49 protein-coding genes and 1 pseudogene (2 of these 50 cut by a window edge) are annotated in these 57671 nt (G+C 29.7%); 10 read left to right on the top strand and 40 right to left on the bottom strand.

Annotation, left to right across the window (positions count from 1 at the left end; genetic code table 11):
• A protein-coding gene (gene nagA / locus CCE28_RS11630; RefSeq protein ID WP_095133891.1) for an N-acetylglucosamine-6-phosphate deacetylase crosses the window boundary here: on the bottom strand, nucleotides 1–775 show its 5' portion. It extends 362 nt beyond the left edge of the window; only the first 775 of its 1137 coding nucleotides appear in the window; the start codon lies at nucleotides 773–775; its stop codon lies beyond the left edge, outside the window.
• Between the two features lie 18 nt (nucleotides 776–793).
• Entirely contained in the window at nucleotides 794–1651 is an 858-nt protein-coding gene (locus tag CCE28_RS11625) for a PRD domain-containing protein (RefSeq protein ID WP_176461788.1), read from the bottom strand.
• Nucleotides 1652–2146: 495 nt separating this feature from the next.
• Here CCE28_RS11625 and CCE28_RS11620 point away from each other — a divergent pair, with 495 nt between their 5' ends.
• Nucleotides 2147–2980 (top strand): peptidoglycan-binding domain-containing protein, encoded by an 834-nt coding sequence (locus tag CCE28_RS11620; RefSeq protein ID WP_207652892.1) that lies wholly within the window; start codon nucleotides 2147–2149, stop codon nucleotides 2978–2980.
• Between the two features lie 33 nt (nucleotides 2981–3013).
• On the opposite strand, the gene CCE28_RS11615 is transcribed toward CCE28_RS11620, so the two are convergent.
• The 4 genes from CCE28_RS11615 to CCE28_RS11600 all read right to left on the bottom strand — a co-directional run bounded on the left by CCE28_RS11615 (nucleotide 3014) and on the right by CCE28_RS11600 (nucleotide 8335).
• A complete protein-coding gene (locus CCE28_RS11615; protein WP_095133888.1) occupies nucleotides 3014–3823 on the bottom strand; it encodes a Cof-type HAD-IIB family hydrolase in 810 nt (269 codons plus the stop codon).
• 213 nt (nucleotides 3824–4036) lie between these two features.
• The gene (locus CCE28_RS11610; protein ID WP_095133887.1) at nucleotides 4037–4957 is read right to left on the bottom strand and encodes a CgeB family protein; all 921 of its coding nucleotides are present in this window, start codon (nucleotides 4955–4957) and stop codon (nucleotides 4037–4039) included.
• A 78-nt stretch (nucleotides 4958–5035) separates the two neighbouring features.
• Nucleotides 5036–6406, bottom strand: a complete 1371-nt coding sequence (locus CCE28_RS11605; RefSeq protein ID WP_095133886.1) for a mannose-1-phosphate guanylyltransferase/mannose-6-phosphate isomerase — start codon at nucleotides 6404–6406, stop codon at nucleotides 5036–5038.
• Between the two features lie 381 nt (nucleotides 6407–6787).
• A complete protein-coding gene (locus CCE28_RS11600; RefSeq protein ID WP_095133885.1) occupies nucleotides 6788–8335 on the bottom strand; it encodes a class I SAM-dependent methyltransferase in 1548 nt (515 codons plus the stop codon).
• Between the two features lie 552 nt (nucleotides 8336–8887).
• Here CCE28_RS11600 and CCE28_RS11595 point away from each other — a divergent pair.
• Genes CCE28_RS11595 through CCE28_RS11575 form a run of 5 tightly spaced genes read left to right on the top strand, consistent with a single transcriptional unit; the run spans nucleotide 8888 to nucleotide 13121 of the window.
• Nucleotides 8888–9454, top strand: a complete 567-nt coding sequence (locus CCE28_RS11595) for an SIS domain-containing protein (RefSeq protein ID WP_095133884.1) — start codon at nucleotides 8888–8890, stop codon at nucleotides 9452–9454.
• Between the two features lie 14 nt (nucleotides 9455–9468).
• Nucleotides 9469–10383: an NAD(P)-dependent oxidoreductase gene (locus CCE28_RS11590; RefSeq protein ID WP_095133883.1), complete on the top strand. Its 915-nt coding sequence runs from the start codon at nucleotides 9469–9471 to the stop codon at nucleotides 10381–10383.
• Between the two features lie 2 nt (nucleotides 10384–10385).
• A complete protein-coding gene (locus CCE28_RS11585; RefSeq protein ID WP_095133882.1) occupies nucleotides 10386–11156 on the top strand; it encodes an inositol monophosphatase family protein in 771 nt (256 codons plus the stop codon).
• Nucleotides 11086–12120, top strand: a complete 1035-nt coding sequence (locus tag CCE28_RS11580) for a methyltransferase domain-containing protein (RefSeq protein ID WP_141228353.1) — start codon at nucleotides 11086–11088, stop codon at nucleotides 12118–12120. Before CCE28_RS11585 ends, CCE28_RS11580 begins: the two co-directional genes overlap by 71 nt.
• Entirely contained in the window at nucleotides 12117–13121 is a 1005-nt protein-coding gene (locus tag CCE28_RS11575) for a Gfo/Idh/MocA family protein (RefSeq protein WP_095133880.1), read from the top strand. The genes CCE28_RS11580 and CCE28_RS11575 overlap by 4 nt, the downstream gene beginning before the upstream one ends.
• An 88-nt stretch (nucleotides 13122–13209) precedes the next feature.
• Here the strand turns inward: CCE28_RS11575 and CCE28_RS11570 are convergent, their stop codons facing one another.
• The 10 genes from CCE28_RS11570 to rfbD all read right to left on the bottom strand — a co-directional run bounded on the left by CCE28_RS11570 (nucleotide 13210) and on the right by rfbD (nucleotide 26568).
• A complete protein-coding gene (locus CCE28_RS11570) occupies nucleotides 13210–13899 on the bottom strand; it encodes a class I SAM-dependent methyltransferase (protein ID WP_176461787.1) in 690 nt (229 codons plus the stop codon).
• Between the two features lie 186 nt (nucleotides 13900–14085).
• Nucleotides 14086–14784, bottom strand: a complete 699-nt coding sequence (locus CCE28_RS11565) for an acylneuraminate cytidylyltransferase family protein (RefSeq protein WP_095133878.1) — start codon at nucleotides 14782–14784, stop codon at nucleotides 14086–14088.
• Between the two features lie 44 nt (nucleotides 14785–14828).
• The gene (locus CCE28_RS11560) at nucleotides 14829–16145 is read right to left on the bottom strand and encodes a glycosyltransferase (RefSeq protein ID WP_095133877.1); all 1317 of its coding nucleotides are present in this window, start codon (nucleotides 16143–16145) and stop codon (nucleotides 14829–14831) included.
• Between the two features lie 219 nt (nucleotides 16146–16364).
• A complete protein-coding gene (locus tag CCE28_RS11555) occupies nucleotides 16365–18578 on the bottom strand; it encodes a hypothetical protein (protein WP_095133876.1) in 2214 nt (737 codons plus the stop codon).
• Between the two features lie 52 nt (nucleotides 18579–18630).
• The gene (locus CCE28_RS11550; protein ID WP_095133875.1) at nucleotides 18631–21144 is read right to left on the bottom strand and encodes a glycosyltransferase; all 2514 of its coding nucleotides are present in this window, start codon (nucleotides 21142–21144) and stop codon (nucleotides 18631–18633) included.
• 48 nt (nucleotides 21145–21192) lie between these two features.
• Nucleotides 21193–23130, bottom strand: a complete 1938-nt coding sequence (locus CCE28_RS11545; RefSeq protein ID WP_095133874.1) for a glycosyltransferase — start codon at nucleotides 23128–23130, stop codon at nucleotides 21193–21195.
• Between the two features lie 151 nt (nucleotides 23131–23281).
• Entirely contained in the window at nucleotides 23282–24259 is a 978-nt protein-coding gene (gene rfbB, locus CCE28_RS11540) for a dTDP-glucose 4,6-dehydratase (RefSeq protein ID WP_095133873.1), read from the bottom strand.
• Nucleotides 24260–24283: 24 nt separating this feature from the next.
• A complete protein-coding gene (gene rfbC / locus CCE28_RS11535) occupies nucleotides 24284–24841 on the bottom strand; it encodes a dTDP-4-dehydrorhamnose 3,5-epimerase (RefSeq protein WP_095133872.1) in 558 nt (185 codons plus the stop codon).
• A gap of 14 nt (nucleotides 24842–24855) precedes the next feature.
• A complete protein-coding gene (gene rfbA, locus CCE28_RS11530; RefSeq protein ID WP_095133871.1) occupies nucleotides 24856–25725 on the bottom strand; it encodes a glucose-1-phosphate thymidylyltransferase RfbA in 870 nt (289 codons plus the stop codon).
• Between the two features lie 3 nt (nucleotides 25726–25728).
• Nucleotides 25729–26568, bottom strand: coding sequence for a dTDP-4-dehydrorhamnose reductase (rfbD, locus tag CCE28_RS11525; RefSeq protein WP_095133870.1), 840 nt, complete (start codon nucleotides 26566–26568; stop codon nucleotides 25729–25731).
• A 222-nt stretch (nucleotides 26569–26790) separates the two neighbouring features.
• On the opposite strand from rfbD, the gene CCE28_RS22260 reads away from it, so the two are divergent.
• Nucleotides 26791–26937, top strand: coding sequence for a hypothetical protein (locus CCE28_RS22260; protein ID WP_176461786.1), 147 nt, complete (start codon nucleotides 26791–26793; stop codon nucleotides 26935–26937).
• 93 nt (nucleotides 26938–27030) lie between these two features.
• Here the strand turns inward: CCE28_RS22260 and megL are convergent, their stop codons facing one another.
• The 8 genes from megL to CCE28_RS11485 form a co-directional block, all read right to left on the bottom strand.
• The gene (gene megL, locus CCE28_RS11520) at nucleotides 27031–28233 is read right to left on the bottom strand and encodes a methionine gamma-lyase (RefSeq protein ID WP_095133869.1); all 1203 of its coding nucleotides are present in this window, start codon (nucleotides 28231–28233) and stop codon (nucleotides 27031–27033) included.
• Nucleotides 28234–28420: 187 nt separating this feature from the next.
• Nucleotides 28421–29980, bottom strand: a complete 1560-nt coding sequence (locus CCE28_RS11515) for a sigma 54-interacting transcriptional regulator (RefSeq protein ID WP_095133868.1) — start codon at nucleotides 29978–29980, stop codon at nucleotides 28421–28423.
• A gap of 383 nt (nucleotides 29981–30363) precedes the next feature.
• Entirely contained in the window at nucleotides 30364–31479 is a 1116-nt protein-coding gene (locus tag CCE28_RS11510; RefSeq protein ID WP_095133867.1) for a Ger(x)C family spore germination protein, read from the bottom strand.
• Nucleotides 31451–32548 (bottom strand): GerAB/ArcD/ProY family transporter, encoded by a 1098-nt coding sequence (locus CCE28_RS11505; RefSeq protein WP_095133866.1) that lies wholly within the window; start codon nucleotides 32546–32548, stop codon nucleotides 31451–31453. Before CCE28_RS11505 ends, CCE28_RS11510 begins: the two co-directional genes overlap by 29 nt.
• A 124-nt stretch (nucleotides 32549–32672) precedes the next feature.
• Nucleotides 32673–33746 carry a GerAB/ArcD/ProY family transporter gene (locus tag CCE28_RS11500; protein WP_095133865.1) on the bottom strand — a complete coding sequence of 358 codons (1074 nt, stop codon included), beginning with the start codon at nucleotides 33744–33746 and terminating at the stop codon, nucleotides 32673–32675.
• 5 nt (nucleotides 33747–33751) lie between these two features.
• Nucleotides 33752–35215, bottom strand: a complete 1464-nt coding sequence (locus CCE28_RS11495; RefSeq protein WP_095133864.1) for a spore germination protein — start codon at nucleotides 35213–35215, stop codon at nucleotides 33752–33754.
• A 291-nt stretch (nucleotides 35216–35506) separates the two neighbouring features.
• Complete coding sequence (gene add / locus CCE28_RS11490) at nucleotides 35507–36499, bottom strand: adenosine deaminase (protein ID WP_095133863.1); 993 nt, start codon at nucleotides 36497–36499, stop codon at nucleotides 35507–35509.
• 300 nt (nucleotides 36500–36799) lie between these two features.
• The gene (locus CCE28_RS11485) at nucleotides 36800–37669 is read right to left on the bottom strand and encodes a DegV family protein (RefSeq protein ID WP_095133862.1); all 870 of its coding nucleotides are present in this window, start codon (nucleotides 37667–37669) and stop codon (nucleotides 36800–36802) included.
• Nucleotides 37670–37824: 155 nt separating this feature from the next.
• Here CCE28_RS11485 and CCE28_RS22255 point away from each other — a divergent pair, with 155 nt between their 5' ends.
• Nucleotides 37825–37995, top strand: a complete 171-nt coding sequence (locus CCE28_RS22255) for a hypothetical protein (protein WP_176461785.1) — start codon at nucleotides 37825–37827, stop codon at nucleotides 37993–37995.
• 18 nt (nucleotides 37996–38013) lie between these two features.
• Here the strand turns inward: CCE28_RS22255 and CCE28_RS11480 are convergent, their stop codons facing one another.
• From CCE28_RS11480 to CCE28_RS11425, 12 genes and pseudogenes are all read right to left on the bottom strand, one after another.
• Nucleotides 38014–38460, bottom strand: a complete 447-nt coding sequence (locus tag CCE28_RS11480; protein ID WP_095133861.1) for a YaiI/YqxD family protein — start codon at nucleotides 38458–38460, stop codon at nucleotides 38014–38016.
• Between the two features lie 72 nt (nucleotides 38461–38532).
• Nucleotides 38533–38787 carry a zinc ribbon domain-containing protein gene (locus CCE28_RS11475; protein ID WP_095133860.1) on the bottom strand — a complete coding sequence of 85 codons (255 nt, stop codon included), beginning with the start codon at nucleotides 38785–38787 and terminating at the stop codon, nucleotides 38533–38535.
• 69 nt (nucleotides 38788–38856) lie between these two features.
• Complete coding sequence (locus CCE28_RS11470) at nucleotides 38857–39762, bottom strand: helix-turn-helix transcriptional regulator (RefSeq protein ID WP_095133859.1); 906 nt, start codon at nucleotides 39760–39762, stop codon at nucleotides 38857–38859.
• Nucleotides 39763–39778: 16 nt separating this feature from the next.
• Nucleotides 39779–41533 (bottom strand): annotated as a pseudogene (locus CCE28_RS11460) (choline/carnitine O-acyltransferase).
• A 172-nt stretch (nucleotides 41534–41705) separates the two neighbouring features.
• Nucleotides 41706–42359, bottom strand: a complete 654-nt coding sequence (locus CCE28_RS11455; RefSeq protein WP_095133856.1) for a 3-oxoacid CoA-transferase subunit B — start codon at nucleotides 42357–42359, stop codon at nucleotides 41706–41708.
• Nucleotides 42360–43013 (bottom strand): CoA transferase subunit A, encoded by a 654-nt coding sequence (locus CCE28_RS11450; RefSeq protein WP_095133855.1) that lies wholly within the window; start codon nucleotides 43011–43013, stop codon nucleotides 42360–42362.
• 23 nt (nucleotides 43014–43036) lie between these two features.
• Nucleotides 43037–45094 (bottom strand): acetate--CoA ligase family protein, encoded by a 2058-nt coding sequence (locus CCE28_RS11445; protein ID WP_176461784.1) that lies wholly within the window; start codon nucleotides 45092–45094, stop codon nucleotides 43037–43039.
• 48 nt (nucleotides 45095–45142) lie between these two features.
• The gene (locus CCE28_RS11440; protein WP_095133853.1) at nucleotides 45143–46114 is read right to left on the bottom strand and encodes an alpha/beta hydrolase fold domain-containing protein; all 972 of its coding nucleotides are present in this window, start codon (nucleotides 46112–46114) and stop codon (nucleotides 45143–45145) included.
• Between the two features lie 80 nt (nucleotides 46115–46194).
• Complete coding sequence (locus tag CCE28_RS11435; RefSeq protein ID WP_095133852.1) at nucleotides 46195–47796, bottom strand: sodium:solute symporter family protein; 1602 nt, start codon at nucleotides 47794–47796, stop codon at nucleotides 46195–46197.
• 5 nt (nucleotides 47797–47801) lie between these two features.
• Nucleotides 47802–47930: a hypothetical protein gene (locus tag CCE28_RS22765; protein WP_278277560.1), complete on the bottom strand. Its 129-nt coding sequence runs from the start codon at nucleotides 47928–47930 to the stop codon at nucleotides 47802–47804.
• 102 nt (nucleotides 47931–48032) lie between these two features.
• Nucleotides 48033–49034: an L-carnitine dehydrogenase gene (locus CCE28_RS11430; RefSeq protein ID WP_095133851.1), complete on the bottom strand. Its 1002-nt coding sequence runs from the start codon at nucleotides 49032–49034 to the stop codon at nucleotides 48033–48035.
• Between the two features lie 133 nt (nucleotides 49035–49167).
• A complete protein-coding gene (locus CCE28_RS11425; protein WP_095133850.1) occupies nucleotides 49168–50043 on the bottom strand; it encodes a BKACE family enzyme in 876 nt (291 codons plus the stop codon).
• Between the two features lie 405 nt (nucleotides 50044–50448).
• On the opposite strand from CCE28_RS11425, the gene CCE28_RS11420 reads away from it, so the two are divergent.
• Both CCE28_RS11420 and CCE28_RS11415 read left to right on the top strand, forming a co-directional pair.
• Nucleotides 50449–52689: a GH39 family glycosyl hydrolase gene (locus CCE28_RS11420; protein WP_095133849.1), complete on the top strand. Its 2241-nt coding sequence runs from the start codon at nucleotides 50449–50451 to the stop codon at nucleotides 52687–52689.
• Between the two features lie 145 nt (nucleotides 52690–52834).
• Nucleotides 52835–54178 carry a Na+/H+ antiporter NhaC family protein gene (locus CCE28_RS11415; RefSeq protein ID WP_095133848.1) on the top strand — a complete coding sequence of 448 codons (1344 nt, stop codon included), beginning with the start codon at nucleotides 52835–52837 and terminating at the stop codon, nucleotides 54176–54178.
• Nucleotides 54179–54191: 13 nt separating this feature from the next.
• On the opposite strand, the gene CCE28_RS11410 is transcribed toward CCE28_RS11415, so the two are convergent.
• From CCE28_RS11410 to CCE28_RS11395, 4 genes are all read right to left on the bottom strand, one after another.
• Nucleotides 54192–54956: a GNAT family N-acetyltransferase gene (locus CCE28_RS11410; RefSeq protein ID WP_176461783.1), complete on the bottom strand. Its 765-nt coding sequence runs from the start codon at nucleotides 54954–54956 to the stop codon at nucleotides 54192–54194.
• 258 nt (nucleotides 54957–55214) lie between these two features.
• Complete coding sequence (locus tag CCE28_RS11405; RefSeq protein WP_095133846.1) at nucleotides 55215–56057, bottom strand: DNA-binding domain-containing protein; 843 nt, start codon at nucleotides 56055–56057, stop codon at nucleotides 55215–55217.
• On the bottom strand, nucleotides 56057–57322 hold the full coding sequence (locus tag CCE28_RS11400; RefSeq protein WP_095133845.1) for an ATP-binding protein: 1266 nt from the start codon (nucleotides 57320–57322) through the stop codon (nucleotides 56057–56059). Before CCE28_RS11400 ends, CCE28_RS11405 begins: the two co-directional genes overlap by 1 nt.
• A gap of 83 nt (nucleotides 57323–57405) precedes the next feature.
• Nucleotides 57406–57671, bottom strand: partial view of a PTS sugar transporter subunit IIC gene (locus CCE28_RS11395; RefSeq protein WP_095133844.1) — the end only. 748 nt of this gene lie beyond the right edge of the window; only the last 266 of its 1014 coding nucleotides appear in the window; its start codon lies off the right edge, out of view; its stop codon occupies nucleotides 57406–57408.

Genomic DNA, 57671 nt, shown 5'->3' with positions numbered 1-57671 from the left:
TTAAAATAAGGTTATACAACCCAGGATGGATATGAATATTATCCGCTATTATTTCACAGGTCACATTAGAAGTAAAGGCTGCCCCCACTGCCCCAGGTCTTCTATGGTGAAGGGGAGTCATTCCATTGAAAGTATGAGTAGCATGACTTACTCCCCTCTTTATACTTTCTAAAGCTATTTCAAAATCAGTATTAGTGTGTCCCATGGATATTATAATATTTGTGCTATTCTTTATATTTGAAATGAATTTAAAATCCTTATCTTCCTCTGGTGCCATAGTAATTATTTTAATAATAGGTAAATAAGCCTCTATTAGTTCCAAGCTAGGTTTCATTATGAACTGGTCATTTTGTGCCCCTTTGTATTTAGGGCTTATAAATGGTCCTTCTAAATGACAACCAAGGATCTTAGCTCCTTCTTTAATATTTTTCATGGAATTTTCTATATTATGAAGGGCTCTTATTATGGATTTTCTATCCATAGTCATGGTAGTTGGTAAAAAAGACGTAACTCCAGTTTTTACAATATTTTTACAAATACCTCTCAGTGCCTCCTCAGTGCCATCCATAGTATCATATCCACCAAAACCATGAATGTGAATATCAATAAATCCAGGACCAACAAAGGCTCCATTCACATCAATTATCTCAAAGGCTTCCTTCTTATGAAAATCTTTTTCATCTACTATTTTTTCTATTTTTTCTCCATATATTAAAACAGAGTTTTTTAGTACTTTGTCTTTCAATATTATGTTCCCATTTATTATGGCCTTCATCCACATCATCCCTTGTATTTAAGTTATTTTTGAAACTCGCTTTAACCGTTCTATATGAATAGACAAATATCCAAGTTCTCCTTCTGGTACTTCCATATTTTTATTCTTTTTAATGTGCATTCCTATTTCCTTTGCAATATTAAAGGAACCTTTCATATCTTTTTTTATAGTGTCTATTAAGGGATTTTCTATACACCTATTAGTTTCTAACCTCTTAATAGAAGCCTTAACATGATTTAAAAGTCTATGATAAGCCAATTCATCTGGTTTTAATTCCACATTTAATCTAACTTTTATCTTTTCTATTATTTCACTAATCAACCTTGTATTTTTCACAGTCTCTTTAATATTTTTCTTTTCTCTAGCTGAATGAATGTGTAGTGCTATAAAACCTGCTTCTTCATCAGGTATTTCAATATTCATCCTATCTTTGATTAGTTTTTGTCCAATTTTCCCTATTCTGAACTCTTCATCATATAAGCTTTTTATTTCATATAAAAATGGATTTGTTATTTCTATTCCATTTTTTAACCTTTCAATAGCAAAGCCCACATGATCTGTAAGAACTACATGAACATATTGATCTAAGGCCCCAAGTCTGGATTCTGCAATGGATATTATCTCCTCACATACACCTATTACTTCACCTTCTAATTCTTCTAATAATTGCAAATATTTTTCCTTTGTTTTGGAGTTGAATTTAAAAAATCTTTTTTCCACTTGGTCATCTGATATAGAAACTATTTTACTCTCTTTTTTTCCATATCCAATTCCTTTTCCTATTAATATCATTTCTTTTTTTTCACTTAATTCTTGTGCCAATATTACATTATTATTTAGAGCCTTCATAACCTTATATTTTTTTTCACTCCTCAAAGCTCCTTCTCCTTTCCACTTAATGAAAATATTCATAACCCCATAATATTGAAATAATCCCCATATGTCTTATTAAAATATTTACACCTTTATCATTAGAATATAACCATCTTTCCTTATTTCCCACCTCATATTTGAAGAAAATTTTAATTTAAATACTATTTTCAGACAAAAACAATGCAGGCATGAATCTATATGAGAATACACGTATTCTCATATAGGTTCATGCCTGCATTATCAGTAACACACCCTGCTTATATATTATAGCTTTATAATATCATTCTAAGGAAAACCTTGTCAAGAAGAATTCCTTCTTTTTTCTTTCCCATTTTTCTAACAAATTATTTAAGATTTGTCAACAAATTAGTAACATTTTGTTTACATCCTTTTTATTCATCTTCATGTAATATAAGGGATACCCCTTAAACCCTGTATTTCTTCCCATTTTTATGATATAGTATGTACTAGCATTAGATTAATATGGGAGGAATTATAGTGAAGAAGTTATTACAGACTTTAGTTGTAGGAAGTATTATTTCCAGTATGACTATAACATCCTTTGGAGCTACATATAACTTTTCCAAAAGTGTGTATAAGAAGGGTCAAAGAAGCCAGGAAGTACGAGTATTACAAGAATCTTTAAAAAATGCAGGTGTATTTTCTGCAAATCCTACCGGTTACTACGGTAGCATAACTTATAATTCAGTGAAATCATTTCAACGTAAGCATGGCTTAACGGCTGATGGAATAGTAGGAAAACAAACTATTACTAAATTAAATAGCTTAAGCTTATTTAATAGTAAATCTGCTGAAATTAAAACACCTCAACCTAATATTTCAAGGGGAACATCTTCTAGAAGTTATGGTCAAAAACTTGATTGGTGGACTCAAGTAAAAGGACCTATCTTAAATCCTGGAGACACATTCACAGTAAGAGATCTTTATACGGGTAAAACCTTTAATTTAAAATATACTGTTGGAACTAATCATTCAGATGTGGAGGCTCTAACTGTTGCTGATACTAATACTATCAAATCTATTTGGGGTGGTTTTAGTTGGGCAAGAAGACCAGTTTTAGTATATAAAAATGGTAAGACAATAGCTGCATCTATGAATGCTATGCCTCACGCTGGTAAAGATAATCAACCAGCAGGAAAATTCATTGCCAATAGAAGTGGTGGTTTTGGATATGGTGCTAACTTAGATTATGTTAAAAATAATGGCATGGATGGAGTAATGTGTCTACATTTTTATAATAGTAAGACTCACGGATCTAAGAAGTTAGATTCAAAACATCAGTCTGCTGTTAATAAAGCATCAGGAAGATAATTATCTTTAAGATTAAAAACACTCAATGAATTTTCATTGAGTGTTTTTTAATAGGTTTTCTGCTAAATATACTGCCACTGCATCTTCATTATTTGTACTTATTACTTCATTTTCTGGAAGAGCTTCCTTTAGTTTATCCAGTGCATTTCCCATAACTAATCCTCGTCCAACGGAACTTAACATTTCTAAATCATTTAAACCATCACCAAATGCTATTGTTTCTTCCAGTTTAATAGAATGTTTATCTAATACCTTTTTTATGGCCATACCCTTTGATACTCCACAAGCCATTACTTCTAGGCATGTTAATGTGGAGAAGGTTATATTTAAATTTTCACTAAAGATTTCATCTAGCTCTTCTTTTATTTTTAATAATTTGTTATGATCTTCGCAAGTAAAAAATATTTTAGATGCGGTGTAGTCCTTTAACTCTTTTATGTTAACTACCTCATATTCAAATCCTGATTCTATATGGTATTCTTTTATCCATTCATTTTCCCTTTCAACAAACCAACTATCTCCTTGATATATATTTACGTGTACTTCCTTATCTATTTCTATTTTTAAAATGTCTTTTACTGTATTCTCATCTATGTCATGGGAAAACAACTCTTCTAAGTTAGAATCATGTACCTTTGATCCATTGGAACTAATCAGTATTGTATCCAAATCAAGCTTTCTCCCAATATGCTCCACATCCTTGTGATGCCTTCCTGTAGCAATGAAAAATTTTATGCCCTTATTAGTAACTTCTTTTATTATTTTCTTAGTATATTCAGAGATTGTATGATGACTATTTAATAGTGTTCCATCTAAATCTGAAATAACTGCTTTGTAATTCATATATATTCTCCTCCTATAGTAAATAGTTTTTTGAAAGAACAATCTTTATTCTTTCACCTAACCTATTGATTTATAATACAAAATTTATTGAGATTTGTCCAATTTGAATATATCCTTATGAGATGAGGTCAATAAATTTATCAAACTGTTTTTAATATAATTTTCTACATATTATCTATAACATACTTCCCTTACCTAAGCAAAAATTATTGTTTATATGTTTTTTTCTATTACTTCAATAATTCTCTCTACTCTCTTTTCAAAAGTATGTTTTTTAATTACATTTTCATATCCTTTACGAGCTTTTTCTTTTCTTAAACTCTCATTTTTCAAGTATTTTTCAATTAAATTACCTAGTTCTTCTTTTGTTTCATAAGTCACTAATGCATCTCCAAATACACTTTGACTTCCTCTAACATTATCTGAAATAATAAAAGCCCCAGATGCATATCCGTCAAATAATCTGTTTGATAAAAAACCCTTTTTTTTCATATCTTCCCAGTGATCATTAAATAAAATTTTACATGAAGAATATGCCTTTCTAAGTTCTTTATTTTCAATATATATTCCCTTAAAATATTTCTTATCTATAAAACTATCCCAGCAAGTCCCATATATAGCCAATTTATTATTGGTTGCTAAAACATCCTTTACTATCTTACGAAATACCTTTCTTGAATTTCCTACAAATAATAATTCATGATTATATTTTAAACTTTTTTGGGGATAAAAAAGTTCAGGATCTGTGCATTGAAGCATAGGTTCCACTTTTACATCACAAAGTGAGGATATATAATTTGACCATATGTTGGAAGCTACAAATACATAATCATATTCATTGTATTCTCTAATAGTTATATCATTTGGATGTGATATATTCCACATAATATTAAAGTGCTTTCTATTAGGACTGTATTTACGTATACCTCTTAGCACAATAGCCACATCATAACCATTATCATCCCTTGTATTCCATTCAGGGTAAATCTGAATTAATACTTTCCAGTTTTTTCGTTCAAATTGTTTTTTCATGGCCAAAGCAAAGTGATAATCGCCCCATAGGTGTGCATTGGACCAATTAAATACTGGTATTTTTATAACTATCTTTTTTCTAAGATATTTTTCTTTAACCATATTTTTTATCCCCTATCCCATAATATGTTCATGTTATTTTAATAATACATTCCGCCCCATGCTGATATGACTAAATTTTCAATTTCTTTTATATTCATCTTGAATTCGAACTATATCATCTTCTTCTAAGTAATCTCCAACTTGTATTTCTATAATTTCCAGATTCATTTTCTCAGGATTTTCCAATCTGTGAACTTCTCCCTTTTGTATATAAACATATTCATTATCCCTAACAATAAATTCCTTATCTCCTACAATAACTTTAGCAGTACCATTTACAACAATCCAGTGTTCATTTCTATGATAATGTTTTTGCAGAGACAATTTTGCTCCTGGCTTAACAACAATTTTTTTTATTTTAAATCTATATCCTTCTTCTAATATAGTATATAAACCCCAAGGACGGTGGGTAATTGTATGCATATTAGTAACCTTCACACCTTTTTTTTCTAATTTTTCAATAATTTCTTTTACTTTGTGAGAATTCCCTTTTTTACTAATTAACAAGGCATCAGGTGTATCCACTATTATTAAATCTTCAATATCTATAGTTGAAACAATTCTATCTCTCGATAAAATCAAATTGTTTTTAGAATTCAATGTGATATCCTTTTCTGAGATAACATTTCCATCTTTATCTTTATATAAATTTTCATAAAGTGACTCAAAACTACCTAAATCTGACCATTGAATATCACAAGGTACAACTTTAATTTTATTGCTTTTTTCCATAACCGCATAATCTATACTCTTTGAAGGAATTTCTATCATGTCTTCAAATCTTAATCTAAAAGGATTTTCTTTTATTGCATTAGAATAAGCTTTTTGGGCTGTTTTAAATATAGTAGGAGCATGTGTTTTTAACTCTTCTAAATATACACTTACTTTAAAAACAAACATACCACTATTCCAATAATAATTTCCTTTTTGAAGATATAAGGTAGCAGTTTCAATATCAGGCTTCTCCTTAAATGAAAGCACATCATTTCCATGTGCCTCTATATAGCCAAAACCCGTCTCTGCATAATTAGGTTTTATTCCAAAAGTAACTAACTTGTCCTCCCTAGCTAAGTTTTCAGCTTCTTCTAAAATTCTTCTATATTCTTTTTTATTCTTTATTAAATGATCAGATGGAGTTACCAAAACAATATCATCTTGTTTTAAGGCAAAACATGCCAAAGTAATTGCAGCTGCCGTATTTCTTCCTATGGGCTCCAATAAAAATTGACTATTTTTAATATTCAACTCTTCCAATTGGTCTAGAGCTAAAAAATATTGTTCACTATTTGTAACTACAATATTTCTTTCACAAAGCTCTGCATTTCGCTTTAATGTTTTTTGAAATAATGACTCCTCATCAATGAATTTACAAAATTGTTTTGGATACAATTTTCTAGATATTGGCCACAATCTAGTTCCACTGCCTCCACAAAGAATAATATTTATCATTTTCCCACCTCAATCTCATCTTTCAATTCATTAGTGCACTCTTTAAAAATATATCCTATACTATCTTCTTCATCCCCTATTTCATAATATGTTAAAGCTATTTTTGTGATACTGTAAAAAGTAAAATATCTAATAGGATTAATATTTAGAAAAAAGTACATACCCACGAACAACAAGGCATGATCATAAATTTAAAAATAGAATACTTAAAAAACAGATTCAAACACTAATGTATCTTTAATTAAAATTAAAGTATAAAAATAACACCCTTTTAAGGTGTCTTGTGTTAGTCATTATTTATACCCCAGTTATTTCCAGTTATATAATAATAAATATGTTATAAAGAACTACAATAGAGTAGTTCTTCATATGATAATAATACTATTTTTTCTTCAATATTATATCCCAATTGCGTTTTAAATACATTAACATAGTTTCTCTATTTTTTGTTTCAAGTGCTCTGTCTAACTCATTAAAATAATTATTTATTATATTTTCAACTTCTTTCTTTTCTTTCAAGTCCAAGATAGGATATATTTGCCTGTCTGCTTCTTGCAATATACGTAGCTTATAGGATTTTATCACATTGTTTTCCAAAATAGTTCGCTTTCTTCCTGTATAACTAACACCATCTAATGTGAAACTTGAAGATAAATTATACTTATTAAAAAGTTGATTTAATTCTCTATATTCTGGCCACTTAGTAACCACATACCTATCAGCAGAACTGATTTTACCCAATCTTAACAGTATGTCAATGACAAGTTTTTTAGGTAATATGGTCAATAATGGTAACCTATAATGTGGCTCACTCAATACAAACTCAAGTGATTTATAATTTCCTTGATAAATATAGCATAATCCATTCGTATTAAGAATATTTCGTATTTTACAAATTGTCTTTTCTAAATTTGGAGTATGTTCTAGAACATCTATTGCAGTAATTAAATTATAATGATTATTACTTAAATTCAAGTCTAGAAAATCACATTTATAATACTTAGTAATGTTATTTTTTAAATTACCATTTTGTGTTTTTTTACTAATTTCCATTATCCTATCTGCACGCTGATAAACCAATTCATCCATTTCACATCCATGTGATTCTTTAAATCCTATTGCCTTTGCAGAAATCATTGAAAAACCAAATAGGCAACCTATATCAAAAAAAGCATCTTTTTTAATTTTATTAGCATCACATAAATAATTTATATCATCATGATTCCGCTTAAATACTTTAAGCCTATTTATTATTCTTTCACTTAATTTTTCAAACCTGGGAGCACGATTTTGTAATAAAATATCTTTATATGTTTTTATATCCATGTCAATAATATAGTTTAATAGTTCTTCTTCTATACTATAAGTTTGTGATAGATATATGAGTATATCTGGGTCTTTTAATAATAGAAGAATTATAAAAAGTTCTTCATCTTGTTGAATCTTATTTAAATCTACATCATTTAATGGATTACCTGTTTTAAAAATAGCCCTATAGAATAATTGCTTGGCATACCTCTCATATGAGTCATTATTGTCACGTTCCTTATCTTTTCTTATTTCTTTAGTTATTTCGTTATTATCCTGAGGATTTATTTTTCCAATACTTACTTTCTTTATAATATTTTTTATTTCTTTTGATCGCTTAATTATTTTGATAATTATAGTGCTATCCAATATATCATTTTTTAACTTCTTTTTAAAAATCCATCCACTATTCCTTTCATTATGTTCAGGATATTTTTCAAATACATCTGGACGTGGTTGATTCATTTCTGCATTTCCAAGTTCATTTTCATTATTATCACGACAGATAACTATTTTCTCTATCTGTTCAGTATCCAAAAACCATCCTCTTACTAACAATATGTTGCTATAAGTATCATAAGTACACTCACTGATTCCACCTATCAGATTATTATTATTCAAATATCTCACCCCTTCTTTTTTCTTACATTTCACTCAAATAACAAACCTTATATATATTTTTTTAACCATTACAATACATACTCCCTATTATCAAAGTTACGTTAATGCTCTTTAAATACTTAACTTTAATATTTTCTTTATCTCCTATTTCATAGTATGTTTAAGGTATTTTTGTGATACTGTAAAAAATAAATATCTAATAGGATTGACCCTTAGGTAAAAAGTACAAGCTCACTAACAGCAATGTATGATCATGAATTTAAGATTAGAATGCTTAAAAGCAGATTGAAACACTAAAGTAAGTTACTATATCATCTGACAAAAAAATAATGAAACTTTAAGTAAACTTAAGGATTACAAGTATCAGTTAGAAGAAATGTAATCAGTAATAAAGCGCTTCAATAAATTTTTGTTAATTCTAATGTATAATTCCCTTCATATTATCTCTTATACATATTTATCCAAGTTATCACATAAGTGTTATGACTTGCATAGTATACTACCAAAACAGTATAAATGTTATATTAATGAAAATTATTGGAGTGAACTATAATGTACTATAAAAAATACACGAATCAATTGTATTCTGTTCTAAATAATCTTATTATTACAGATTTACAAGGAAGAAAATTAGATTTAGAAAAAGGTTTTAATCAATGGTGTGAAATTACGAGATTTGTTAGAAAGTTCAATAAAACTTTCTATCTTATTGGTAATGGTGCTAGTGCCATGATGGCAAGTCATATGGCAGCAGATGTAAGTAAAAACGGAAATATTCGCAGCATAGCTTTTAATGATCCAGCAATGTTAACTGCTATTAGTAATGATATTTCATATGAACAATCCTTCGCGTTACCCCTAAAGCGATTTGCCAATTCAGAAGATGTATTAGTAACTATAAGTAGTTCTGGTAATTCTCCAAACATAATTGCTGCAATTAATAAAGCCAGAGAAATTGGACTGAAAGTTATAACTTTATCAGGTATGAAACCTACAAACAATTCAAGAAAATTAGGTGATCTGAATTTTTATATTCCAGCTGAAACATATGGTTTAGTGGAAATAGCTCATCAAATGCTATTACATTGTTGGTTAGATAAGTATATGGAAGAAATGTAGAAAGGAATGATCTTTTGAATACAAGGGTAGCCATAGGCACTTCTAGTTTTTGTACTAAAGACGATACAGCTATGAAAATTCTAGAGAATGCTGGTATTGAAGTTATAACAAACCCCTATGGACGTAGGTTAACAGAAGAAGAAATTATGGTCCATTTACAGGAAGTAGATGGTCTAATAGCTGGTTTAGAACCATTAAGTAAAAAGGTACTTTCATCAGCTTCTAAACTAAAAGCTATAGCTAGAGTTGGAATTGGAATGGATAATGTGGATTTGGAAGCTGCAGGAGGGCTTGGAATTAAAGTTTCAAATACTCCCGATGGACCTACTGAAGCAGTTGCTGAAATGACAATAGCTGCATTACTAGCTTTAAATAGAAAAATAATTACAGCTAATATAGATTTACATTCTGGTAACTGGAAAAAATCTATGGGAATCGGATTAAAAGATCTAAAAGTTCTTATTATCGGATATGGTCGTATTGGTAGTAGAGTATCTTCACTCCTTCGTATTTTAGGTGCACAAGTTATGATTTCAGATCCTTATTTAAATAAAAGCCAACTAACAGATGGTGAAATACTAGTATCATTAGAAGAAGGCTTACAAAAATGTCAAGTTATATCTCTTCATGCAAGTGGTACTGATGTAATATTAGGTTGTGAAGAATTTTCAAAAATTCAAGATGGTATTATACTTCTAAATTCTGCTCGCGGCAATTTAGTTGAAGAACAAGCATTAATTAAAGCATTAGACAATGGAAAAATAAAGGCTGCATGGTTTGATGTGTTTTGGAAAGAGCCTTATAATGGTCCACTTGCTAAATATGAACAAGTATTATTAACTCCCCATATATCAACCTACACTAGACAATGTAGAAAAGCCATGGAAGTTGCAGCAGTAAATAATTTGTTAAGAGATTTGGGGTTATAAATATGAAATTTTATAATGAGTTAAATATTGCTAAAGAAGCTGCCAAACTTGCTGGAGTAAAATTGATTGAATTATCAAAGGAAAGTTGTGATGTAATAAGTTCAGTAGATAAGGATATTAAACTTAAGGCTGACAAGGATTCAGAACAAGTAACCATTGATTATTTGAAAAAACACAGTAATTATTCAATTTTATCTGAAGAAAATGGTCTTTATGGAAATGTTGATAATAATACTCCTTTTTGGATAGTAGACCCCCTTGATGGTACTGCTAATTATAGTAAAAACATTCCCATTTCTTGCGTATCAATAGCTTTATGGGAAAAGAATAATCCAATTCTAGGAGTTGTATATGATTTTAATAGAAATGAATTATTTTATGGAATAGTTGGAAAGGGTGCTTGGTGTAATAAACAAAGTATTTCAGTATCAAAGATTACCAATTCAAAGCATGCTATTTTAGCAACAGGTTTTCCAATTTTTAGAGACTATAGTATAAATTCTTTAAAACCATTCATTGAACAAATTCAAGAATATAAAAAAATTCGGATGTTAGGATCAGCAGCCCTTTCATTAGCCTATGTGGCTTCTGGTCGTATAGATATATATACAGAAGAAGATATAATGCTATGGGATGTAGCTGCTGGTATTGCTTTAGTAAAAGCCGCTGGAGGTTATATATATATGAGAAATTCAAATCGCCATGAGTGGGCTAGAAAGGTGGTTTGTGCTTCAAATAGATATCTATGGAAAGAAGGATATAAAGATGATTAGATATAAATTTTTAGATACCTCGATTCATGAAATGAATATTCATCCTAATTCTATCTTTTCAAAAGAGCGTGAATTAGCACGAATGTTTGTATCTCAGTTAGAGAAAAATAATAGCTTAGTATACTGTCCATTATGCAAATCAGGAAATGCTGAACTATTTTTTGAAAAATGGGGACAAAAATACTACTTATGCGAAACTGACTGGTCTGTAAATTTACTTCCTTTACCAGACCAAAAAATAATGAGGGATTATTTTTTCACGTCTGAACTGGCAAAATTTAGAAGTTCAACAGAGTATCAAGAACTTGCAACTCGATTGCGTCAGGGGTTATGGAGTAATTTGGTTGAATGGATAGAAGGTAGGGTAAGACGTTATGTAGGCATGGATAAATATCATGTTATTGACTGGGGAAGTAAGTTTACAGGATGGATTAACAGGTTAGAGAAAGCCCATTTTATTTCTAATTTAAATATGGAGGAGCCTCTACCACCAGTTAAATCCTACGAATCTACAGTTCAAGCTGATTTAATTTGTTTATTAGATGTTATACAACGTACTACAAACCCTCATGAACTTCTTAAAAAAGTATCTAAAAAGCTTTCATTAAATGGGCTTTTAATCATCACATGTAGATCAGGTTCAGGCTTCGATATCCTTACTTTAAGAGAACATTCAGACAATGTATTTCCTCTAGACCATATTTGTCTTCCCTCACCAAAAGGAATACAAAAACTTTTAGAGGAACATGGTTATAAAGTTCTAGAATTAACTACACCAGGTTTATTAGATGTGGAATTTGTTAAAAACGCAAAAGGAAAAATTCCGTCAGATCAATATTTCCAAAAACATTTGATATCACAGTTTGATGAAGCAACATTAGAACGTATGCAAATATTCCTACAGCAAAACAATTTGAGTTCTCATCTAAGAGTAGTAGCTAGAAGGGTTGAGGATAGAAAATGATATTAAAGACAGCAATAATTGGCATGGGAAAAATGGGAAGAATAAGAAAAAAAGAATTAGACCTTCATCCAGGTTTTGAAGTTGTAGCTATTTGCGATGTTAATGAATCTGTCAGAAAAGATTTTCCTAATATACAATTTCATAAAAATTGGGAAGATGCTCTAAATACCAATTTAGACGTAGTAATAGTATGTACCTTCAATAATATAATTCCTGATATTGTTTGCAGTGCTTTAGAAAAGGGGTTACATGTTTTTAGTGAAAAACCACCAGGAAGATCTATTGATGATGTTAAAAGAATGATCGAAGCTGAAAAGAAAGCAAAAAATCAAATAATTAAATTTGGTTTTAATCATCGTTTTCATTATGCAATTATGGAAACAAAATCCATTATCGACAGTGGGCGTTACGGTAAAATATTATGGGCACGAGGAATATACGGCAAATCAGGTGGAGAAAATTTCGAAAGTTCATGGAGAAGCAATCGCAAGTTGGTTGGGGGTGGAATTTTATTAGATCAAGGTATTCATATGCTAGATTTGCTTCGGTATTTTCTTGGAGACTTTAGTGAAGTCAAAAGCTTTGTTGAAAACTGCTATTGGAAAAACATAGAATTAGAGGATAATGTATTTGCATTATTAAAAACATCTGATAATAAATTTGCCATGCTTCATTCTAGTGCTACCCATTGGAAACATAAATTTAGTTTAGATATATTTTTGGAAAATGGATATATATGTGTCAACGGTATTCTTTCTTCAACTCGAAGCTATGGAGAAGAAAGTATTACTTTTGCAAAAAAGCAATTTGAGTCAGAAGTAAATGCCATTGGCAAACCCCGTGAAGAAACTATTTATTTTGATAAAGATGATTCATGGAGGCTTGAAATTGAAGAATTCTATGACTGTATAATAGGTGAAAAACGCCTTACTTCAGGAACAACTAAAGATGCACTAAAAGCAATGGAGCTAATTGACAAATTATATAAAGTGGAAAAATAACAATTGAAAATTGAATTCATTTATAAGATGAACCCACAATAAAAAAATTGTGGGTTCATCTTTATTCCTTACTTTTATATAAATTTAATTATCTCTTTAAATATCTTTCTAGTTCCTCTTCTCTATATTCAACATATTCATTTTTTACTTTAGGAAGAAAATAAACAAATGTTAAACTTATTGGTATATATTTTCCTTTATTTTGAAACTCCAACCTCTTATACCCTATCTTTTCTATTTTGTGCTCATTTACCTTGATAAAAGTATTAATGGCTCTTGTAACGTCTGGTGTATCTACATTAGCATAGTCATCTGCGATTAACATTCCACCTTTTTTTACTCTTTTAAACCAAAAGTGAAGATCCCAAAGTGCTGAATTAAAGGTATGGTCACCATCTATTATAATTAAGTCATACACATCATTAGGCTTTAAAGATTTATAAAATTCTTGTGAAGTAGTTCTAACAAGGGTATTACCTGAATCAGTAAAAACGTTTAGACTTTCCTCATATATTTTATCCGCATCACTTTTATTTTTCCAATATAAACCTAAATAAGGATCATTTTCTGCACCCAAATATGGGTCTATCCCTGTATATCTGCTGATTTTTAAATCATTTCTTCCAAGAACATCTTTTAAAAATCCAGCTTTATATACGCCAATTTCAAGAACACTAATTTTTTTGTCTTGAAAATTTTGTTTTATAATATCCCAAAAAACTTTTCTACGATTTTCAAATTTCTTTTTAGGCAAATTCCAAATTTCATTATTTATCATAAAATATTCCTCCATATTATAAATTACAACTCCTCTTCTCAGTTCAAATCATGATTCACATACAAATTTTGTGATTACTACGCCTTACAGAAAAAATCATCCTGTTAACTCCTTCTTTGACAACTTTTTAACTTTTAATTAGGAGTCTATAAGATAATTTTATACTTTCTTTTTATTACCACCAATTTATATCATCCAGTATTTTTCTTTTGTATTTTTATTTTTGCGAGCCAATAAATGGGCTTCCGCAATTGCCCAATCCTCAGGAGTGTCCAAATCAACAGCTTCATCCTTTGGAATTGAAAACAAACCCACTTTTCCAAAATAAGTGCCACAAAGATTTTTTGAATCAGCCTCTAGAAAAGGTTCCCTCCTCCAAGCTGTTAAAGCCCAGACAATTTTACGTACAGGTTTTAAATCCTGACTATTAACCTTTCTCTCTAATGAAAAGTTAATGGCTTTATCATCAAAAAAACATTCTGCATATTCGTCAATTACCGAAAAAACCGTATCATAATTATTTTTTCTCACAAAGTCATAGAATTTCTTAATTGTGTCTACTCTTAATAAAGGGGAAGTAGAATTTAACATTATTAAATAATCACATGGATGCTTATATAAAAATTCTGCAGTGAATTGCTGATTGGTAGCAGTATCACTACTTAATTCATCTGGTCTTTTGTGAAACCTAGCTCCACACGAAAGAGCTAAGTTACCAATTATATCACTTTCACTATTCACCCATACTTCATCAAAGCATTTACTCGATAATGCTAAATCAATAGCATATTGCAATAAGGGTTTTTCATATAAGTATCTAATATTTTTTTGGGGAATTCTTTTACTGCCTAATCGTGCTGGAATCATAGCTATTAATTTCTTCATGGCAGTTCACCTCCCTTTGGGTATCATACAACAATAAATTTAGTCTATTCATATATTTTTAGTTTTATATTTTTTACAATGGTGCTTCTATCTTTAAACTTGAAAATTACTTTACAAACCTTTATTTCTTTAGATAAATATAAATTCCAAGCTTCAAATACCCAACCTAAATTTATATCATTAGATAAATTGAACCTTCTATTTACATCATTTCTTGGTACATCTAATCTTGCATTTCCTATAAACTTATAATTAACATATATACTTACTTCCCTTGCCTTCGGATAGCTCCACCCTGCAATAAACAACCTATTATTTAATCTATCTAATTTATGCTCTGAAATCCCTACTTCCTTAGCCTCACTTAGTATATGAGTTGATATTACTATATTTTTCTTGTTAAAATCAAATGAATTACTAGTATATTCATATATTCCTTTAGGTAATACATTTACCGTTGTCTTCTTTAAAGGCTTTTTTTCTAATTTATGCCTTAATAGTACTTCCTCTATCGCCTTTGCTCTTATATGAAAATCCGCTATTTTAATTATTTTTTTCTTTAATTTTTCAGGAGAATAACTTTTATTTAAGTTTTCCTTAACTTTTTTCTTAAGGTCTTTTATATCTCCCCATTTTGCATAAATTAGATTTTCTTTACTTGTTTCTCTAAGCACTGGTAAATCGTATACTATACATTTTGTACCACAATATTGAGCTTCAACAGGTGGATATCCAAAACCCTCAAAATAAGAAGGAAATAACATTAACTCTGCTTTCTTTATTTCATTGAATTTTTCTTCATCTGTTACTTTATATTTTAATTCATAGCTTATATTGTATTTTTTCTTAATTTCTTCTAATTTCTTAATATACTTATATTCAATTTTTCCAAGTCCTATAATGAACACTAACGTATACCCCCAAAAATCTTGATCAAATATTTCTAATATATCATCACTACCTTTGTGTTTATCTGATAGTCGGGTTATTACTACTATTCTCTTTTCTTTTTTAGGGTCTACACTATCTGCTGCTTTACTGTTAATACTTGGATACCAATAATCAAAATATACATGCTCTGCATTTAATGTATAATATTCCTTAGCATATTTTATACTTTCCTTTGCTGAACATAGTATCAGACAACTTTCTTCACAACATTTTAGCCATTGCGTCCATTTATCCTCGGCTCTATATATTGGTGAATATTTATTAAACCAATTGGGTGATTCAAAATTTAAAAGTACTAAATTTGCGTTTGTATCTCTAGCAAACTTTTTAACTATATCGTAGTAAAAGCTATTTTTTTGCTGATTAGGAGTTAGAATTACAAAATCAAAATGCTTTTCATTTAAGTCCATTTTAAAATCACTGGAAACAATAAGATTTAAATCTTTATGACTATCATATCTTTCAAAATCATTATAGAATATTGGTTTATTATTGGTTATATAATAGACATCATGTCTTCTACTTACCAGACATTCTGCTATAACTAAGGAATGGTATCTACCACCAGAATAAGAATCCTTTGAGTTTGTAGCAAAAACTGCTATTTTAATAGTATCACCACCTTATAATTAATAAACTTTTTTCTTTTTCCCACCTATATAAGCATACATATTTATATCTTGTTTTTTTATTTTTCCATTTGTGAATTTTTGCATATAGTAGAATCCTGAATTTTTATTGTTATATTGGGGATATTTTTTGTATATGTCACTTCTTTCTGTTCCCATAACACAACATCCCTTTTTTTGTTCTTTTATAAAAACTTCTATCTTATCGACCTTTCTATTTCCTACAATCCATCCCCTTATATATAAATTATTTTCATCAATTCTCATCTCAGAAATTCCATATTTCAACTCAACATTTCCTTCTTCAATATCTTTATATGTCATTTTATAGTATCTTGTCACAATTTTATTTAAATTTATTATTTTATTACTATAAGGCTTCAAATACTCATTTCTTATACATTTATTCTTCAATGCCTCTATGTTACTTCCTTTTAAAGTTATATATGTTTTTTTGTTTTTCTTTTCACCCTTTTCTATAGATTTTTTTACAGAATCTAAATATCTAGAATACGTCTTCTTTTTTCTATGAATATCAAAAGTTGGGTGGCATAGATGTCCTGTATCTACTAAATCTATATATTGAGCCTCCTTTGCATGGGCCCAAAAATCCTCATTGTCTCTAACTTCACTTTTGCCATCACATCCTAATATGCATACTACATCGCTAAAGGTATTAGCTAAGGGTAGCATGTGGATATTTAATGTACTGTCTAACCGTGGAATTCCAAAGGTTTGCAACAAGTCGTAGACTGGATCATCTGTATTTTGTTCAATTATAATTGTTTTTTCTTTGATTTCAGGATAATTTAACAATAATAAATATCCAAATGGAGCGGTAGTTACAAAGTACATTTCTCTTTCTTTTAAAACCTTTACTAGATCTCTTCTGAAAGTTTCCGCATATTTTGAAACACCAAAATGACTAATCACATCCCCAGCAGTAATGAATTTAGGATTTATATGGTTTAATAGCTTTTCGTTTTGTACTATAGAATTACAAACAATACTTAAACAATCACTAAAATCAAATTTATAGGCCTCTTCTAACGAAGGTCCCGTTCCAAACACACATGAGTAGCTAAAATTTTGTTCTTTAATTTTATTATATATTTTTTTGAATTTATCAAAACTTTCTTTTATAATACTTTGTCTTTCCTTTGGTTCTAAAATATGCCTCCAATATAATCCACAATAGGTTCCATATTCTATGGAAGTTAAGTCATTCGTTTCTACATTTAGAATCTTCACTCCTAAATTTTTAAGTAAATTTAGTATAGGTGATTCTTCATTTTTCCAAACAAGTATAATACGTGAACTATATAGAGATTTTAAATAAGAAAATAACCCTCTTTCAATTTTTATATGATCTATATTATTTGTAGGAGGACACATATAAGATGGTCTCTCTCCTGGTTCTATATTTTTATCCATGTTTTGATAGAAAAAAACTGACTCACATTTATTCTTAAGTTTGGGCAAATACCAACAAGCTCTGTGATAATGATTATTTAATTCTTCTTTAGTTGAAAATTGTGGATAATACGTAATGGATTTTTTTAAAATTTTTTTTCTTCTTTCTCTAATCTTTCCTATATACAGTTCTGAAAGATCTTTGAATTCATCATATTCAGTTAATATCATTTTAGAAGTTACTCCTATATTTTTATAATATTCAAGTTCATAACTTGAAGTTGCACATACAACATCCGAATAACTCAAACATTCTGCTTCTACTTTAGGATCACATAAACAATATGCTGTATTATTTCTATCTATTAGATTCTCACTCCCTATCCCAGTTATAGTCCCATGTGCAACTGTAATGCAATAAGGCATGTTTATTTCTTTTCGTAATTCTTTTATAACCCTTACAGAATACACATAATTACAAACTACAAAATCATATTTGTTGCTTTTTAATAATTCTTTTGCAATATTTACTGTCTCGTCAGAAGTACATGAAAAAGGATGAGAATATGTTCTACATTCTACAGAAGGCGTTTGATATACCTTTACCTTATTCCTAAAATGTCTAGTAAAAGCTTTTTTGTCATATCTCGTTTGTATTATCATATCTATGTCATATGACAAATTAATAATATAATCTATCAAATATTGTGTAGCTTTTTGATTTTCTCTGTTATATAAAAAAGGTGGCACAGTAGTTATAAACAAAACCTTTCTCTTGCTCTCTCTTGTTTTTCGTTCCATAATAATCCCTCTTTTCATAATTGAACCAATAAATACTTATTCAAATTATAATTTAATAGCAATTACTACATAATTCGTCCACAATTTTATCTAATCGTTTTGCATACATTTCTAATTTTGCGATTTGCAATACTTGTGAACATAAATTCTCATATCTATGCCCTATTGAAAATTTTCCTAATTCATCATTTAATCTGCATTTTAAAGTATTCCAATCCCCAACTGGTACATAAATAATACTATCTCCACAAGTTTCACGAAGTACTGGTAAGTCAAAAGCAATACAGGGAGTATTGCAATATAGTGCCTCAATAGGTGGATAACTATAGCCTTTAAAGAATGATGGAAACAGAAGTAACGAGGCTTTTTTAAGTTCTATAAATTTTTCATAATCTGAAATTCTATATTTTATCTCTAAAAATACTCCATATTTTTTAGCTTTTTGCTTGATTTTTTCTATTAGTTTATTAGGTAACTTACCAATGCCTGCTATAATAACTAGTGTGTATCCCTTCATTGATGCTGAAAAGATATCACTTATATTAAAACCCGCCTTATGGTTACTGTTGTTATGTGGATTAATAAAAACTATTCTTTTTTCCTTTGGAAAATCAGAAACACTATCTGCTACTACACTATTAATTGAAGGGTAACAATATTTGAAAAGAGTTTTTGAACTACAGTTCCTATAAAATCTCTTAGCATATTTAGTCCCTTCATGTGCAAGTGACAATATGAGAGAAGAATCCTTGCTTACAGTATTCCAATATGACCATAATTTTTCATCTTGTTTTTGGGGTGAAAAAGTATTAACCCAGTTAAGCGTTTGAAAATTATTCAATACTAAAGAAGCCTTGTGTCTTTTAGCAAAGGATACAGATTCCATATAAAAGTTATTATGCATATCAAAACCTGGTACACAAATTACCATATCTATTTTTACTCCGTAAGGAAGATTGCTTTTGAAACTTTTAGTAAGACAAATTTCAATATCTTTATGTTTTTTTAATTGTCTAAAATCAGAATAGAAAATTGGTATATTATCAGTTATATAATATATCTTATGCCCTAATGCTGCTAATGCTTCCGTTAACATAAGAGCTTCATATCTACCTATAGAATAATCTTCTGGTGAATTTCTTACAAATATAGCAATACTTCGCTTGGCCCCTATTCGTTCTAAAGATATACTATCATTTACTAGATTTTGTATAGATACATTATTATCCGTAGTATGTTTTCTTAACTGTATAAGCATAGAAATTATTCGCTTAAGTGCCTTTCCGTCTTGAGGTCCAATATGCCTGTGAAGATATGCTTCATTTTTTCTATGATCAAAGCTATAGTTCTTTTTATGCTGTTGCAAAATTCTAGTCAATCCTTCTTCAGTTGTTGTTAAATTAGGCATACCAAATAAATCCTCTGTAAAGGTTAACATAGGCTCCAGATGGGGATTAAAATAAACAGTAGGTCTACTTAAAGCTAAAGTTTCGTAAATAATGCTACTGAAACGGCTTATACTTATACTACACGAAATAATTTGATCTCTAATTCTAGAAGCATTTGATTTAACTAAATTAGGATCATTACAGGAAAGTTCATCTCTTGGATGCTTAGATATGATATATTTTAAATTAAGGTTTTTACAAACTCTAAGGACCTTTTCCATCCACATATCACCATTATTTTCATATGGAGGCTTAGTCTTTACATAAGTAAAATTACAATTGATTAGAACCTTTGGTTCTTTTGGCAGGGCTATATGCTCAATTTTATTAACCTTTGGATTTCCAGTAACAGCAAAGTATTTTGGCCTAATGTAGTTTAGTGTCACGCCACCTTGTGAGAAAAATATATCTGCATTTCTATATTGGTTTAAGGCCTTCAAAACTTTTTTCCTTTTTATGTTTTGCCAAAACTTCTGTTGCCAATCATGAGGGCCTTCCTGTAGCGCAATAATAGGAATATTTTTATCTTTAACAATTCGTTGTACAGCTAAAAACTCTAATGACCAATCAGCTGCACAGAAAATATAGTCAGGATTGAATTTTTCTAAGACTTTTGATTTTACAGCTTTATAATCTATCTCAATTGGAGTGTATCCATGCTTTTTTAAAGCATCATAAGCTCCTTCTTCTTTACAATATTTAGATGGAATTAAAAATAAAATATTCTTGAATTTATTTGCGATTTTAACCATAAAATCAACATGTGTATCACTTGAAGCTAGAAATGCAATTCGAATATCATCTATAATTACTTTTTTATCTATAGTAATATTATCTATAATACTTACCTTTGAATTAATTTTATTAAGGAACTGTCTTAAAATACTTACAAGATTACGTTCTATATATACATGCGAATAATTTTGTGTAATTGTTAATAAAGAAATCTCATCAACAAAATTTGGATCAATAAAATAATAATTTACTGATAAGTCTGATGATTTTTTGTTAGGTAAAAACGGACGACATATAATAAGTTGTGATTGAATTTCATCAAAAATTAGATCTTCACTAATCTTGATATTACAATTTTTGTAATTTTCATTATTTTGCTTCACAATGGAATACCCCCTTTCCGTCACTTTTATCTGTAAGCTTTGTTTGATTTATTTAAGAGCTATTTTAACTTGATCTACGGCGTTCTTTTTCATGAAATATTTTTCAATATATTTAATATATGATTGACTAATCTTCGTTAACTTCTCATTATCAAAATATATATCTACAATTTGCTGTGCAAACTCATTGGCCTTATTATGAGGAGTAATTACTTCATTAATTTCTGTAAGTCCCTCTATCCCAAAATTAGTTGTTACAATTGGCACTTGGTTATATATAGCCTCTATTGTTTTTCCTTTAACTCCTGCACCATATCTAAGAGGTATAACCACTAACTTTACTTGATTATATAGGTTCGCAAGTTCTTCATCCGAAACAAAACCTTTAACAATAATATTGTCAGAATTTAAGTCTAAAATTTCTTTTGTGGGATTTGAACCTATAATATAAAATTTCATACTTGGTATTTTTTTTAATATATTTGGAAATATTTTTTTGACAAACCACTTTATTCCATCCACATTGGGAGGATGCTTAAACCCTCCGACAAACATTATATTTTTTCTTGATTCAAAACTAGTAAGCTTTTTTTTGCATAACTCGTAATAAAATATTGGAATTTTAATCACCTCTTTATTAGGTACAATATCTTTTATAAGTTTTTGCTCAGTTTGACTTACTGTAAAAATTGTATCTACTTGTTTAAAAAGCTCATGTTCAATTTTTTTGTAATTTTCAGATCTTTTAAGTGTTTTTTCATTTTTATCTATTTCATATTTTTTAAGTTCACGAACATAATGAATATCTTGCCCATGATATATAATTTTTGCATTCGTATTCCTTTTAATAAATTCTAAATATTTAATTGCAATATAGGGTCTATTTAAATACACATAATTAATCTTTTTGGCATTTTCCTTCATCCACCTTTTATAATTAGCTTTATACCATGTTCCATATAATACTTCTATACCCAATTGTTGAAGTTCTCTTGAATATAGTTCATCTCCACAAAAACTATCTCCAAGAAATTTTACGTTTAATCCCATTTCAGCTAATAGCCTAAGGTATTGATAAGTATTCCTTGAACCTGCATCTTTATCATATTGAGGTATAATACGATCTATAACTAATATAGTCCTTTTATCAAAACTTCTATCTCTAGCCCAAAATACATGTTTTCCTCTTTCAAAGTGTTGTTTCTTTAAAACTCCATGCCATTTGTTCATAATTTTTTTTCTATCTAGATCATTACAATGTTTAATTTTTTTGTTATATTTCTCTTCATAATAGACAACAACTGATTCAGGTTGATACATAACCTTATATCCTCGTTTTCTAATTTCAAATGCTAAATCTATATCTGCATATAAATCAGAAGTATAACCTTCGTCAAATCCTCCTATATCTTCCCATAAGTCTTTTCTAATCATCATACTCACACTGGATATATAATCCACTTCTTTTACATAGTTATATTCTGGTTTTTCTGCTTCATCTAATTTTCCATAATCCCATCCCCCAGCATCTTGAAACACTATTCCCCCTGCTTGTTTCAATCTACCATTTATATCAACCAATTTAGAACCTACTATGCCAATTAATTCATCCTTTTCTATTAAATCTACAAGGAATTTTAGCCAATCTTTTTTTACTTTTGTATTATTATTTAAAAATAAAATATATTTTCCTTTTGCATATTTAACTGCATTATTGCACTTTAATATATAACTTAGATTTTTTCCATTTCTAATTGTTCTAATGTTTCCAATATCATTGTAAATGTTCACATTCTCATCATTGGAAGAATCATGCGTTATAATTATTTCATAGGGAATATTGTTTTTATTTTTAAATATTTCTTGTAAACAGAAATTTATATAATTTAAATTATTTTCTACAGTTATAATAATAGAAACTATGGGTTTTTCAAACTTATCAATCGTATTTTTTATACTGCTATTTTGATTCTTAAAATATATCATAAAATAATTCACCTACTTATCCCTTAAATGAATTTAGCTAGAATTATATATTTTTCTTACTTCATAATACGTATAAACTATTTTTTTTATACTATAAAAAAATACCTAAAAGACTTAACTTTTAGGAGTGCATTTAAAATACATACTATTTCTAAAAGGATCTACTTATTAACTTTTTCCACCAGTTTTTATTATCTAAATACCAGTTTATAGTTTCTTCTATTCCTCTTTCAAAATCATACTTTGGTTTCCACCCTAGTTCATTTTGAATTTTGGACGAATCTATGGCATATCTTCTATCGTGTCCTAATCTGTCTTCAACATATCGTATTAATGTTTCGGATTTCTTTAACTTCTCAAGTATAAACTTCACTATATAAATATTTGCTTTTTCATTATTGCCACCAACGTTATATACTTCACCTATTTTTCCTTTGTGAAGTACTAAATCTATTGCCCTACAATGATCTTTAACATGAAGCCAATCCCTGATTTGAAGCCCATCACCATATACAGGTAATTCTCTATTTTCATAGGCATTAGCTATCATTAAAGGGATTAATTTCTCAGGAAATTGGTAGGGACCATAATTATTTGAACACCTTGTAATATTTACTGCTAATTTATATGTTTTGTAATATGCTCTAACTAATAAATCTGCTGCCGCTTTACTAGCTGCATATGGGCTGTTTGGAGCAATTGGTGTTTCTTCTATAAATAATCCTTCCTTTCCTAATGAGCCATATACTTCATCTGTAGAAATTTGAACATACTTTTCTATATTATATTTTTTAGCAGCATCTAATAAGACTTGGGTTCCCATTATATTTGTTCTTATAAAAACTTCAGGATCTTCTATACTTCTATCCACATGGGATGCTGCTGCAAAATTTATTATATAATCTACTTTCTTAGATACTATTTTATCTACTAGTTTTTTATCTGATATGTCTCCTTTTATAAACTCGTAATTAGGATTATGTTCTATATCCTTTAGATTTTCTAGATTTCCTGCATAGGTTAGTAAATCTAGATTAATTATTTTATAATTTTTATATTTATCAATCATATACCTTATAAAGTTACTACCTATAAAACCTGCTCCACCTGTTACTAATAGAGTTTTCATACCTTTCACCTCAAGTTTTTATATCTAAAAATATAATTTCATTTCCTTTAATGTTTTCCACTTTTTATCCTTTTCTGAAAGTATAATTTCATCACCCCTATTTAAGGGCCAATGAATACCTATATCTAAATCATTCCAAAGTATTCCACCTTCATCTTCAGGGTGATAAAAATCTGTGCACTTATAAACGAATTCTGCCTCATCTGATAAAACTAAAAATCCATGGGCAAATCCCTGTGGAATATAAAATTGCCTTTTATTTTCTTCAGATAAAATTACTCCATACCATTTACTAAAGGTTTTAGAATTTTTTCTAATATCAACTGCCACATCAAATACTTCTCCCTTTGTAACTCTTACTAATTTCCCTTGGGGATACTTGTATTGAAAATGCAATCCCCTAAGTACTCCTTTTTTTGATTTTGATTGGTTATCCTGAACAAAAGAAATATTTAGTCCTGCTTTTTTAAAATCTTTTTCGTTGTATGTTTCCATAAAATAGCCCCTATTATCTCCAAAGATTTTTGTTTCAATCACATATAAGCCTTCTATTTCAGTTTCTATAAACTTAAATATCCCCATAACAACACCTCGATTTATATACCATTTCCTATATGGAGTAAATACTTACCGTAATCTGTTTTTGAAAGTGATTGAGCTAATTTTATAAGCTGATTTTTATCAATATATCCCATTTTATAAGCAATTTCTTCTAAACAAGCTATATATAGTCCTTGCCTTTTTTGAACTGCTTCTACAAAGTTGGTAGCTTGCAGTAAACCCTCATTTGTTCCCGTATCAAGCCATGCTAGACCTCTGCCAAATAATTCTACTTTTAACTTTCCTCTTTTTAAATATTCTTCATTTACAGCAGTAATCTCTAATTCTCCCCTTACTGATGGCTTTATATTTTTTGCAATTTCTACTACATTATTATCATAAAAATATAATCCAGGTACTGCATAATTAGATTTAGGTTTTTCTGGTTTTTCTTCAATAGAAGTAACATTTCCTTCCTTATCAAATTCTACTACGCCAAAGGCTTTAGGATTTATTACATAATACCCAAATATGACTGCACCCTCTTTTAATGAAGCTGCCCTTTGAAGTATATTTGTGAATCTATGACCATAAAAAATGTTGTCTCCTAAAACTAAAGCAACCCTATCATCTCTTATAAACTCTTCGCCAATTATAAATGCTTCTGCAAGGCCCCTTGGCCTTTCTTGAACTTCATATGAAAAAGAAATTCCTAACTGACTTCCATCTCCTAGTAGTTCTTCATACATGGGTAAATCCCTAGGAGTTGAAATAATCAATATATCTTTTATTCCAGAAAGCATCAAAACAGATAAAGAATAATATATCATTGGCTTATCATATATAGGTAATAATTGCTTAGATACTACTTTTGTAATTGGATATAGCCTTGTTCCTGCTCCTCCTGCTAATACTATTCCTTTCATGGTTTATACCTCATTTCTCAAATATTCTTCCAATGAATCTTCCCAATGTCTAAAAGTGTTTAGTCCTAATAATTTGAGCATAAAATTATCTAAAACTGAATACTTAGGTCTTGAAGCTAATCTATTTAGTTCTTCTGTGATTATTTTATTTAATTTAATGTCTATACCTTTTAGTTCAAATATTCTTTTAGCAAAATCATACCAACTACAACTACCTTCACAGGTTCCATGAAATATTCCATAATGCTCTGTTTCCATAAGATTGATTATGCCTCTAGTTAAATCAACGGTACTTGTGGGGGTTCCTAATTGATCATCTACTATATTTAATTCATCCTTATATGATGCCAAGTTTAGCATGGTCTTTACAAAATTATTTCCATCTCCATACAACCATGCAGTTCTAATTATAAAGTGTTTTGGATTAAACTTTTCTACTAATTTTTCTCCTAGGAATTTACTTTCTCCATAAATACTTTGAGGATTCACTCTATCATATTCTCTGTATGGTATATTGGCTTGACCATCAAAAACATAGTCTGTAGAAATATGAACAATTTTACATTTTATCTTATTAGTTGCAATTGCCATATTTTGAGCCCCAATTCCATTTACCTTAAAAGCATCTATCTCATTTTCTTCACAGCCATCCACATTTGTGTATGCAGCACAATTTATAACAACTTGTGGATTTTCTTTTAAGATAATACTTTTTACTTCATTAAAATTGGTAATGTCTAATTCATCTTTATTTAAAGCTACATAGGTCATCTTTCTATCATTTAACTGATTTTTTAATTCTGTACCTAACTGCCCATTAGCTCCACTTATTAATATTTTCATTGTGATCCCCCTTACCTACTATCCAATATATGAAAATAAATAAGTTAGTGTCACAACCCTATTTTAAAATGGAATATATTATTAACTATAAACTTTAGTGATAACTAGAATTTATTAAAGTTTAATTGGAAAAAATTAATTTATATTTTCCTATTGCATTTTGTCTGAAAATTCATTATAATTTAGTTAGGATACATGTATACAATTATGGAGGTGTGCAGAATGAAAAAAAAGGGAAACGAACCTAGAAATTATAGAAAGGCATGTAATGTTGTAACCTGTTTACATTGTATAAACGGAAAATGTTCTTTTTCTTCTAAACTAGGAGAGTGTGATTTATATGAAGTTCGCCTTATCCAAGAGGGTTAATTTTATAAATTCCTTATACTAAAAAGCTTACTTTTATTTCCTAGCTATAAAAATGAAAAGGTCACTTAGCTTATTTGCTAAGTGACCTTTTTATTAAATCAGTTTATCTAATCCATTTTTCAGATCATCTATTATATCCTTTGCATCTTCAAGTCCTACAGATAATCTAACTAATCCATCTGTAATTCCTGCCTCTAATCTTTCTTCCGGTTCATATGGAGAATGGGTCATAGACGCTGGATGTTGAATTAAAGTTTCTGCATCTCCTAAACTTACGGCTAATTTGCACATTTTCATAGAATTCATTAATTTCTTACCTTCTTCTACGCCCCCCTTTAATTCAAAGGCAATAATAGCTCCTGGTAACGTCATTTGTTTCATGGCAAGCTCACGTTGCTCAAAGCTTTCAAGGCCTGGATAATATACCTTATCCACTACTGAATGACTTTCTAAAAACTTGGCCACTTCAATAGCATTAGCACAATGTTTTTCCATTCTGATTTCTAAAGTTTTCATACCTCTCATTATTAAATAAGCATCAAATGGACTTAAATTTGCACCAGTCATATCTTTGATTCCAAATAATCTAACTTGGTCTATATATTCCTTAGTTCCAACTACAAAACCAGCTATAACATCCCCATGTCCATTTAAGTATTTAGTAGCAGAATGGATTATTATATCTGCTCCTAGTTCAAGTGGTCTTTGTAAATATGGTGTGGCAAAGGTATTGTCTACCATAACTACACAATCTTCCTTTTCATGGGCTATCTCTGATATTTTTTTAATATCTGTAATTTTTAAAGTTGGATTTGCTGGAGTCTCTAAGTAAACAAGTTTAGTATTTTCTTTCATTGCTTTTCTCACATTTTCAGGATCAGCTGCATCTACAAATGTAACTTCTATTCCATATCTTGTAATACCATGGCTTAAATAAGCATGGGTACATCCATAAATAGTATCAGCTGATATTATGTGGTCTCCTGCCTTTAGTATAGTCCACATGGCAGAAGTTATAGCTCCCATTCCAGAACTAGTCGATACGCCAGCTTCTCCACCTTCTAATATGGCTATTTTCTCTTCTAACTGAGTATTAGTTGGATTTCCTAATCTTGTATAAATATATCCCTCTTCTTCCCCTGCAAAACGTCTTCCACCCTGTTCAGCAGATTCAAATACAAATGTAGACGTTTGATATATAGGTGTTGCTAAAGACCCTGTAGTAGGATCTAATTTGTTCCCACCATGTACGGCCTTTGTTCCAAATCCTTTATTCTCTAAATCTTTTCTCTTCATGTTAAACACCCCTTTTATATAGTTTTATACTAAGTATGTAAAAACAATTTTAAAAACATATATATTTTATTGCAAATATTATGCCATAAAAATGCTTCCCAATTTTAAGCTTTTCCAAAATAAGTGGTCATATACATTTCCATAGTTGTAAATAAATCTTTCCAATTGGCAAGTTTTATTTACAATCCTACGATTCATTACTTATTAGGTTATATTTTTTCATTTTGTTAATAATAGTAGTGTGAGAAACACCTAATCTTTTAGCAATTTTTCTTATACTATCATTGTTTTTTAATTCCTTTTCTATTATGTTCTTTTCTAGGGTTTCAACCATTTCCTTTAAATTTTTACCCTGTGGTACAAATTCTTTGGCTCTTCCCTTCACACTAGGTATATGGATTTCTATATTAGTTCTTTTCAATACATTTCCCTTTGAAAGGATCATGGCACGCTCTATAACATTTTTTAGTTCTCTAACATTTCCTGGCCAATCGTATGCTCCAAGTTCTTGTAAAAATTCTTCATGGGTCTCACTTATATTTTTATTTAATTTTGCATTTAGCTTTTCTATAAAATATTCTACCAAAGATATTATATCCTCTTTTCTCTCCCTAAGAGGTGGTATATATATGGGCATCACATTAAGTCTATAGTATAAATCTTTTCTGAATTTATTATTCCATATCATTTCTTCTAAATTTCTATTTGTTGCAGCTATAATTCTTACATCAATTTTTTCTTCCTTGCTACTTCCAATTCTCCTTATGCAACCTTCTTGTAATACCCTAAGTAATTTAGCTTGTATTGATAATGGAAGTTCTCCTATTTCATCTAAGAATACTGTTCCTCCATTTGCTTCCTTAAGTAATCCATTTTTACCACTAAGAGCTCCAGTAAAGCTTCCCTTTTCATAGCCAAATAATTCACTTTCTATAAGATTATCTGGCAAGGCTGCACAGTTTATAGCTAAAAAACCCTTGTCCTTTCTCTTACTTAGATTGTATATGGCTTTAGCAAATATTTCTTTCCCCGTACCACTTTCGCCCCTAAGAAGTACTGTAGAATCACTCTTAGCCACTTCGCAAACTATTTCCTTTGTACTTTTTATCAAATCACTTGTACCTATAATATCCTTAAAAGCCCCTTCATTACTATTTAGCACCACATTAGCCATCTTAATGGCATTATGAAAGTCTTTTATTGAGATTACAAAGCCATTCTCCTTACTATATTCCCCTTTTATAGGTCTTAAAGATCCTATATAAGAATTTGCCCTTTTACCTTTATCTATTTTAAACTTTACATTATCAAATTTTTCCCCTTTTAAAATGATCTCTCTAATTGAAGTATTTTCTTCAAATAATTTTCCCACATGGCTTCCTATTACTTCTTCCTTTTTAATCTTAAAAAACTTCTCACAATAAAAATTGAATATTTCAATATTAAAATCCTTATTTACAGCTATTACTCCTGTTCCCATAGAATCAATAGTTGCAAATAATTTTTTCTCACTAGTTTCATGCTTTAATAAATCTATTTCTTCTATGGATAATACACCATGTATATCATATATATTTTCTTTTAATTTTTCTTTCATACTATCCTCTATTATTTCAGTCTTCACACAAAGTCTATTTGGAAAAACTTCTAGAGAGATAATATTTAAATTTAGTCTATAAAACTGCCCTACTATTTCATAGGTCATTCCAATTTTATCTTCTGTTAGTATTTCTAATCTTAAAAACATACGGTCTATCCCCTTGCCTCAATTCTTATTGTATTTATATATATTTCCCTTAAATAAAAAAAACTCCTTTCTGAATTTTAAATTTTCAAAAAAGAGTTTATATTTATTCTAAATGTTAACAAAATAGGCAAAAAAAAATGTCCTAGCAGGACAATTTTTTTATACACTATACACTAAATTTATTTCATATATTAGGAGAAAGCCCCAATATACAGTACACCCACTAGAACCTTATTTATTTACTTTTTTATTTCTATACATAGATTAACACGTTTCATATCTTAATAATATGACATTTGTCATGTTTTTTAACATATTTTAACTTCCCACTACTTCTGGCCTACACATGAGCTTTAAAAATTTTCTTTAACATAAAGCCTTAATTAATCCTCAATATGACTTCTATAAATTCTTCCAATTGATTTTATATTAACTTTTAAATGTACGTTAATATACGCACTTGAAAAATACTTATAACTATCATAGCCACTATCCCTTCCATACTTAGCAATGGCATATTTCCCAAGGTCTAAACAATCTACCCCATACTCCTCTTGAATTTTCTTTACTTCCTTATTCAAATCTTTTTGCAATTTATCTTCAAATAATTTTTCTATTTTTGAAATTTGTTTTCTAGTAAGTTCCTTTTCATAAAGTGTATCAATTTTTAGATCAGCAGAAATATTAACGAAAATATCATATTTCAAATGATTATCTTCAGTTGAAACTTTAACTTTGATTTTATTTTCTCCCTGTATATCTAAATATTTTAATGGGTTATCCAAGCTGATATATATATATCCCTCTCCACCTGAACTTCTTAAAAGATTTATTAATTTAGTGTCTTTTAGGGAGATTTTTTTTATCATTTTATCTTTATTAAATACAGCAGCACCTGTTAATTGAGGTTTTCCATTAATTATTTCAATATATGGTAAATATACCTGTCTACCCTGTTGATGATACATAAGTAAAAAATCATTAACCGAATTATTCTTTGAGTAGAAGTTTCCTTCATAAGAAAATTTAAGCATTTCAAATAGTTGTTCTGACATAGTACCCGTTTCTGGCTTAAGAGAAAAATAATCTTCACATTTGCCTTTGCAAATTACAATCATAGCATTTATATTGAGCTCTGGAGATCTTAATAAATCATCAACAACATCTTTAATTCCAAATTTAGCCCTTTCTTCACTAATAATGTATACTATTTCTGTACCAAAAATAATTGTCTTACTCTGTTTAGTTACACGATTTTCAACAATAGAATACATAGTGGATCCTTCACCAACTAATACCATAGAACCTGCTTCCTCTTTTGTCTTAATCACTAAAAACTCAGCAGGATCAACAAATTTCATATCATTTTTTTCTATATCATATCCAAAACCAGTTACTATACTTAAATTTTCTATTGGTTCTTCATCGTAGCAACTGCATAAAAATATACAACTAATTATAATAATTATACTAGCTTTTATCTTTTTTAAAAGATTCATTTTTTCCACCTCTAAATTTTATTACAACTAATATTGTTGTAACTAATCCCCATGCAAAGGAAAAAATAACAAAGTAAGGTATTACCTTACCTAAAAACATGTCCCTATTATATTCTGGTATCATAAAAAAAACATAAACTAAAGCTATAGCTAAAAATATGAAATTAGCCTTTCTATAATTTATTTTTATAAGTTCAGAGAAAAAATCCCCACATGCAAAACTTATACATATTAAGGTTCTTAAAATTATTAAACTCCAAAGAAAGAGAAATAAAGCTGTAAAGTTAGATATTATGGGAATATTCATTGCTTGTATCAAATACAATAATGGATATTCAAGTTTTGAAGTTAATTCCCAACCTAGATAATATATGGTTATAAAAACACCAAATGAATATATACATGTTGTGATTGAGGCAGCCATAATACCTGCCTTTTTTGTATTACTATTATTAGATATTTTACTAATAATCAAATAGCTTATTTCACATCCTGAAAAAGCATAAATACCTGTTGGAGTAGATTTTAATATCTCATCAAATGAAGAAAAAATCGGCTTAATATTAATAATAGATCCTTTTGTTATAAAAAAAAGAGGTATAACGATAAGAGGAATAGTTAAATAAAAATAAAATTCACAAATTCTGCCTACTATATAAATTCCACACATGGATATTAAAGGGATTAATATGAAGATAGGTAATATTATGTATGTAGGAGCTAAAAACCTTGTAATAGTTTCTCTTAAAATATTAGTAAATCCTGAAATAATAGCTACAAATATTGTTAAAAAATAAAGTAAGAATATTAATGTAAATATACGAGATAATATTTTTCCATAAATCTTATTATTAACATGGAAAAAGCTAGCATGATTTGTTTTATTATCTATTATAGCAGCTGTTATCACTATACACGCTGGATATAAACCTCCAATAAATATTGATATCCATCCTTGTTGATAAGCTACTTTACAAAGATCAGAAGCCACAGATAAAATTCCTACACCTATCATAGAGCTTATGACAATAAAAATATATTGATTTTGAGTTATCTTATTTTTTCTCATTTTTTTATTCTTTACTTTCCTCCATATCCTATTACAATAACAACCTGATTGAGGCTACGCTTCAATAATTTCAACATTTGATAAAAATTACTCTACTTTATTGTTATAATCTTTTAAAAAATAATTATTTTTTACTACCTTTAAATTTTATTGAAACTAATATTGTTGTAATTAATGCCCATGCACTAAAAAAAATAAAAAAATAAGGTATCGTAGCATCTAATATTGCTTTTCTATTATAGTTTGGTATCATAAAAAAAACATAAATTAAAGCTATCGGTAAAAACATAAAATTAGCTTTTCTGTAATCTATTTTTACAAGTTTAGATAGAAGATAGCTAACCGCAAAACTCATACATATTAAAGTTTTCAAAATTATTGCACTCCAAAGAAAAAGGAATACAGCTGTAAAATTGGATATTATGGGAATAGGCATTGCTTGTATTAAATACAATAATGGATACTCAAGTCTTGAAGTTAATTCCCAACCTAAATAATATATGGTTATAAAAACACAAAATGTATATATACCTGTTGTGATTAAAGCAGCTATAATACCTGCCTTTTTTGTGTTGCTTTTGTTAGAAATATTACTAATAATTAAATAGCTTATTTCACATCCTGTAAAAACATAAAAACTTGCTGGAGTTGCCTTTAATATTTCATTGAATGAAGAAAAAATAGGCTTAATATTAATGATGGATCCTCTTGCTATTAAAAATAGAGGTATAAATATAAGAGGAAGAGTTATATAAAAATAAAATTCACAGATTCTACCCGCCATATTAATCCCACACATGGATATTAAAGGAATTAATATGAAGATAGGTAATATTATGTATATGGGAGATAAAAATCTTGTAATAGTTTGTCTTAAAACATCAACAAATCCTGATGTAACAGCAACAAATATTGTTAAAAAATAAAGAAAGAATATAAGTGTAAATATATAAGATAATATTTTGCCATAAATCTTATTATTAACATGAAAAAAGCTAGTATAATTTGTTTTATCACCTATTATAGCAGCTGTTATCACTATGAAAATTGGATATAAACCCCCAATTAGTGCTGATATCCATCCTTGTTGATGAGCGGTTTTACAAAGACCAGATGCCATAGATAAAATTCCTACTCCTATCATAGTACTTACAACAATAAAAATATATTGATTTTGAGTTATCTTATTTTTGCTCATTCTTTTTATTTTTTTACTTTCCTCCTTTTAAAGATTACGGGAATTCTATTAATATCTTTTAATGGATATCTTGCTAAACTATCTTTAAGGCCCTTATATCTCATTGGGGCAAAAGGTGAAAAATAAGGTGTTCCTAAACTCTCTAAACTCATTAGATGGGCAATTATTGAGAATAGCCCTATAATTACTCCAAAAAAACCAAGGATTTGAGCTAATATTAATACATAAAATCGCAGTAATCTAATAGAAAGACTCATTTCATAATTAGGTATAAGAAATGTAGCAATTACTGATACAGCAACTATTATTAAAGTGGTAGGACTTACAATACCGGCTTGTATAGCCGCTTGTCCAAGTATAATACCACCAACTATACTTAGAGTTTGACCTACAATTGAAGGAAGACGTAAACCTCCCTCTCTTAAAAACTCTATTATCATTTCCATTAAAAGTATTTCTAGGAAGGGAGGCAGGGGAATATCTCTTCTAGACATAATAATAATTTTAATTAAATCCAAAGGTACAAGTTCAGCATTATACTTTAACAATACTAGATATATAGGGGATAATGTTACTACTACAGCCGCTGCTAAAATTCTTGTGAATCTATCAAAGTTAGCTAAAATAATCCTATTAGAATAATCTTCAAATCCTTGAAAAAACTCTATATAAACTACAGGAAGTATAAGAGCATAAGAACATCCATTTATTAATATGGCAGCTTTTCCTTGAAGGATATCTGATACAACTTTATCAGGTTTTTCTGTAGTTTTAGATTGTGGAAAAACACTAATAGGACTCTTATCTATAAACTGAGCCAAATAACCTGTGTCTGGTATGTAGGAAGTTTTAATAGTTTTTAATTTACTTTTTAATTTATTTAAAGTATTAATATCAATAGCATCCTTCATATATAAAAGAGCAGCTTCAGAGTTATTTTCTTCTCCAAATACATATTTTTCAATTATTAGATTATTGTTTTTAAGTTTCTCTTGTATTAAACCAATATTAAAAGATAATATCTCAACAAAAGCACTTTTTTCTCCTCTTATGGTTTCTTCAATTTTAGAATTAGCAACTTTTTTGAAATTGCTTGTAGAAGTATTGCAAATTACAGCAGATTCTTCATTTTCTATTAATATTATAGTTTCACCATTTTTCAAACTTTCAGATATGGAGTTTATATCTGATGAAATTTTAGTATCGCTTATGGTTATATATCTTTGGGATATATATGAAATTGGTGATGATAAAGTATTAATATCACAATCAATTTTAAATAAAAGTGGATATATTATACGATCTTCAATGTCTTCCTTTTTAGAAAGTCCACTTATGTACAGAACAATACATTTTGTATTATCTTTAAGCAACAATTCTCTAGTTTTAAAATTAAAATTTGCTGGTGAGTTCGAAGAAATTAAAGCAATATTTTTTTCTAGATCTTTGGTTAAAGCCATAGTATTCATATTGTATCCTCTCAAATTTTTCAATCATTCAATTTATTTAAGTTTACAAATGAATTCATCCATTCTACTGAAATTTAGATGGATTAAATCTGTTTTCATATTGGTTACTACCTAATTTTATTATTATAGTTTTTCCTTCAACTTGAAATATATACTTATCTTGGAATATGATTACCAAACAAACATAGGCAGTCTAGTTTAGTACCTAATTAGTATATTAAAAATTGTCATAAGAAAAGGGGCTGCCTCTTTTTATGATTTCTATAATCATTTTGAGACAACCCCTTTTAATTATATATATTTTCTTAATTCTTCTTTTATCTCTTCGGATGCGAAGGATGCATTTACTCCATTTAAATACATTTTCTCATAATCTTCTATACTCATATTTTGTGCTTTGCTCATTAGATCATGTTCATTAGTTAAAGTAGTATTTGATACGGTCATGTTATCCGTACTTAATATTACTTTTATCCCATCTTTAAAAAACTCTTTAAGTGGATGACTTTCATAGCTAGTTACACCCTTTGTTTGTACGTTACTTGTTGGACACATTTCTATAGTCACGTGAGAATTCTTTAATATTTCATATGCTTCTTGTGAATCTTTAGCATATATTCCATGTCCGATTCTCTCAGCCTTAAGTATTTTAATAGCATCTAATACATTCTTTCCTATTCCCGTTTCTCCAGCATGTATTGTTACTCTATATCCATATTCTCTTGCCTTCTCTATTACTTCCTTATACTTATGTGCAAAGTCTTCATATTCACTAGCAGCTAAATCTACAGCTACTACACCCTTATTTAAATATTCTTTCCCTGCTTCTACAACTTTAAAGGCTTCTTCCACAGACATGGTTCTCATACAAGAAAGTATTAAGTTACTCTTAATAGGAAACTTTTCTTCTCCTTCTTTCATTCCCTCTAATACACTCTCTATTATCTCTCCAAAGGATAGTCCCTTTTGTGTATGCAAAGAAGGGGCAAATCGTATCTCTATATATTTAACATTATCTTTAGATGCATCTTCTAGTAGTTCATATGCTACCCTTTTTAAATTCTCCTTTGTTTGCATCACTTTATTAGGTAAAGTAAATCTATCAAGATATTCATCTAGTGACTTGCAACTTATAGGCGCCATAACATATTCTCTTATTTCATCTATGTTTTCAGTTGGTATTTCTATACCATCTTTCTTTGCAATACTAATTATAGTCTCCGGTCTAATACTTCCGTCTAGATGGCAATGTAATTCTATTTTAGGTAAGTCTTTTAAATTCATATATTTCACTCCTTATAAAAATTGTATCTACTAGTATAAATAAGTCCTACTTTTGAACGTACGTGTCTAAAAGGCTCTCATATACATATTATTTGCAAATATGGTATAAAGAATCATCTTTCAGCCAAAATAACTTTATTCTATTATATTCTTTAATAGATGTCAAATGTGCCATACAATATACTTTGTATTGTTCTTTTTGTACGTGTATTGTTACTAAGCATACAAAAAGAAAACAACCCATTTCCAGACTATTCTTTAGTCTAGAAATGGGGGTTCACTATAAAAAAGACTTTATTTCTAAGAATCCAAATTTATTATATTTTTAGTATGATAAGCTATTCCCACAGCACCAGGACCCACATGGACTCCTACTACCGCTCCAACATCTGAAATTTGCACATTAATATTTAGATCTTGTTCTATTCTTTTAGCCAGTTTTTTTCCTTCCTCTTTACAATTAACATGATGTATGGTTACTCCTTCTAATTGAAACTTTCTTGCATCTTCTAAAAATATTTCAACCATTTTTCCTATGGCCTTCTTCTTAGTTCTCACCTTAAGAAATACATCTGGCTTTCCTTCTGTCAAAGTCAAAATAGGATTAATCTTAAGAACTGTTCCAAGTAAGGCTTGAACTTTTCCTATCCTACCGCCCTTTTTTAAATATTCTAAGGTAGATAATGAAAATATAAACCTAGTTTTATGGAAATTTTCCTTTGCTATATTAGTAACTTCCTCTAAGCGTTTACCTTCTTCAGCTGCCTTAGCCGCACTTATGGCCATGTATCCATGTTGCATGCAAATACATTTAGAATCTATTAAATTAATTTTTGCATTATTATATTTTTCAAGTATCATTTCTTTTACCAAATTAGCACTATTATATGTGCCACTCATACCAGAAGACATGAAAATTCCTAATATTTCATCCCCTTCCTTAACTACACCTTCAAATAATTTATATAGCTCTTTCATATTAGGTTGAGAAGATTTTGGTATGGTTGGACTTTTATCTAATTTCTCATAAAATTCATAGGGATCCATCTCAGTCTCTTTAAAGGAACCATCTTCAAAAGTAACACTTAAAGGTATCACCTTAATGTCATAATACTCTCTTATTTCCTCAGGCATATAGGTAGTACTATCTATTAGAATCTTAATTGCCATAAAATCATCACCTTACTTATATTTTGTATCTTTAATTATATCTTGTATAAAAATTCTCTTAATCATTTCTAAAATCCTTTTTTTATAGCTTTTAATTTCTTCTTTATCTAAATAATTACAATAGAAAAAGGAATACTATTAATAGGTGATTATTTATGAAAAATGTTCATGATCCCTATGGAATAGCTAAAATGAAGGAAAAAGAACGTCAGCAAAAAATAGATTCTAATGAAATTCTTTCAAAGCTCACTGATGAATTAGAATCCATAGGAAAACAGCTAGGCAAAATTGTCAATAACACCAAAAATAAAAATAACTGGTCATAATCTCTTGACCAGTTATTTTTATTTTTTATTTAACCTATCTTCTATTAGTTTTCTAAATTTCTTTTCAAATCTTTCATTATCTTCCTTAGTCCTTTTAGGAACTTTAGTATATTTTTTATGTTTTCTCCTGTTTTGCTGATTTGTATGCCTTCTCATTAATAACCCATCAATGTTTTCATTAGTATAAATTAAACCATTTTGATTTATGGCCACTGCTTTCTTAGAAAGAGCTAAAGCCGCCACCCCATAGTCTTGGGTTATAACCACATCTCCATCCTTTGTGTTATTTATTAATACTATATCTGCCATATCTCTTCCCTGGTCTACTGTTATAATCTGTGCATAATCATCATGAAGTTCATGACAAATATTTTTAATCATTATTATTGGTATTTTATATTCCTTTGCCACCTTCAGTGCTATATTCTTCACTGGACAAGCATCTGCATCTACTAATATTTTCATCTTTATCTCCTTTATTTTTAAAAAATAAAAAGCTATATACTAAGTATACAGCTTTTATCTTCTTATTACACTTTATTTTTTCCACCTTTTTAATTTAGGTAACAATTCATTTAACATTCCTCTAGCCTTCTCTTCTCCATATCCTTCTTTCATCATGTGAGGTACACATACATTTATCATCTCATCCATAGTTATATTAGCAGTATATTCACCCTTTTGGAGACAATATATACAGTACTCCTCATTTTTTGAACTGTCCTTATTTGTTCCTAATAAATTTTCATCATTCAGTGGCATTGCACAACTTTGACATAATCTCATATTCATATTAACTTCCTCCTTCTGTTTTTCTTAATATGATTATACATTTACTAATATGACATGAGTATGTCGTACTTATTTATATTTATTAAATATATTTTCTGCTCTATCTTTAATTATTTTTCTTATATGATCAGGTTCTATAACCTCTACTTTATCCCCAAAACTTAAAACCATACCATATACCCATTCATCTTCTGGATATGTTACATCTACATATATGTATCCATCCTCATTGAAATTTACATCTTCTATTTCAAAATAATCATCTAATCTATTTAATGCTTGTCTTTCAAATTTCAATCTAAGCTTTGTACCTATATTTTCTTCAAAGTTAAACTTATATACGGACTCATCTTCTCTTTTAACGAAATTATCATTAGTAATTACTATATTTCTCATTCTAGAAACCTTAAATAGTCTATAGTCTTTTCTCGCTATACAATAGGCATGTAAATACCAAGTATTTATCTTTAATATTAAAGAGAGGGGTTCCACTTTTCTACAGGACTCTTTTCCATTGTTATCTATATATTCAAACTGGGTAATTCTATTATTATCTATGGCATTTTTTATTTTGTTAACCTTTTCCCTTCTTTTTTTAGGATTTCCCCATGGGCTAAAGTCCATTACCACATTGTTTTCTTCATTCCCTTTAGGTCCTATAGCTCCTAGTTTTTCTATAATAGCACTTAAATTCTTATCTTCATAAACTTGAGCTACTCCCTTTAAAGACATAATTAACATTTTATATTCTATATCAGAAAAAAAGTTTTTATGAATCTTATAATTGTCTAATATGCCATATCCACCTTTAGGTCCTTTGTATGAAACTATGGGAATGCCTGTCATATTAATTTCTTCCATATCCCTTTGAATAGTTCTTACGGATACTTGAAAGTAATCTGCCAATTCTTTAGCTGTTACCTTGTCCTTATTCAACATTTTAATTACTATGGCAAGCAATCTTTCTAATTTCATCTTATTCCCCCTTTTATTAATAACTTATAATAAAGTCATTTAAAACTTTCAATGATCTACTTATTTCATTAGAAAACTTTTTTATAGTTTCAACGCCCATATTCTTCCTACTTACTATACATAGGTTGATTTTCTCATCCCTAAATCCATACCAAATGCCAAATCCATAATGCTCCACTGGAGCAAAACCTGCCATTCAAAAGGCTGTAGACTCAATTCTACTAGTAGATATAAAGTCATATTTTAGTGTTTTATAGGATTTACTTTCAAATATCTTAGGAATTTCATTTATGCCTAGTTCCTCACCATATCTTTCATACATACAATATAGACCAAATAAATGTCTCTCTATGCCCATCCCTTTTTTACATTGAGTTATTCTCTCCTGATGCTTATTTAAAGCCTTTTTCATGAGCTCCATGGACTTTCTATTATCTCTATTTTCCTTTTCAAATCTCATTATTAAATCTACAATTTCTCTAGTAACAACCTTATTAGACTCAGTTCTCCCATTAGAAAAATTCCTTGTTGATATGGATTCACTAGTATTTCTAAATTTATTAAAAACTCTATATTGTCCTATTTGCAAGGCTAAATGTAAAAAGGCATCAGGACTAAATCCCATATTCTTAATATGTTTTTTTCCGAAATCTTGAAAAGAAATTACTTCCATATGAAGTTCTTCTACTAATTTTTTATGTTGGTCTTGTATTTTTTTTAGTTTTTCACCTGTGCTTTCACATATTTCCCATTGTATTTCCTCTAAAGGAATCTTATTTTCTTCTATTTCTTCAAATGTACATAATTTTTCTTCTAATTTTGAAGCAAGAATGTCTATGGTATTTACCCAGGAACTTCCATCGGCCCCTGTGTGTTCAAAATTAAATCCAAAATTGCCTTTTTTATTAAATATTAATTGAAAACTCTTATCAAAATATCTGTTTTCCTCATTTTCACAAAGTAAATTCATGGCAAACTCCCTAAGGCTATTGGAATTTTCATCTATACAGACTATAAATAACGCCTCTTTTAACATTTCAAAATTGTACTTATTTTCTTCTAGGCACATGATTTCTTCTAAAATACATGCTCCTTCTTCCCTGTTTCCTGTAGTAATTAGGCCAATATTAGTTTTATTCTTAATCTTATCTAAGTTAATTAATTCTTCTATGACATTTTTTATATGACCATCTTTAAATGAAATTCCGTTATTATCCATTAAATCTATTTTAAACATATTTCCCCTATACATGATGATAATATGTTCATTTACATTCTTTTTGCATACTATGTACTCATCTTCTTTTCTTCTTGGAACACGAGTACTTTTAAACTTTTTTTTATATGTATTCATACAAAGCTTTTCTTCTTTCATCTTTTCCCTATTCAATCTTCCCAAATGTACATCTTCATAAAACTCCATAAGAGAACTAATGAGAGTTGCTGCTACTTTTGTAGTTCCATATTTTTCACATACATCTTCCAAATTAAGTTTAATAAAATAATTAGTATTAATGACTACAGGATCTCTATTACTTAAATACATACTATACCAAAGGGGCTTTAACCAATCCCCCCTATTTTTTTTATTCCACTCTTTTAATTTTTTCTGAAGAAGAGGACCTTCTTTCTTCAAAAAATCATTTACATGAATTTTAGCTTCTTTGTATTCCCCTTTACTAATTAAAGGGTCTATCCATTCTAAATACTTATTCATAGTATCCTCTAATAAAGGAATTGGTACTGTAGGTAGCTTAGAATATTTTGTCATTTATATCACTCCAATATTAGTGTTTTTTCCCTAGTAAGTGAATCCCTTATGTAGATATATTTTATATTTGTCCTCAAATACTATTTTATTTCCTTTTAATTGTTCTGTCCACTAATTATAAGATATACTCATGACCAAAAAGCAGACCCAATTAGTCGAGTCTGCTTTCTGTCTATACTTCCATGTTCTTTAATTCTTTAGAAATTATTAGTGTTGCTTCTGTGGCTTCTTGCACCTGCTCTATTGAATAGTTTGGATTAATCTCTTTTAATTCTAATCCTTTATCCGTAACTTCCATTACTCCCATCTCTGTTATGATAAAGTTAACTTGACCTTTTGCTGTAAGGGGTAAGGTACACTTTTTTAAGATTTTGGCCTTTCCCTTAGCCGTATGAGTCATGGCTATAATAACCTTCTTAGCACCTACTACTAAGTCCATAGCCCCTCCCATACCTGGTACTTTTTTTCCTGGTATCATCCAATTTGCTAAATTTCCCTCTTCATCTACCTGAAGAGAGCCAAGTACAGTTACGTCCACATGTCCGCCCCTTATTATTGAAAATGACATGGAACTATCAAAAAATGCCGCCCCAGGTTCAACAGTTACTGGAGTTCCTCCTGCATTCACAAGGTTTTTTATTTCTTTTCCTTCCTCTGGTGCTGGTCCCATTCCTATAAATCCATTTTCTGATTGTAGTATTACTTCCACATCCTCTGGTACATAATTTACTACCATAGTTGGAAGACCGATTCCTAGATTCACCACATCTCCATCATGTAGCTCCTTAGCAACTCGTTTAGCTATGATTTCTTTTACACTGCTCATTTATTCTTCCCCCTTCACGATATAGTCAACGAATATTCCTGGTGTCATTACATCGTTAGGGTCTATTTGACCTACTTCTACTATTTCATCTGCCTCTACAATCACCGTATCTGCCGCCATAGCCATTAGGGGATTAAAGTTCCTGGCAGCCTTATCATAATAAACATTTCCCTTTGTATCTACTATGGCACCTTTTATTAAAGCCACATGGGCCTTTAAAGGTAACTCTAATAAATATTCTTCTCCATTTACAACTATCTTTCTCTTTCCTTCTTCTACTATAGTACCTACACCTGTAGGAGTTAAAAATCCACCTTGACCTGAACCTGCACATCTTATTTGTTCTGCCAATGTCCCTTGAGGAGTAAGGATTACTTCTGTTTCTCCCTCATTCATTTGTCTTCCCGTTTCCGGATTAAGACCTATATGAGAACTTATTACCTTGCTGGCCATTTTATTCTCAATAATTTTTCCTATGCCAAATCCTGGCCAGGATGTGTCATTACATATGATAGTTAGATCCTTTAAATTTTGGTTAACCATCTCTTGAATGATTGTATGAGGGCTTCCCGTTCCCATAAATCCTCCAACCATTAAAATTTGACCGTCCTTCATAATGGATACAGCTTCTTGTACACTTATTTCTTTCTTCATTTTATTATCACCTCTGTATATGATTACTTACATATAATTAACGCATCTAATGCTGTTATTTTATCTCCTGATAAAGCCACTGGGTTTATGTCTATCTCCTTTGCCCAACTACTTAAATATGATACTATTTCACAGAAGTTTTTAATTGTATCCACAAGTCTTCCCATATTAACCTCTTTAGTTCCCCTATATCCAGTAAATAGTTTATATGTCTTTAATGTTTTTAATTTTGATACTATCTCTTCCCTTGATGTATTTGGCAATAATACAATTTTATCATTTAAAAGTTCTGTATATATACCACCAGCCCCTACTACTACTAATGGTCCAAAAGTAGCATCTGTCTTCATTCCTAGAATTATTTCTACATCAAAGGATACCATTGGTGCCACTACTGATGGATTTCCCAATCTTGATGACATATCTACATAGTATTTTTCTAAAGATTCGTAATTTTCAATATTTAATACTACTCCTCCCACATCAGCCTTATGAAGTATACCTTCTGCAGCAGTTTTTAATACTACTGGATATTCAAATAACTCTTTTTTCTCCTTTAATTCATCCACACTATTTATTAAATGAGCTTTAGCTACTGGGAATCCTAATTCATCTAGTACTTTCATAGAATCAGACTCTTGTAACACTTCATTTTCTTCTAATAACTTCTTACTTTCCTCAGAAAGATCTAATTCTTTTACCTGAGAATTTCCATATTGAAAATCTCTAAATTCTAAGAATGACTTTATAGCCTTTAAAGCAGGCTGTGTTCCTACTAACACAGGCACTCCAATCTCATTTAATCTCTGAGTATACATGCCTCTACGACTACCACTATAATTAGTTAAGAAAGCCAATGGCTTTGATGTGTTTTCCCTAGTATGACTTAAGGCCTCTATACACCCTTCAGATAAGAAGTAATCGTCCCTTAAATCTTGAGAAATTATTCCTATTGCCGCATTATCATCTTTCATCATAGTTACTAAAGAATCTCCAAATATTTTATCAAAGTCTATTCCAGTGCCCCAAGGATCTAGTGGATTACTTGCCTCTTGACCAAACTCTTGAATTTCTTGCAATTCTTCCATAGTTTTATCTGATAGTTTTGCATATTCTATTCCTACCACTTCTGCATCATCAGCTAATAAGTTTCTCTCTCCGCCTGAATCTGCAATGGCAACTAGGCCACCCTTAGGAATTTCTTCATAATGACTGAATAATAATAGTGTATTAGCCATTTCATCAAAACTCTCTGCTCTAACTACTCCATAATGATCAAATACAGCTTGTATAGCATCATCATCTCCTGCAAGTCCTCCCGAATGACTCTTTGCAAACTCTGCTCCAAGCTCTGATTTACCAACCTTCATGGCTACAATAGGAATTCTTTTTTCCTTAGCTAACTCTAGAGCTTCAATAAATCTCTCTGGTTTTCTAATAGATTCCATATATACACCTAAAACTTTAGTTGTCTCTTGTTCTATAGCATAAATCATATAATCAGATAAACTTGTTACTTGTCCCGTACCTGTGGCAACCATTAAATTAAATTTAAGCTGAGGATCATTATGTCCTAATGTACTAAATACGGATCCTGATTGGGATATTAAAGAAATATTCCCCTTAACCCCTTCATCAGGAGCTTCAAATCCACAAACACGTAAATCTATATCGTTATTGTAATATCCCATGGCATTATGTCCTAAAAGTGGAATATTAGCATCATTACACATTTTAATTAATTTATCTTCTAAAGATGGAGTAGTATCATTTTCCACTACACAATTAGCAAATACTACTAATGATTTTACTCCTGAGTCTATAGCATTTTGTACTTGCCCTTCTACCCTCTTAGCAGCCACACATAGTGCAGCTACATCTACTGGTTTTCCTATACTTTCAAGGGATGGATAACACTTTAACCCACAAACACTTTCATATCTTGGATTTATGGGATATACTTCACCCTTAAATCCACCATTGTTAATCATTCTTACCATATCGTGACCTAATGAACCTTCTTTATTTGATGCACCTATAAGTGCTACACTCTTAGGTGCTAGCAATGATTTTAAATCCATATTCATTCACTCCTTCGTACCCTTTGCAAATTATTTATTATTTTAATTTCATTTATTAATATTATCTAGCAAAAACTTTGCCCCAGCTTCTAAAGCAGTTTTTGACTCTTCTAACACCTTTGAGTAGTGTAAAAAAGAATGTAATACTCCTTTATAAACATCACACTTAGATTTTATTCCCTTTTCCTTTAAAATCTTGTGTAGATTCAAATTATCATCTAATAGTGGATCTAAATCACCCACAGCTACATATGTGGCAGGTATACCATGGGTTAAGTTAGCCGATAAACAATGAAAATATGGGTTATTGGTGTAATCTTCATTATTTAAATAACACATGGCATAATGTTCTAAATCATCTTGATTAAATCCATTATGTGTTCCGCCAAAGAGATTCATAGATTTAGAATTACTTAAACTATATAGGCCATAATATAATATTAGGGATTTTATATAGGAAATATCATAGCCCTTATCCCTCATATGTAAAATAGCAGCTAGTGAGAGATTAGCGCCACTAGAATCTCCCACTACACTGATTTTATTTCCGTTAATTCCATATTTATATCCATAATTCTTAACATATTTTATAACAGTTGTGCATTCATTTAAGGCCACTGGAAATTTATTTTCTGGAGAAAGGCTATAGTCTATGCCTACTAGGATATTTTGAGAATAATTAGAAAATATTCTCATTATTCTATCATGAGTATCTACACTTCCTAATATGAATCCACCTCCGTGAATGTATATGGAACAACAACTATTCTTATTATTATTAGGGTAATATATACGAATAGGTATTTGTCCATAGGGTCCATCTATGGTCGTATTTACAATACGATTCATAGATGGGGCCCCCTCATTCCAATACTGTCTTTCTTTACTATAAGCTTCTCTTAATACATTGAAATCATCACTTGTCACAAAGGTTTCCTTTGATCTTTCTTCCTGTATCCTTAAAACTGATTTCATTTGATCACTCATTTTAGAAAAAATGTCTAATCTCTCTTTCTCCATAAGGCTGCCTCCTTGATCAAACTATTTCCAATTCTTTTCAGTCATCCTAAATATTTATGGTCCTTGTCCTTTTCTTACTTTTACTTAATAGCAAAACTATTAAATGGTATAGCCCAGTATACTAGTAGGATTGCTGAAATTACTACTCCTGAAACTATTAATACTTTTCCATAAAGTCTATCCCTATTAAATAATTCTGGAGCCTTTTCTGACTCTGGAGTAATGTGCATATTTTTGAAGAATTCTTCTTCTTCCTTAGTAACTTTAGAAGTTTTAGTTCCTATGTAAATTCCAAGGAATCCTAGGAATAATCCTATAAAGAATGGATGATACAAATTCTTTAGGGTAATTGGTGTGAAGTTATTTATAAGTCTAGCTGCCACATTTCCGAAGAATCCCATTACCATTCCCCATAGGGCACCCTTAGCTGTAATCTTTTTATTCCAAACACTCATAAATGCCACAGGTCCCCAAGAAGCTGCGATTACAGTACTTGCAAACCAAGATATTACCCTTATTGCCGGTGGGTTAAAGTAAGCTAATATTAATGCCACAATACCAATTGCAAGCATTATCCATCTACTAAACCAAAGTTGTTGGTTTTGATCTTTAAAGTTAATTTCAACAATATCATTTGTAGCACTAAATCCTACTACAGATAGGAATGTGGATGCAGAAGATAATCCAGCTGCCATAACTCCAGTTAACACAAACACACCTATAATTGCGGGAACAACGTTAAAACATGCCCATATAATAACTTTTTCAGTTGGTTGTATAGCTGGGTTTATAAGATTCATACTAATTGCAATTACATAAAGGAAAGTTAAAAAGATAGTAGTACATATGGCTGCAACTACACCTGAACGAATAGTTACATGCTCATTTTGTGCCATAAGACCACGACTTGCTTGCCATGGACTTACTGATACTGTAATTAACCAAACAATACCTATAGTAATGGCATAAGACATGGCATCAAATGCACTAACTCCTTCAGCTAAAGTACCATGATAAGCTAATAAATCCTTTGGTGCATCAGAGCTAGCTAACAAATTAGTAACTATATTACCAAGTCCACCTGCTTTTTCAAATATGAAGGGACCTGCTACTACAGTAGCTGCTATGAATATGATAAACATTATTGTATCTGTTAAAATTACACCCTTTGAACCTGAATAGAAAGTAAATGAAGTAAAACAAAACCATGCTATTAAAAGACAAATTCCTGAAGATAGACCTGTAAGTTCTTGCATTAAAAGACCTGTTCCTTGAATTACTGCTAAAAGATAAGCAGATAAGGATATTACTGTAGTTATTCCAGCGAATCTCTGTACTTTTTTACAATTAAATCTCTTTCCAAAATACTCAGGCATAGTAAGAACTTCACTACGTCTTAAGTATCTTCCGAAAAACATAGGTCCTAGTATATATCCACCAGCACACAATGTATTTATTATAACGATTAATGTTATATGACCCGTATAAGCATAGGCCGTATCACCCATGAATCCATTAGTACTTAACATGGACGCAAATAATGTTCCTGCAATAAGGATAGTTGGAGCATTTCTACCACTAACATAGTAATCGTCCACATCCTTAACCCTTTTACCTGCGTAATTACCTATTATAATATAAAGTATAATACTGACTATAACTCCACCCATATATATACTCATAATCTCTATTCACCTTCCTTAACTGAATTATTTTCTCTATAGCCTCTCTCCTCTTTTGTCAAAACCGTATTCATAAATATTCCTAAAAATATCATCCATCCTCCGATGAAAAGCGAAACGATAATTTGACCCATATGCTACACCTCCTGTAGATATTTTAGTCCCCCTCTTTATGGGGTTGAAATTAATCAAAGAGGGGGTATTAGATAATAAGGTCTTTCTTTTTATTTGAGTTCTTATAAAGAAAGTCTTTCTTTTTGGATTGCGTAATCTTCTTTTATTACTTTTCCAGCGCCATGATCAAATTCTGATAAACCTTTCATGATTGATACTAAGCAATTATCTCTTAATTGCTCCCATTCTCTTAAGTCTTTACCTGCTCCTTGTTCTGCAGTTCCATCTACCATTTTATCAATTAATTCATCTGTTAATTCTGGTGCTTCTAATTTTGTCCATGGTAATTTTAGTGCAGGACCAAATTGTGCCATAAAATGTCTCATTCCATTTTTACCACCAGCTAAATAATAAGTCATAGCCGTTCCCATTATAGACCATCGGAGTCCTGCTCCATAGATAATTGCATCATCTATTTCTTGTGTTGTGGCAACATCATCATTTACTAGATGCAATAACTCTCTCCATAATGCCTCTAATAATCTATCTGCAATGAAACCATCTATTTCAACTCTAACTTTTAAAGGTTTCATTCCAATCATTTTATAAAATTCCATAACAGTAGTTATAGCTTCTTCTGAAGTAGCTTCTCCTCCTACAACTTCTACTAATGGTAAAAGATATACTGGATTAAATGGATGTGCTACTACAAGTCTTTCAGGATTTACCATCTCTGATTGTAATCTTGTAGGTAATAGACCTGAAGTACTAGTTCCTATTATAGCATTTGGTTTTGCATATTTGGAAATTTCCTTTAATACAGGTATTTTTATGCTCTCAACTTCTGGTACACTTTCTTGTATATAATCAGCATTCTTTACTGCCTCTTCAATATCTTTAGTAAATATTAATTTACCTTTCTTCTCCTCAGGTACAGGTACTATTTTTTGTAAAGCCTGTTCAGCATTTGCAATAACCTCTCTTAATGCCTCTTCTGCATTAGCACCTGGATCAGAAGCCATTACATCAATTCCTCTATGTAAGCATCTTGCTGCCCATCCTGCACCAATAACTCCCGTTCCTATTATTGCTACAGTTTTTACTTGATCCTTATTAATGAACATAATTTTTCCCCCTTAAATTACCTTTTGGAATTTTTTAAGTGGATGGTTAATTCTCAATAATTCGTAGGTGGTCACAAATGGATAATATTTACTAACCAATCCACTTAAAAACGTTTTCCTTATTTGCATATATCTATTTAACTAACTTTATTTTGTCTCTTGCCTCTGCTGGAGTAAGTACTTTTGCACCCATTCTTTCAATTAATTCTTTAGCTCTTGTTACTAATTGTTCATTAGTAGCCAATACACCTTTATCTAAGTATATATTGTCCTCTAATCCAACTCTTACGTTACCTCCAAGTAGTACTGATTGAGCTACCCATGGCATTTGCATTCTACCTAGTGCAAATGATCCCCAGTTTGCTCCTGGTGGTAGGGCATTTACCATTGCTACCATATTTTGTACTGTTGCTTCTGCTCCGTAAGGTACTCCCATACATAATTGGAATATTGGATCTGGATCAATTAATCCTTCTTTCATAAGTTGCTTAGCTTGCCATACATGTCCTAATTCAAATACTTCTATTTCTGGCTTAACTCCGGAAGCTTGAATTCTTCTTGCTGTTTCTCTAAGCATATCCATTGTTGCTATGTATGATGTTGTAGCATAGTTCATTGAACCACAGTCTAATGTACAAATCTCAGGTTTGATTAATTCTATATGCCTTACTCTTTCAGCAGCTGTAATCATATCTGTTCCAGGACCACCTCTTGATGGATCTTCTTCATCTGGAACGAAATCTGCTCCCATTCCTGCTGTTATATTAAGTATTACATCTACTTCACTTTCTCTTATAAGTTTTGCTGTTTCTTTGTATAGCTCTATATCTCTAGCTGAATCACCTGTTTCAGGATTTCTTACGTGTACGTGAGCTACTGCTGCACCTGCTTTTGCAGCTTCTATTGCTGCTTTTGCTATTTCTTCTGGTGTTCTTGGTACTCCAGGATGTTTTAAGTGAGAGTCACCTGATCCTGTTACGGCACATGTTATAATTACTCCATTGTTCATTCCAATTTTCCTCCCTTTAATTTCATGTTTTTTTGTTATCTTCATAGCATTAAAATTATAATTTAATAAAATATTTATTATTTCACTTTTCAAAGAGGGTCATTGCAATCCCACTTAACAAATTACCTTTTTGAAAAGAAAGAAACAATTTAGTAGTTAAAACTAATCAAGATTGTTGATTTTTTTCTGAATTTTCTCCATTTTTCGTCTTTTCTCAATTGTTAATTAAATTATAACTAAAATGTACTATTATTTAATGGTATTTTTTGTTACAATTATAGAAAGTTTTTATATTTTTTATTTTGTCGAAAGGCAAAAGGACAATTTTTATACTCTTTATAGTCTTTTTTTGTTCAAGCTAATTTACAAAGAAATTTTCACATAATCTAAAGTGAGGTAGAAAAAATGAATGATAATCATGATTTTTTTAATAATCAAGGACATTTACCCTTTACTTTCACCATATTGACTCAAAAAAAACACCCCATGCTATGGCATAAGGAAATTGAAATTATTTTAGTTTTATCAGGGAAATTAAACGTTGATTTAGGTCACAAAACCTATACCCTAGAAAAAAAGGATTTATTATTATTAAATACTAATGAAGGTCACAGTTTAACCCACGCCTGTGACAATACGGTAGTTCTTTCCCTAAAAATAAATCCTACATTCTATAAAAACTATTATTCTAAACTCCTAGATATTTCCCTTGATTGTAAATCCTTTTTATTTAATGGGGAAAATAGTAAATATGAGCAACTACGACACTTACTAGCAAAAATGATGTCTATCTTTTATGATAATGATGAATATGCTCATATACATCTTCTAAAGGAATCTTTGTATTTATTAGAATATTTACTCTCTAATTTCAAAGGAGATAAGGAAACTATTAGGTCCTATGAAAAATACTCCCATGAAAGACTTAGACGTATAATGAATTTTATTGAGTATAATTATACACAAAAAATTACCCTATCCGATTTAGCTCAAATGGAGTTTATAAGTGTTCACTATCTGTCAAAACTCTTTAAGAAAAATCTTAGCATTGGTTTTCACGAATATCTTAGTCAATTTAGATTAAATAAATCCATGAAGGATTTGTTATATACTAATAAAAATATAATAGATGTGGCACTGGATAATGGATTTCCAAATGTGAAATCTTATACAAAACTATTTAAAGAGAAACATACTATGACTCCTGATGAATTTAGAAAAAATATAAACTCTAAAGATTCTTATGTATATAGTGATTCCTTCAACATACCTGATGACTATAAGGAAATAATAAAATCTTTCATAACAAAACAAGGAATTAGTTTAAAGGAAGATCCTAAACTAAATCACTCTATTAATGTGGATATTAATAAGCCTGTTGGAATGCATAATAAATTTGAGAAAATACTGTATTTTGACTTAGTTTATGATGGACTGAATACAAACTGGCAAGATAATTTAAAGAAAATTCAACAGGAAATGAAATTTGATTATATAAGATTTAGTGGCATATTCACAGAAGGTATGTATTTTTATAATAAGGAAGAAAATACATATAATTGGTTTAATATAGATACTTTACTAGATTTTTTTATGAAAAACAATTTAAAACCCTTTATTGAACTATATTATACTTCTAAAAAATATTCCTTAAGTAGATGGCATACCCTTCTTCAAAATTTTTTACAACATTGTATAGATAGATATGGTTTATATGAAGTTCAAAGGTGGAAATTTGAATTTTCCAGTGAAGATAGGAATTATGAAAAATCTATTAGCCTATATGTAAAAACTATAAACGTAGTAATGAAAAACTTTGCAAAATTAAAATTTGGAATTCTATTTGTTCCCGCTCCTAACTTTGAGGAACTTTATTTTCTAATTAATTTTGAAAACAGAAATTTAGATTTCATGTCTGTGGAAATGACTGAAGATGCCTTTTTAAAGAAAAAAAGTCTAGTAAAAGAACTATTGGCAAATATTAGAAAAATGAACCTAAAAACTTATTTTATAAAGGTTGAAAATAATCATTATTTAAATGATACTTCCTTTAAAGCATCCTATATGATAAACGAAATATTAAATGACTTGGATGAATCTAGTAGACAAATAACCTTTGTAGATGATCTTAGAAGTTCTAAAATGTTTTATGGAGATCTTGGACTTTTAACTTATAATGGATTTAAAAAACCTACATATAATTCCTTTTACTTACTAACTAAATTAAAGGGATTAATTCTAAAAAAGGGACCTAATTATTTAATATTGAGGAACAATAACAAATTTCAAATTTTATTATATAATTATTCTGAAATAAAAGATTATTCCATGCTAACCTTTGAACAATATAAAGGAGCTAAAGAAGTTCTTATTGACAATAAAACACACATTGAAGTTACATTAAATTTAAGCAATGGTAAATATAAGTTTAAAACTTATACTTTATCTAGTCGTAGCGGTTGTATATTTAATGCATGGATAGACCTTGGTGCTTCAAATAACTTAACTTCAGAAGATTTAGAGTATTTAAATTACAAGGAACAAATGGATTTATCTATTGCCACTACTTATATTGATCAATCTTATACTATACGAGAAGACTTAGGTAATGATACGGTAAAGCTCATTCAAATTGAAAAAATATAGAACTTAAATAAAAAGTAGGAAGAACTAAAGTTCTTCCTACTTTTTATTTAAATTTATAGTGTATTTACATTCTTTTGCCCATGGCCTAAATATGTGCTAACATATATGTGACATGAATGTAATATTAACTTGTGAGGTGATTATTTTGGATCTTTTATTAGGAATACTATTAGTATTTTGTTCATTGATAATATCCATATGGAAAGGTTTTTTTATTGCTTATCCTCTTTTAATAGCCCTTTTAACCTTTTCCTATATTAGTATGAGGCGTGGATATTCATTTAAAAGTATATTAGCTATGGCTTATAGTGGGGTAAAAAAAGCTCTTATAGTTTTAAAGATTTTTTTATTAATCGGAGCCATAACATCTGTGTGGATGGCTTCTGGAACGGTGGCTGGCATAGTTTATTATGGAATTAAATATATGAATCCTAACTACTTTATCCTTTATGCCTTTTTAATTAGTTCTCTAATGTCATTTTTATTAGGAACTGCCTTTGGAACAACTTCTACAGTGGGGGTGGCCTTAATCATAATGGCAAAGGGTGGAGGTATAGACCTTAGTGTTGCAGCTGGTGCCATAATAGGTGGAGCTTATTTTGGGGATAGATGCTCTCCCATGTCATCTAGTGCAAATCTAGTTGCAAACTTGACAGATACAAATTTATATACAAATATAAGGAGTATGTTCAAGACAGGAACTATCCCTTATATAGTTTCAATGATACTATATTTAGTTCTTTCCTTAAGAATGCCCCTTACAATTGTAGGAAGTAGTATAGATAATCAAATTTTAAATACTTTTAATATAAGCTTTATAGTATTACTACCAGCTTTGGCTATACTTGCTTTATCTATTTTTAAAGTTGACGTAAAAATATCTATGGTAGTAAGTATAATAATAGCTACTTTTATTAGTATATTTATCCAAGGATATGATTTTCTAAATTTAATAAAATATATGACTTTAGGATTCAAACTAGATACGTCTAACCCTCTTTATGATATATTAGCAGGGGGAGGAATAATCCCCATGTATAAGGCACAGATAATAGTATTTATCTCCTGTTCCTTAGGTGGTATACTTAGTGGCACTAATCTATTATCTAATATAGATGATCTATTGTTAAGGGCTAAAAATTCTTTACAACTATTTTTATACACTATAGTTGTTAGTATTATTACAGGTGCATTAGGATCTAATCAAACTATTAGTGTAGTTCTTACTAATGAACTTATGAAGAAAACTTATAATAAAAAGGGGTCTAGTAACTATGATTTATCTATTAACTTAGAAAATACAGCCATAGTCCTAACACCCCTTATTCCATGGAATATAGCAGCCTTTGTTCCTGCCACAACCCTAGGCGTAAGTAATATAGATTTTATTCCCTATGCCTTTTACTTATACTTGATTCCAATATTTAGTATAATTCATTATACACTAAAAGAAAAAAATCATAATAGCATTAAAAGAGCTGCTCTTTAGACAGCTCTTTTTATTAACCCGTTATTACTTCATTAAAGAATCCTATTTTCTTAAAACCCAGTTTTTCATAACATCCTATGGCAGGAAGATTTTCTTCTTTTACATTTAAGCATATATTTTCATACTCCCCTAATAGGTTTTTTATAATCTCCACCATGACTTTAGTTCCTAATCCTTTTTTCCTGTAGTCTGGGTGAGTAGTTACACATCCAATTGCAGCTACAGCCACTTCTTCATTTTTAGCACTTATACCACCTACACAGATTAATTTATGACCATCTTTTATTCCAAAGAAATAATTTTCTTCAACAAATTCCCGTTCTAATAAATACTCTGGATGACTTTTCTCTAGTAGGTTTACTATAATGTCATAATCATCTTTAGTCAGTCTTACTACTTCCTTTGCATTATATCCTTTATAATCTATATGCTCCTTTAACTCCATATTATAATATTTACATACTTGTCCTTGGAAGTTGTTATCCCTTCTATTTAAATGGGCATATAAATCCTTAGGTAAAAAAGCTTTTAATTGCTTAGCAAGTTCTTCTGCATATTCATCATTTGAATAGGAAGTACAAAGAAGTACGGGAAATCCATATTTTATTATATACATGGCTAAAGCTTCTAATTTTTCCTTATTAAACAATCCAAACCATTGAGTATTTTCCCAAAAGGGAGATTCTAGATTATTATAATAATAGTGATAGTCATTAGGATTTTTATCCTTTAGAAATTCTTCAATGATTCTTTTTTCATGGATAGTCTTTAATTTCATATTCATCATCCTTTTTCATGTACTATCCACATTATACCAGCTTTATATATAAAAAAGTCATACTTCGTATGATTCGTTATGGAACCCTATGGTTCCCTTCGACGATTGCTATCGCAATCTGAACACCCTCCTTTAAAGAGGCAGGGGAATACTTCCCCCACACCCCCTTAATTTTTTACTTATCCACATCTTTGAAAATTTATAATTTCCTAGTAAGTAAAAAAACTCCTAAGAAAATATTTTCTCAGGAGTTTTATTTTATATACGTCCGTTATCCATGGCAGCAAAAACTATTCCATCTATGAACTTTTTAACATTCACCGATCCCATAATAATGCTTTTACCTTTTATATAATCCATTTGTCTTTTTACTTGCTTAAAGTCATATACGCTATTTGAAAACTCAACGAACACATCATTTAAATAGTCGTCTATTCCCAAATTAGCAATGTTTGTCATTCCCGTATAGGCTGTTCTCCTAATTCTCTGTTCCATAGATTTAGGGTTATCTGTAAGATATCCACATAACTCTTTTATAGTATAATCTGACATAGTCTTATTTCTAACTAATAAATATTTTACTAACTGAATTATATCTTTAGTCCCTACTTGTCCGATAATTCCCATTCTCTTTAGGACTTGTACTATTTTAGTCTCATAATCAACTACTTCTTCTACTTTTTCCCTTTTATTTCTACTAAAGATGTTCTCTATATCCATTAGTTTATTCTCTTTTTCATATATGTCTACTACCTTTTTTACTACATTCTCAATTTCTATTGCATTTATAGGTTTATATATATAAAACTCCACACCATTTTCATAAGCTTTTCCTATCATATCTTTACATGATACCTGAGATATCATAATGAATTTCATCTTAGGATATAGTTCTTTAGCTTCCTTTACTAAATGAAGTCCATCTTTCCCTGGCATTAATAAATCTACTAAGACTAATTGGGGATTCAATTCTCCTATTTCTTCTAGACCCTTGTTTCCATCTAAAGAATACCCCACCACTTCTCCTAATTTTTTATCTTCTATTATTTTTTGCAAAATTTTTACTATATGAATATCATCTTCTATTATATATAATTTCATTATTGATTCACCTCTAAAGCTTTTTTGGGAATAGATATATATAATATAACCCCTTCATTTAATCTAGATTCTATTTTTATATTTCCTTTAAGTTCTTTTTTAATAAGATCATGAACTAAACTTAAACCAAGTCCCCTATTTACTGACCCCGTACTATAATCAATTTTAGTAGAAAAACCTGGATGAAATATGAACTCCTTGTCTTCCTCTTTTATACCGCATCCGTTATCCCTTAAGATAAATATATGGTTTTCATCATCTTCCTTGTGAGTAAAAAATATTTTACCACTATCCCCTTTTATAGCATCTATACTATTAGTTATTATATTTCTAAATATAGACATGAGATAATAGTGCTTGCAAGTATTAAAGTCATTCCCTAATTCATAATAAACCTGAATATTTTGTCCTCGACTTATTATTTCTGTCTCCATACTTTCCTTTAATATGAACATAATCTCCTTAAAGTCCATAGCTCTATCTTTAAGCTTATTTCCATATATCTCTTCCACACCACGGATAAATAAATTGTACTCTTTTTTAATTTCATGAATGTCTTTAGCCACAGATGAGGCTAAATCTTCTAAGATATCCTGTTCTTCATCCTGTGATATTTTACAGAATAATGAATAAGCCTTTGACATTACACTTTCGATATTATCGGAAGTCTTTTCTATCCAATACATTTCCATTTTAATTCTAGATGTGAGCCACAAAAGCTTTCTATATCTCTCTTCATGTTCCTTTTTCAATATAAAAAGCTTGTAGTAATCAATGGTATCTAAAACTAATTTCACGATAGCTGAACGTATTATGGCTACTACAAATAAGGTTACCGTTACACGAACAAAATCCTCGAATAGATCTGTCTTCATTCTCATATATATCTCTATCATATTTGCCGTAAAGTCACAGCAAGTTAGTATTACAAATAGCCGTTCCTTATCATAATCAGTATTTTTTTTATTTAAAATACTATATAAGATACCAAAGGATAAGTAAAAGAAAAACTCAGGTAAAAACATATACAAAGTATTCCTAGTAATGTCTCCACTTAGACCATATACACCTATACGCCCTAAATACACTGCCGTAGCTGTGGTTATTCCTAAAAATACTCTATTTAAATCAGGAAAAACATACATATATACTGCAAATAAAATTATTGCAAATGCTATATTAAAATCTTTAACAAATAAATTAATGCTAATTTGTGCTGCTAACGCCGTATAAAGAGCTATTTCTAGTGTTTTCCTGATTTTCATAGTGTATACATCCTTCTTTTTATAATAAATAATTATATCATAGGGTTAAATGAGTATCTACATATTATTTCTTCCTTATTTACTTAAGAAGTTACTGCTACAGCCTTCTCTTTTCTCATAAATAGAACTACAGATGAAACTATATATCCACCTATCATTCCTCCTATTACTGCAAATACTACTGCTTGAATTACATTCATTGGTGGATTAAATCCAAAGGGAGCTAATAGTCCTGGAATAGGAGATGCAGTTCCCGGTGCATCATTAATTATATTAAAGTATGCTGCTGATATTCCTGCAAGACCACCGCCTATAAAGTTAGAACTAAATATAGGTATAGGGTTTGCCG

It is taken from the genome of Anaeromicrobium sediminis, from assembly GCF_002270055.1.
GTDB lineage: Bacteria > Bacillota > Clostridia > Peptostreptococcales > Thermotaleaceae > Anaeromicrobium > Anaeromicrobium sediminis.
The sequence above is the reverse complement of the archived record's forward strand: the minus strand, read 5'-3'. Positions and strand labels throughout refer to the sequence as shown.

Coding starts and splice junctions, on each gene's coding strand:
- CCE28_RS11580 (WP_141228353.1), top strand. CDS start 11,086: ATGAGTGGGCTAGAAAGGTGGTTTGTGCTTCAAATAGATATCTATGGA.
- CCE28_RS11405 (WP_095133846.1), bottom strand. CDS start 56,057: ATGAAATTATATATAATAGAAGATGATATTCATATAGTAAAAATTTTG.
- rfbB (WP_095133873.1), bottom strand. CDS start 24,259: ATGAAAACTCTATTAGTAACAGGTGGAGCAGGTTTTATAGGTAGTAAC.
- CCE28_RS11515 (WP_095133868.1), bottom strand. CDS start 29,980: ATGTTTTTAAGATTAGAAATACTAACAGAAGATAAAATTGGAATGACC.
- CCE28_RS11410 (WP_176461783.1), bottom strand. CDS start 54,956: ATGAAATTAAAGACTATCCATGAAAAAAGAATCATTGAAGAATTTCTA.
- rfbA (WP_095133871.1), bottom strand. CDS start 25,725: ATGAAAGGAATAGTATTAGCAGGAGGAGCAGGAACAAGGCTATATCCA.
- CCE28_RS11470 (WP_095133859.1), bottom strand. CDS start 39,762: ATGAAATTAGAAAGATTGCTTGCCATAGTAATTAAAATGTTGAATAAG.
- CCE28_RS11445 (WP_176461784.1), bottom strand. CDS start 45,094: ATGGATTTAAAATCATTGCTAGCACCTAAGAGTGTAGCACTTATAGGT.
- CCE28_RS22765 (WP_278277560.1), bottom strand. CDS start 47,930: ATGGGTCAAATTATCGTTTCGCTTTTCATCGGAGGATGGATGATATTT.
- CCE28_RS11560 (WP_095133877.1), bottom strand. CDS start 16,145: ATGGACTTAAATGAAAAGCATTTTGATTTTGTAATTCTAACTCCTAAT.
- CCE28_RS11500 (WP_095133865.1), bottom strand. CDS start 33,746: ATGAGCAAAAATAAGATAACTCAAAATCAATATATTTTTATTGTTGTA.
- CCE28_RS11480 (WP_095133861.1), bottom strand. CDS start 38,460: ATGAAAATATTAGTAGATGCAGATGCTTGTCCAGTGAAGAATATAGCA.
- CCE28_RS11555 (WP_095133876.1), bottom strand. CDS start 18,578: ATGGAACGAAAAACAAGAGAGAGCAAGAGAAAGGTTTTGTTTATAACT.
- CCE28_RS11570 (WP_176461787.1), bottom strand. CDS start 13,899: ATGATAAATAATGAAATTTGGAATTTGCCTAAAAAGAAATTTGAAAAT.
- CCE28_RS11475 (WP_095133860.1), bottom strand. CDS start 38,787: ATGAATATGAGATTATGTCAAAGTTGTGCAATGCCACTGAATGATGAA.
- add (WP_095133863.1), bottom strand. CDS start 36,499: ATGAATTTAAAAGACTTACCTAAAATAGAATTACATTGCCATCTAGAC.
- CCE28_RS11485 (WP_095133862.1), bottom strand. CDS start 37,669: ATGGCAATTAAGATTCTAATAGATAGTACTACCTATATGCCTGAGGAA.
- rfbD (WP_095133870.1), bottom strand. CDS start 26,568: ATGAAAATATTAATAAGTGGAGCTAATGGGCAGTTAGGTACAGAATTA.
- CCE28_RS11495 (WP_095133864.1), bottom strand. CDS start 35,215: ATGAATACTATGGCTTTAACCAAAGATCTAGAAAAAAATATTGCTTTA.
- CCE28_RS11440 (WP_095133853.1), bottom strand. CDS start 46,114: ATGGAGAAAGAGAGATTAGACATTTTTTCTAAAATGAGTGATCAAATG.
- CCE28_RS11400 (WP_095133845.1), bottom strand. CDS start 57,322: ATGAAAATCAGGAAAACACTAGAAATAGCTCTTTATACGGCGTTAGCA.
- rfbC (WP_095133872.1), bottom strand. CDS start 24,841: ATGGGGATATTTAAGTTTATAGAAACTGAAATAGAAGGCTTATATGTG.
- CCE28_RS11615 (WP_095133888.1), bottom strand. CDS start 3,823: ATGAATTACAAAGCAGTTATTTCAGATTTAGATGGAACACTATTAAAT.
- CCE28_RS11420 (WP_095133849.1), top strand. CDS start 50,449: ATGAATGATAATCATGATTTTTTTAATAATCAAGGACATTTACCCTTT.
- CCE28_RS11575 (WP_095133880.1), top strand. CDS start 12,117: ATGATATTAAAGACAGCAATAATTGGCATGGGAAAAATGGGAAGAATA.
- CCE28_RS11455 (WP_095133856.1), bottom strand. CDS start 42,359: ATGAGCAGTGTAAAAGAAATCATAGCTAAACGAGTTGCTAAGGAGCTA.
- CCE28_RS11450 (WP_095133855.1), bottom strand. CDS start 43,013: ATGAAGAAAGAAATAAGTGTACAAGAAGCTGTATCCATTATGAAGGAC.
- CCE28_RS11425 (WP_095133850.1), bottom strand. CDS start 50,043: ATGAACAATGGAGTAATTATAACATGTGCCGTAACAGGATCAGGTGAC.
- CCE28_RS11585 (WP_095133882.1), top strand. CDS start 10,386: ATGAAATTTTATAATGAGTTAAATATTGCTAAAGAAGCTGCCAAACTT.
- CCE28_RS22260 (WP_176461786.1), top strand. CDS start 26,791: ATGAAAAAAAAGGGAAACGAACCTAGAAATTATAGAAAGGCATGTAAT.
- CCE28_RS11435 (WP_095133852.1), bottom strand. CDS start 47,796: ATGAGTATATATATGGGTGGAGTTATAGTCAGTATTATACTTTATATT.
- CCE28_RS11565 (WP_095133878.1), bottom strand. CDS start 14,784: ATGAAGAAATTAATAGCTATGATTCCAGCACGATTAGGCAGTAAAAGA.
- CCE28_RS22255 (WP_176461785.1), top strand. CDS start 37,825: ATGAAAAATGTTCATGATCCCTATGGAATAGCTAAAATGAAGGAAAAA.
- CCE28_RS11510 (WP_095133867.1), bottom strand. CDS start 31,479: ATGAATCTTTTAAAAAAGATAAAAGCTAGTATAATTATTATAATTAGT.
- CCE28_RS11610 (WP_095133887.1), bottom strand. CDS start 4,957: ATGGTTAAAGAAAAATATCTTAGAAAAAAGATAGTTATAAAAATACCA.
- CCE28_RS11595 (WP_095133884.1), top strand. CDS start 8,888: ATGTACTATAAAAAATACACGAATCAATTGTATTCTGTTCTAAATAAT.
- megL (WP_095133869.1), bottom strand. CDS start 28,233: ATGAAGAGAAAAGATTTAGAGAATAAAGGATTTGGAACAAAGGCCGTA.
- CCE28_RS11605 (WP_095133886.1), bottom strand. CDS start 6,406: ATGATAAATATTATTCTTTGTGGAGGCAGTGGAACTAGATTGTGGCCA.
- CCE28_RS11505 (WP_095133866.1), bottom strand. CDS start 32,548: ATGAGAAAAAATAAGATAACTCAAAATCAATATATTTTTATTGTCATA.
- CCE28_RS11430 (WP_095133851.1), bottom strand. CDS start 49,034: ATGTTCATTAATAAGGATCAAGTAAAAACTGTAGCAATAATAGGAACG.
- CCE28_RS11545 (WP_095133874.1), bottom strand. CDS start 23,130: ATGATATATTTTAAGAATCAAAATAGCAGTATAAAAAATACGATTGAT.